Here is a 56,837-nt window from a genome sequence, read left to right as displayed (position 1 = left end):
AGTTTGCTGGAATCATGGTGAAGAACTGAGCTTCAGCTTCTTTGGTTGCTTCTTCAGTAACTTCTGCAACATCTTCTGGAGCAATACCTACTAATGCCTGCTCTATGGTATAATCCAAAAATGCATTATTGTAGGCGTTAATCATTGCCTGATCTATGCTAACATTTACAACAATGTCTTCAGGAGCTTGGTTTGTTCCTGAGTAGCTAACTGGCACCACAATCTCCTCTTCATTTGAAATGGGTGCAGATTTAACATACACTGGATACAAATAGCCATCCGCAACTGCAACGTTTGGTTGCTCTGGAAACTCAACAATGTTAGGCGATTCATTGTTGTTACCAGTTATATAGTCGTCATCTAAGCATGAGCTAAGCCCTAAGCAAAGGAGGACAAACGGGAATATATTTCTTAAATTTTTCATCATTATCCTTGAAATTAATTTTTGTCCCAGAATACTTTAGAGGTCTGAGCATTGATGTTACCTTGAGCGGATACGTTGGCAGCATTGTAAGTAAACTCTGCTTGAGGATACAATAATCTAACAGGAATGTTGTTGCCACCTCTGCCTGGGTAAAGTGATAATGGAAGGTCTGTAGGAACACCTACTCTTCTGTAATCTACCCAAGCCTCAAAGTTATTGATACCCACTAATGACAGATATTTCTGCATCACAATAAGGTTAATCTTATTAGTGTTTCCTGGGTCATCAAAGTTTGCAAACTCTTCTGAGAGATAAGTAGTTGCTGCAGTTTCAGCATTTTCTACTTCCAACCAGTTGAAAGACTCTTTTACAGCAGCCTCATATGTGGTTTTGGCGTCTCCTGCCAGTAAACCTCTTTGAGTAGCTTCTGCTTGCAAGAATAAGCTCTCAATAGAAGTGAACAGCCATTGTGGTTGAGTAGGGCTCTTAGCTAGACCTGGGCCAGAAACATCAGAAGAGTTTGCGGCGTTAGGTGCATCATTTGGAATGATCTCACCAAAGTTATATCCATAGTAAAGGATACCACCTCTAGGCGTTGCTGCCTGGCTAAAGTAGTACTGATACCGTGGGTCATTGTTGTCACGAAGCTTATTCAATACATAGTTGTTAGCCCGGTTGTAGTTATCAACCGCTCCCAATGCAGACTCTTCATAAGTGTCGTAGAAAGGGTTCTGCTGGCCAGCTGCTTCGGCATAACCTGGCTGTACTGCTACTGTTTCGCCAGCCATTAAGAAACCACTTCCTTCCGCTACAACTTTATCAGTCTCAGCTTTCGCGTTAAATCCTGGAACGTTTACCTGACGAAGAATCAGTTTAAGGCGCTGGGTATTGATTAGTTTACGCCATAAAAGTTTTTCGGCAGCTCCAGTAGGGTTTACAGCTGCTCCAGCCTTTTGAGAGTACACCAGTATGTCTACAGTGCTTGTGTTAGAGGTTACTTCTGCCTCTGCCATTAGTTTAGCAGCTTCTTCTAACTGCAACAGAAGATCTTTGTAGATGTCTTCTCCTTTGTCATAGGCTGGTAGAATGTTACCACCGGCGTAATCAAAGGCTTGAGAATAAGGGACATTGTTGTATTGGTCTACCAAATACATAAAGCCAACAGACTTAAGGTATTTAGCCGCTGCAATATAAAATTTGTCTCCTGTGGCTGTAGCCTTTTCCTCCATCAGGTCAACATCTTTCAGGATATCATACCAGCCAGACCACTCGTCTGCCTGATAAGTTGTGGTGATGTTGTAAGACTCTTGCTCTGCACTTGGTCCGTATGAACCTGAGCGGGCCCAATAGCCCATCCAATGAGCCGAATAGTCATAAGAGGTGGCCATTCTGGCGGCTGTTGCATGTAAAACCCGTGGCAGGATCACCTGAGGAGTGATTGACTCCTCAGTTGGGGCATTTGGGTTTTCATTTATATCAAAGAAGTCATCGCTACACCCTGATGCACCTAGCATGAGGAGCGTGAATACTGAATATATAACTTTTTTCATTTTTAAGTTAAAATTAAATTTACTCTTTAGAAGGTTAGAGTTACACTACCACCAAACGTGCGTACTGGAGGATTGATAGTAGAGTTTGAGATACCAGCCTGGTTACCGGAAGTCACACCTGATGCACCCGACCCGAAAGATGAGTTAGGAGAGCTGAAGGTGAAATCAGGATCTGTATAAACGTTTGTTTCTGGCAACCACAAGAATAGGTTTCTACCAATAAGTGATACAGTAGCACCTTTTACGATATTTTGTCTGCCCAGGAAGCTTGCTGGTAAATCATAAGTTAAAGCAACTTCGCGCAGTCTCCAGGAAGCGGCACTTGTGATAAAGTTAGAAAGAGCATCTCTGTACACACCAGTATAGAAAGCCTCCACATTGTTCACAGTTACGTTCGTGTTTGGAACGTAGGTTCCGTCCTCTTGCTGGATCACAGAGTTAGGAATAACGAATCTCTCCCGGTTGTTGTAAGCTGTTGCAGCAGAAACACCAGTCCAGGCCATAGCGTTTCCTATATCGTGGTAGGCGTAGTGACCGGCTTTGTATTCAGCAAGTACAGAGAGATTCAAACCTTTCCATTTCACTGAAGGGTTGATACCCACAGTCCAAGTAGGTAAAGTACGTCCAAAGTTCTTAAGAGTAGCGTCTACTTCAGGGAAACCAGTTACAGGATCAACAATAATTCTTCCTTCTGGGTCTCTTGCGTAATCTCTGGCTTTGATGATGAAAGCCGGATAACCAACAACGGCATAGTTAGCAGCCCCAGTATAACCTCCAATGGAAAGTTCATCCATGCCTTGGTACAGGCTGGTGATTTCATTGGTGTTGTAAGTAGCATTTGCTCTGAACTCAACATCTACATCGCCCAAAGATACCAATGGAGTTAATCTTAAATCCATTTCAATCCCTTTGTTGTTGAACGAAGCAGCGTTCACGTAAGCACTTGTATAACCAGTAGCGCTAGATAAGCTGATTGGAATGATCTGGTTGTCGTTTTGCTGGTTGAAGTAAGTAGCTTCGAAGAAAATTCTATCATTCAGGAAGCTTGTCTCAATACCAACCTCACGGCTCTCAATAAACTCAGGCTCCAAATTAGCATCGAAGATAGTGTTGTTTGCTGTATATCCTGGTAATGAACCATAAGGGAAGCCGCTAGCTTGTGAGAAGGTTGCCGCTAAAGAATATGGGTTGATATCAGCGTTACCTGTTTTGCTCCAGGAAGCTCTCAGTTTTAAATAAGAAAGAATGTCATTGTCTTGCAAAGCGCTGATAGCATCTGTCAATACCAATGAACCACTCACGCCTGGGTAAAAGAAGGAGTTGTTTCCAACTGCAAGCACAGAAGTTTGGTCATTACGGCCTGTTACTTCAATGTTAGCCCAGCTTCTGTAGCTTAAACCAACACTTCCATAAAGAGAGAAAAGTCTTGATCTACGCTGAGGCGATGAACCGGTCAACTGGCCAATGCGCTGAGAGATATTGAACAACTCTGGAACTACAAGGCTGGTAGCACCTACTCTGGTGTCACGGGCATCGTCTTGACGAACATAGGTACCAACCACCGCATTTACTTTGAAATCTTCATTGATTTCTTTATTCAGGTTGGCAAAGGCTTCAGAAGACAAACGGGTATAACGTAAAGATCTTTCTTCAACCGTGCTTGGGATTGGATCTAACCCTCTTGGTGAGCCAAAGGCACTTGGAGTTTCTCCTTTAGAAGTTCTTCTCTCATTGATGCTTTGAGAAGTAAGAGCGGCTCTGTAGTTTAAAGTTAACCAATCGGCGGCTTTAAAGCTGAAATCAAGGTTGGTAAGGAGGTCTTCTCTTTTACCAGTTTTACGCCAGTTATCAATGGCAAAATATGGGTTCAAACCATAGTGGTTGAAGTAGTTGTTAAACATTGCAAACTCATTGTTCTCAAAGTCTTTATAGCTTGTCAATGGAACGTGAGCTGGCGTGTTGAAGATAAGGTTCATCAAACCTTGGTTCAGACCTACGTTGTTAGAAGCATTCCAGTCAGCCATTTGCTCATCATCAAAGATGTTGTAGTTCTGCTGGATATAGTTGGTGTTCAAGCCAACCTTTACTCTGCCGTATTCTTTACCAGTATTGAGTCTGATACCTGTTCTACGGTTCTTATCATCTGGTACAATACCATGTACATTGGCGTCCTGTAAGCTGATGTAAAAGTCTTTCAGAGCCAGAGATACGTTGTTCTGTGTGGTAACGCCAGTTTCAAAGAATTCTTTTCTGTCGTTTCTAGGACTATAAGTTACGATCTGCTCATTCCCGTTTTCAAGAGGATCACCCAGCAAAACTTGGGAACCATCGAATCTTGGTCCCCATGACCAGTTCTCGTAAGGAATATAGGCTCCTCCACCACCGCTACCAAAAGTCTCCTGGAACTTAGGGAAGAAAGAGATTTGAGAAAGCTGAGTTGAGTGATTTACTGTAATTACAGGTTTCTCATCAAGAGACCCCTTTTTTGTAGTTACTACAATCACCCCGTTTCTCGCATCCGGACCGTACAAAGCGGCGCCAGAAGCTCCCTTCAATACAGTCACATTTTCAATGTCATTTGGATTAAGAGATGACAAGTAGTTGATATCAGCTGGCACACCGTCTAACAAAAGGAGCGGGTTGTTATTACCAGTTAATGAACGGATACCGCGAAGGTTGATTTTCACGTTTTCAAACACCCCACTGTTGGTAGTGGTAATATTCAAACCGGAAACTTTTCCTTGCAGACCGTTTGCCACGTTTACTGGAGCGGCTCTGGTAAGCACTTGTTCTGTTACTGTAGTGGCAGCATAGCCAACTTCTTTTTTCTGTCTTTCAATACCCAAAGCTGTTACTACAACTTCACCTAATGCTCTGGCATCGGTTGCCAACCGCACATTGATGGTAGTTTGGTTACCAATTGCAATTTCTTGGTTTGTGTATCCAATGAATGAATACACAAGAGTACCTCCAGTTGTGGGTACGGAAATTGAATAACCTCCATTCACATCTGTTGGGGCAGCCGTACTGGTCCCTTTGAGCTGAACTGTTACCCCAGGCATGCCTTCGCCTGTAGCGGCATCAGTCACTCTTCCTGTGATGGTCTTCGTTTGTGCCATAGCTTCGTTCAAAAGCACAGACAACAAGAGAAGACTCAATAGTAAGATTTTCTTCATGTTGGTTTAGGTTTTTGTTTGAAAATGAACGGTTAATAATACGCGTTTTTTTTCACAAATAAAATTTGTGTTAATTTTTTGGCGGTTTTATAAAGTTTTGGTTTTCTGGACTTATCAGCTAGAATTATTATTAATGAGGTGGCAGTTTGTTAATAGCTTACGTCTGCAATAGGGTTGCATTATCAGCTTTGTAAAAGATAAAAATGATGGTTTGAAACTGAAGAAATAGTGGAATGCTGCCTGCAATTGAGCATTATCTTCCCATTAAGTTAAATTATGAACTTTAACTTGTGAAATGATCTATACGTGATCTTTTGAAGTGTAAGGGAATGTGTAGGTGTTGCTCAAATAGGCATTGTTCTTTTATTTAAAGATAAACAAGGGGGTGTTTTATTGTGACATTTGAATAATACACAAAAGAAGTTGCAAGGGGACTGTTCCCCTTCTTGAATTTTAGTTTAAACCCGTTAAGCTTGGACTTTTAATTTTTAACTAATTGACAATCAATATACTATATATATGATTAGAGCTGAACTAGCCTTCTTTGTTAGTTTAAGCTGTGGTAAGCTTCAGGGAATACGAATGTTTGTTGAAAGAGTTACAAAAATTTTATTTTGGAATTAAAATGAAAATTGAAGTTCGGCTTAATGCTTTTGTGTGGATGTTCTTAGATGTACTTTTTTAAGTGAAAATTAATTTTTTATATGTTAAATCTAAGTGGAAAATTGAAGATGAGGCAATGGTAAAAAGCCATTGCCTCATTGCATACTCTAATTCCTCTTTGAGACGGAGAATTTAGAGTAGATTCATTTCTTTGATTATGATTTATAACTTGCCTGAATTTTGCATTTGTTTGTTAGATGAACAAAACTGAATTACTGTACATCAAATTGCAGTTTTAATAAATTAGCGTAAATTCCATCTGGATTAAATGCTAATTCTTCATGCGGTCCTTGCTCTACAATTTGCCCTTTATCTATGACAAGAATTTTGTCTACTTTTCTAATAGTAGCTAAACGGTGCGCAATGATGATAGTAGTTCTGTTTTTCATCAACTCATCCATGGCTTCCTGAACCAGCATTTCAGATTCAGAATCAAGGGAGCTGGTGGCTTCGTCTAGAATCAGGATGGCAGGGTCTTTTAGGATGGCCCGGGCAATTGCAATCCGTTGGCGTTGGCCACCAGAAAGTTTGATGCCTCGCTCACCTACCACGGTGTTGAAGGCATCTGGGAACGACTGGATGAACTGTAGGGCATTGGCTTTTTGGGCAGCCATATGTACTTCTTCATCTGTAGCATCGGGGCGGCCGTAAGCAATGTTCTCCCGGATGGTACCTCCAAACAATAGAACCTCTTGTGGTACAATGGCCATGTTGCCCCGAAGGTCATGCAAGTGTAATTGGTTGATGTTCTGTCCATCTACATAAATGGCACCCTGGTCCACTTTGTAGAATTTCATGAGCAGCTGCGCGATAGTTGATTTTCCGGCCCCGCTGGAACCCACCAACGCAATCTTTTCTCCGGCCCTAATCTCAAAATGAATGTTTTGGAGAACCTGTATGTCTGGTCGGGTAGGGTAGGAGAAGCCTACATGCTCGTATCTTACGTTGCCATTGAGCCTGATGGCTGTGGAAGAAGGCAAAGCAAGATCGGTTTGCTCCAGAGGCATATCCAGAATTTCCAGAATACGTTCTGAGGCACCAATAGAAACCTGGATTTTGGCATACAGGTCACCTAATCCGGCTACAGATGCACCAATAAATGAGGTGTAAAGGATAAAGGAAGTGAGCTCGCCAAAGGACAGATCACCTCTTTGAACCAAAGTAGCACCGTACCAGATCACCAGGATAATACCGCCAAACAACCCAATGATGATAAAAGAAATGAAAGCACCTCGGTAGAAGGAGGTAGAAATGGCCGTTTGTACAGATTTGTTCAGGGCTTGTTTGTACCGGTTAATCTCAAATAGCTCGTTAGTGAAGGCCTTTACTACTTGAATAGCTTGCAAGGTCTCCTCCACAATCACGTTGGTAACGGCCAGTTCGTCCTGGGTTTTGCGCGAAAGCTTTTTCAGCTTTTTCCCGAAAACCACGGCTAAAATGACCAGCACCGGAAAAGTTGCCAGCATGAAGAGCGATAGCTTAACGGAAATGAACATGATAAATCCAATTCCTACCAAAAGGGTGGTCACCTGGCGGAAAAGCTCGGCCAGGGTAATAGAAAAGCCATCCTGGATGTAGCTGACGTCTGAGGTAATACGGCTGGTGATTTCACCTACCCGGCGCTGTTCAAAAAAGGTAAGCGGCAGCCCCATGAATTGGGAATAGAGACTCTTGCGGACATCGGCAATGGCGTTTTCGCTTACCTGCGCAAAAAAGTAAACCCGAAAGAAAGAGAAAATACCTTGCAGGGCAATCACCCCAAACAGGAGTAAGGCAATAATGTCAATGTCCTGGGTAAAGGCGGTTGGTTTGCCTACCGCGGCGTCAATGAGCATACCGGTCACGGCTGGGAACGCCATGAAGGTAAGACTGGAGAAAAGTAGAAAAACTAAGCCAATATAAAACTTGCCTTTGTAGGGCAGGAGAAATCTAAAAATCTGAAGTCCGCGGCGCAGGCTTTCTTTGCTCAGCCTGGCTTTCCCTTCCGTTTCAAGTCCGGATGCCGTACCCGGCCCGAATCCTCTTTTTGCCATGTAGTACTACCTGTTTCTTAAAGAGAGCGCCCCCTTTGGGCTGCGTCTTCTGTTTGCTGTAGAGGTACTGAGTCTGTTTTGCGCCTGATTTTCAGGAAACAGGGTTAAAACAACTAATGTTTGGTATACCCAAAAAGCAATCCACAAAGGTATGCATAACTACTGATTTAATCCGCTAAAAATTAAGGAGAATTAAAGAGTTTTAATCTGATTTTTTGCCGAAAACAGCCAGAGTCCCAAAAACATCAGCAGGCCGTTGAGAAGCAGCACTTCAAACCCGAACTGGTACCCCCAGAACCACTCAGCAGAGTTCGCGCTGATGATATAGGTGAGCACCGGAGACAGACCCCCCAGTAACGGAACTACGCCGTCCCGCACCTTTCGGGTGGTCAGCAGACCGAAACTGTACATGCCCAGCAACGGTCCGTAGGTGTATCCCACCAGCGTGAAAAGAGTGGCGATGATGCTTTCATCGTTGTACAGCCTGAACAGCAGGATCACTACCATCAGCAGTAAGGAGAAACCAAGGTGTACCCAGTTTTTATACTTCACGCGCTCGTTTTCAGGCCGGTCTCTGAAATTGAGGAAGTCTACACAGAAGGCAGTGGTGAGGGAGGTAAGCGCAGAATCGGCGGAGGCGTAGGTAATGGCGGTTATCCCCAAGATGAAGGCAATCCCTGCCAGAGCCGGAAAGTGGTGTAATGCCAGCGCTGGAAAAACATCATCGCCTTTTTCTGGCAGCGTAATGCCTTGCCGGGAGGCATAAAAGTAGAGCAGAGCCCCCAGGCAGAGAAACAGCAGGTTTACCAGAATCAGGATGACGGTGAACCAGAACATGTTTTTCTGGGCTTCGGGCAGGTTACGGCAACTCAGGTTCTTCTGCATCATGTCCTGGTCTAGGCCGGTCATGGCAATGGTGATGAACGCGCCGGCTAATAACTGCTTCACTATAAAATTAGGCGCTTTGGCATCCCACACCCAGACCTGTGCATATTTGCTGTGGGTGATGGTATTGGTAAGTGCTGGTAGAGAAAGGCTCATCTCCTCAGAAACCACCCAGATACTGATGCCCAGGCACAAAAGCATGGCCAGGGTCTGGAGGGTATCGGTCCAGATGATGGTTTTCATGCCACCCCTGAAGGTGTATACCCAAATAAAGGCGATGGTGATGCCCACCGTTCCGGCAAACGGAATACCCAACGGCCCGAAAACCGCTAACTGCAACACGCCTGCCACCAGATACAGCCGCAGAGCCGCGCTCAGGGTGCGGGAAAGCAGAAAGAAGGCGCTCCCGGTTTTATAGGACCAAAAGCCCAGCCGCTGCTCCAGGTAGGTGTAAATGGAAACCAAATTCAGGCGGTAATACAGCGGCAGCAGGAAAAGCCCGATCACCAGATAACCCAGTGCGTAGCCCAGTACCATCTGGAGGTAGGTAAAACCCGTTTTCTCCACCATGCCCGGAATTGACACGAACGTGATGCCCGAGAGCGTGGTCCCAATCATGCCAAACGCCACCACGTACCAGGGCGAGTTTCGGTTGGCTAAAAAGAAACTGGCGGTTGATTCATCTTTCTTGCTGGTGATCAGGGAGACCGCCAGTAGCAAGCAAAAGTACGCGACAATAATGCCGAGGGTAAAAAGAGGAGACATGTACTAAGTGGCGCCACCTTGGGGAAAGCGCGCACAAAAATACAAGGTAGACCGGTAAAATCAGGCGACTTCCTGTTTCAGGGCTGGTTTCCTGAAAACTACCCCAGAACAGACCTGTCCCACAAATGAAAAAACGCCCTTCCGTTTTAGGCCTGATTGTAAGAAATCAGGCCTAAAACAGAAGGGCGTTGGAGGGGTTTACCTCCGGTATAGATTAATAGGTGGCGGTTACATCTACATACTCAGAGCTCTTTCTGGAGATAGAATACAGCCCCACGTAGGTCAAGAAACCGTTGAGCAGAAGTACCTCAAACCCGAACTCGTAGCCCCATAGCCACTCCACGGAATTGGCGCTGATGATGTACGTAAGCAACGGCGCCAGCACGCAGACAAACGGTACCAGGTTGTCCCGCACAATACGTTTGTTGAACATCCCGAAGGAGTAAAGCCCCAACAGTGGACCATAGGTATAACCGGCTACTTTGAACACTGCCTGCACCACGCTTTCATCGTTCACAATCCTGAAGATGATGATCACTATCACCATTAGTACGGAGAAGCCAAGGTGGGTCCAGTTTTTAAGGCGGATGCGCTGCGCCTCGGGGCGGTTCTTGAAATCAAGGAAGTCAACGCAGAAAGAAGTGGTCAAGGCCGTAAGGGCAGAGTCGGCGGAGGCGTAGGTAATGGCCGTGATGCCCAGGATGAAGGTGATGCCCGCAAAAGCCGAGAAGTGGTTCAAGGCTAGTTCTGGGAACACCAGGTCTCCGTTCTCGGGCAAGGCAATGCCTTTGGCATCAGCAAACATGTAAAGCAGCGCGCCCAAGCTCAGGAACAGGATGTTCACCAGCAAAATAATGAAGGTAAAGCTGAGCATGTTTTTCTGGGCTTCCTTCAGGTTTTTACAGCTCAGGTTTTTCTGCATCATGTCCTGGTCCAGACCCACCATCACTATGGCAATGAACATCCCAGAGAAAAACTGCTTCAGGAAATACCGCTTGTCCTGCCACTCCCAGAAGAACACCTGCGAGTATTTGCTTTGGTCAATGGCGTTGACCATGCCCTGGAACGAAAGGTTCAGAGAATCGGAAATCATGACAATACTGATGCCCACGCAGATCAGCATGGCCAGGGTCTGGAAAGTATCGGTCCAGATAATGGTTTTCATGCCGCCCCTGAAGGTGTACACCCAGATCAGGGCAATGGTAATAATCACCGATACCTCAAACGGAACGCCCATGTCATCAAACACCGCCAGCTGCAGCACGCCCGCCACCAGGTACAACCGGAACGCCGCTCCCAGGGTACGCCCTAACAGGAAGTATGCCGCCCCGGTTTTGTACGCCCAGTAGCCAAACCGTTGCTCCAGATAGGTGTAAATGGATACCAGATTAAGCCGGTAGTACAGCGGCATAAGCACCATGGCCACTACCACATAGCCCAGCATGTTGCCCAGAATTAGCTGCAGGTAAGAAAACTGCGCTTTCTCCACCGTGCCGGGCACCGAGATGAACGTTACCCCAGAAAGGGAAGTACCAATCATCCCAAACGCCACCACATACCACGGAGAGGCCCGGTTTGCCAGGAAGAAGCTGTCAGTGGATTCGCCTTTTTTACTGGTGATAAATGAGATGAGAATGAGGATACAGAAATAAACGGCAATAATGCCTAAGATAAGCGAGGAAGACATTAGTGGGAGATCGGAGAGTTAGGGTGTTATAATTAGGACTGTGGCAAATATAACCAAAAAACAATATGCCGTATTTGAAAGAATGGCAGTAAACGGAGATGTCTATTTAAAAAAATAGCCCTTTCAGGTAAATCTGGAAGGGCTTTGTTGTAAATGCTCTAAAACGTGGCAGGCTACCTAGAACCCCCAGGGAGAGTTGAAGCCTGCCCCCGGATAGCCGTAACCCCAAAGGTTGGAGTTGCCGCCGTTGCTGTACCGTACCCCGCCCGAAATAGTCACATTAGGAGTTACCTGGTACTGAGCGTTGAACTGAAAGCCCTGGTTAGGCATGCGGCCATAGAGGAACGGATTGCTGTTCCAGCGGTTGGTAGCCGATGGGTTCAGGTCTTTCCAGACGCTGCCGCTGAGCAAAAGCCGTTCACTCATGGCATACGAACCGCCCACGTGCAGCAAATACTGCCGCGAGGGGGCCGCCGTCATGAGGGTAGAGGTGCCCTCGCCGGTGGTGGTTCTGAACGTTGGTCCGCCCCAGGTCTGTAACATGGTCAAACTGCTGAACACGTGGAAACGCGGCGTGACCCGGTACTGCAGCCTGGGCTCCACAAAGGATACGGAACCAAAGTTGCTGAAACTGGCCCCGGCGTTCAAGCCATAGCTCACACGTGGAACAGCAGGTGCCGAGGCTTTCAAGGAATCTGGGTTGGAGTAGCCAAGGTTAAGCCCCTGAGCTTGGCCGGGCAACGTACTCGCTGTCCAGAAGAGCAGGGCAAAAAGGAATATGAAGCGTTTGTTTGACATCTGATATAAGAAAAGTAGGCTGATAACGTATGGTTCAGCACTACCAAGTTAAGGATTTCTCTCTTTTAACGAAACAACCGCTCCTCTAGTCTATAGGTTCTGTTTCGAGCCTGTTTTCTCAACTTCAGGTCCGAAACAGAAGCAGAACTCCTAACCAGCTTTACGCTTTCTTGCTCAACCAGGCCTCGCGGCGGGCTTTGGCGTCTTTCGGTACTTTTTTGTCAACCTGCTCTAGGGGCACCAGTTTTACCGCCGGGTCCTGGGCTAAGGTAAGGGACACGGTTTTCTTTGTGCCTTGCTGCATCACTTCCACTTGCACCTGGTCGCCGGGTTTGTGTTTGGCCAACAGGCTGTCCAGCGTTTTCTGGTCGGTGAGTTTCTGGCCATCTAGGGTTAAAAGCACATCGTCACGGTCTAAGCCTGCTTTGTAAAGCGGACTGTTCGCGAAAGTGCCCTGGGCAATGGTAGCCTGGTCGTTCTGGAATTTCAGACCTTCCCAGCCAATCACCGCGTTGGGGGATTGTTGCAGCGCCAGGCCCATTTGCCGGGCTAACGCTTCATAAGGGATCATTTCTTTTCCGTAAATGTGCCGTTTAAAGAAATCCTGCGCAAAAGCGGGGTCTTTGGTCAGATCGGCCAGGGCTTTCTCCAGATCAGGCAGGGTGTAGGGTTGCTCGGGTTTGCCGTGGCGTTGCCAGAGCAGGCGCATGTAATCATCTAAAGTCAGATTCTTGAACTTGGTGCGCAGCGTGAAATCCAGTCCAATGGCGATGGCGTTGCCGTACGTGTAATATGAAATGTACGTGTTGGTGCGGTTGGTGGCGTCTACGGAGCGCGAAGCATCCACAAACGGAGCCTGCTGGCTCATCTCCACCGGCGAGAAATACTCTTTTCCCGGCGAAACCATCACCGCCAGAATAGGATAACCGGCGTTCTGAAGGTAATCAGCTGAGGACGTGACCCCGGCCCGCTCCAGTAATAAAGTGCCGTAGTAACTGGTAAACCCTTCGGCCAGCCACAGTTCACCGCTCATGTTGGCATCTGCGAAGTTGAAAGGCTCCAGGCTCTTAGGCCGGATGCGCTCCACGTTCCAGGCATGGAAAAACTCATGCGATAGCGTGCTCAGGTTAGGGTTCATGCCCGTCTGTAGCGACCGCGAGCTGGTGATCACGGTGGAGTTGCGGTGTTCCATGCCGTCGCCGGGCGTGCCGGGCAGGTAGCAGGCTATGAAGGTGTACTCCCCAAAGTCAAAGGCCGGAAGTTCGCCAAATACCGCCTGGGCTTCCTGCGTAATGCGCTTGGCTCTCTGGGTGTATTCGTCCAGTTCCTGATCAGTGCCGCTGTGGTGCATGCCAATTCTGATTTTCTGGGTGCGGCCTTTCTCCTGCACCGTCCATTCGCGCCATTTCAGATCGGCGAGCTCAACAGGGCTGTCCATGAAGTACTGGAAATCCGGCGCCGAGAACGTGAGCGGAGCCGTCTCCTTTTTGAGCTGGGTGGCGGCGGTCCAGTTCTTGCCGGCCGGTGGGGTGAAGCTTACCTGAATAGGCGCTTTCTCCAGGCCATGGGCGTACATAAAAGTAGCGGGGGCGTTGAGGTGCGCATGGGTAGGGCTCACACCCGCGTAGGTGCCATCGGGGTGATCTGCGAACAAGGTGTATTTTACCGTTACGGTACCATCGTGGCCAGAGACGTTCCATTGGTGCAGGTTAGGGCGGTTAGGCGTTAAGGTTTTGCCTTTGCCGTCGGTGATCTGGACGCTGTACACGTTCTTGGCGAACTCGTGCAGGGCGTAACGTCCGGGCGAGGAGCGGGCCATACGCACTTCCAATACCGGCGTCTGCACGCCTTTAAAAGTAGCGATGACGGTAGCCTCGTGGTGAACGGCGTTTTCAAAGGAGACCTGGTAGCTGACGCTCTGCTGCGCCCTAGCCGGAGAAGCGAAAGCCAAGGCGGCAACGGCCAAGGCTGTGAAGAGGGTTTTCTTCATTGGGAGAAATGTTTCAGCTTCCAAGATACACATGAAAGCCACAACCCGCCACTCTGCCTTCAATAACTTCTTTTCTAAGCAGGATCTGGCCTTTGCAGCACCTGCGCCCGGATGAAGCCTCTGAAGAAAAAGGCTTCCTGTTTGGTCTGGAACCCGAGGCTGGTGAACAACAACTCAAAAGGCGGCAGGCTCTTGCCCGAGATGCCGCTCACCAGCCCAAAGAACTTGTACATGCTCCACAGCAAAGGCTTTTGCCACAGACGTTGGGTGGGGGAGGCTGAAAGATAAAAATCAGTGTGCAGCCACAAACTAGAGGGGAGCAAGGCCTGACTAAGCCGTTGCATCATGTTTTGGGCCTGATCCTGGGAAAACAGGTCCAAAACAAACGGCGTGATGACCACGTGGAACTTCTCCTGGGGCAAAAGGTCAGCCTCGGTGCCAACTCTGAATTCCACGTTAGTGTTGGAGGGGCTTTGCCCGAGCCTTCTTTTTGCCAGGTGCACCATTTTGGCCGAGGCTTCCAGGTAAAGCACCTGGGCCGGGGCGCTTTTTTGCAGAAGTTGAGGTAAGATCCAGCCGCTGCCGCCGCCCAGGATCAGTACTCTGGATTGCGCGGGTACCAAGGGAAGAAAGTGTGCCTGGGCTTTCAGTTGGGCCTGGCCGTACACCGCCTGCGCCAGGGCATCATAAACCGGGGCAATCAGGTTGAAGTCTGGGGTAGGGGAGGAAGGCATGGAAAGCTACGCTGTTTTAGGCCCGGTTTCCCAAAAGTAGCACAAAAACAGGCATGCCCTTGCGTGCTCAGCCCGGCTTAAAAAGATCGCAAAGCAACAGGAGGCTGAAACCGCTTACTCCTGGCCGCTGTGTTGGTAATGGCGTTCCAGGGTTTCCTCCAGTTTCTGGAAGATGAAATCCTGCGCTTGTTCCCGCATCTTCTTGGCATCGCCTTTGAATATCTGGCGGTACTCCTCCACTTTCTCCTTGAAGAGAATGGAAACAAAGGTGGTGCCCACGGGTTTTTCGGGGTTTTCAGAGCCACCCTGGCCAAACAGCCCCGTCACCGCTACGCAGACATCGGCCTTCAGGAGTTTATGCAACCCCTGCACCATCTCATTGGTGACTTGCTGGCTCTCGGCGGTATAAAGCTTAAGGGTTTCGTTTTTCACGCCCAGCACTTTGTTTTTGGCCACGGCATCATAGGTCACCATACTGCCCAGGAACACATCTGACGTACCGGTGGCTTCGCTTAACGCCGCCGCCAGGCTGCCACCGGTGCAGCTTTCGGCAAAGGCCAAGGAGAGCCCTTTGTCCTTTAACTTCATCATGAGTTGGGTCAGTTCTTCTGGTTTCATAGGATTCAATGGTGGCTATGAGGCTGCATACTGGTTTTAGCCTCTGGAAGTTGTCTCTTTGACCAAGGCAAACACCGGCCCTCCCCACTACGTATTTTAAGCAGTTTGCCTGTTTCAAGCCTGTTTCCCTGAAATCAGCCCTGAAACAGGCAGCCCAAGTGACGATTGATCTGCATGAAAAAAGCATTTAGGAAATTTGTGGCCTCTACGGCTTTGTTTACCGTGGAGCTGGTGGTAATCTGGGCGGTGTTTATCCTGTGCCTGATTCTGTTCTTCTGGCTGGCCAGGGAAGTGCTGCCCGGGAAAGAGTTGAAATTTGATAGCCGGGCTTTTGCCTGGGCCGATGAACGGGCCAGCCCCAGCCTGACCGAGTTTATAAAAGGAGTGACGTTTCTGGCTTCGCGCAACTTCATCACCGGGGCAGGCCTCATGTTGATTGGGTACTTCCTGTTTGTGAAAAAGCACAAATGGTATTCCTTGAAAATACCCGTGATTGCCGTGGGCAGTATCTCCCTGAACCTGATACTTAAGTACCTTTTCAACCGCCCAAGACCGTTGGTTCCGCACCTGGTGGAGTCATACGGGCTTAGTTTTCCCAGTGGGCACGCCATGATCAGCGCCTCGTTTTATGGTCTGCTTATTTATCTGGTTTGGAAAAACGTGGAAGTGCCCGCCTGGCGATTCCTCCTGATCACCTTGTTGGTGCTGCTGATTCTGTGTATCGGGTTCAGCCGGGTGTATCTGCATGTACACTACGCCACCGATGTGCTTGCCGGATTGGCGGCTGGTTTAGGGTGGGTGATTTTGGCTAACTTCCTGCTTAGCAGGATGGAAAAGTTCTCTAAACGTAATCTGCACCCCGTGGTAAAAGGCGAGCAGCAGCCCGTGTCCTGAAATTTTTTTCTAAAAATTTGAGGTGGGTTATTGCAAATAAATAAAAAGTAGTATTTTTGTGCACCCTAAAGCAATGACGGGTAATAAGCTGCGCAGGTGGCGAAATTGGTAGACGCACTGTCTTCAGGCGGCAGCGGGCAACCATGGGAGTTCGAGTCTCCCCCTGCGCACAGAAAGAAGCCTTGTAACTGAAAAGTTGCAAGGCTTTTTCTTTTTTTGATTGGGGGAAAGTTCTACCCAGCTTTCACTTTTTTAGAAAGTGCAAGTATTTCTCTTCATAGCTGACCTTAGGTACTTTCAGATCCTGTTTCTTTCATTAAGCGCTTGTATTTTTCTGGTTCAATCCATCTGGTAAGTTGGCTAGCAAATGATTGTCTCCCCATTAAAATCTAGATAGCATGATTTAACAGGTTTGATACACGAGTAAGGAGATTAAATAAAAAGGGGTAAAAGCCCCCTTTTTATTTAATCTAGAGTTTACTAGACGATGTCCAGGTTATATTTTGTTGGCAATAAGGTTAATTAAATTGCTGTTGTTTAAGATACCCTTTATTTGTTCTAAGCATTACCCCTAGCGTTAAGGCGTTCATGCCGGCATGTTGAAGGTAGTATTTGCCATTCATCCTCTGAAAGTATTTTTGGTGGTCGAAGTCGTGGCGAAAGTTCACAAAGAAATAGGAATGGTTATAAGAAGTGTTAAAAGTATAACCAAACTCCACTCCAGCTGTAGGTGAGACCATTAGGTTAGGAGCCTCAACGTCAGTTCCTGGTGCATATGCCTCAGGATTATACTTTACTGACTCCATCGCAACATTGCCAGCTATTCCAGCCTCTACTATAAACTTAATATTGGATTTCAGGGGGAGTTTGTAGCCAACCAGTACCGGTACTTGGACATAGGTTACTGTTTTTTTGTTAGTATCTTCATTTTCATGCTCAAATTCTGGGCTTGAATAAGTTGTTCCCTTCCCAGTGCTAATAGCCTCTATTTTCAATTGTAGTGATTTATTTAGATCGGTAGAAAGCACGAAGCCATATGTGTCATCAATATGGGGTTGATAATCTATTTTATGGCCTTCTAACGCCTCAATTTCGTTCCCTTTCACTGATGATTTGGTGATCCCTCCTTTTATACCGAAATAAGTTCTTGGAATGAAAACATTATCTTGCCCATGAGAAAGTTTGGCAGTGACAAGAAGTAAACTTAAAATGTAGATTTTCTTCATTTAATCCTGTAATTAACCGTAAAAAATTTAATTGGGGTTAAAAATACATTTTATTATTATAAAAAATACTGATGAAATTTGATTATTAGCTATTGTTGTTCAAATTTCGTGATCATCATTCGATTAGTGTTTAGTTGCCAACGACAACCATCAATTGCGGATAAAAATATCGGCAGCTAGTAGCGGATAATGAAAGTTATAAGAAAGACTGTATGAAAGAACAGTCTTTATGTAGGAATGGTAAAATATAGAAGTCTAAAACTTAAGTACATGACAGGTTATTTAACTTTCAATGCCTTGTCAATTTCTTTGAACAGGTAATCAATAAAAGCTCTTGTCTGCTGTTGGTAACTTGACATGGTACTTAAATATTCTACATCGTCTTTTTTGTCATCTGGAGGTGTAGGTCCCAGAAACCTTTCACCGGGTACCGGTTGGGTAGTATAAGTAAAGGTGGTGTTCGTCACCTCAGCGCTGTATCTGCCTTCCTGCAGGGAGATTATTAAATCATAGCCAAACAGCACCGGTCTTTCTATCCCATTGATTTCAACGTTTAGCTTTTGAAGTGCTTTGCGGATTATCAATGACCCATCGGATTTTTCAAGTTGTGATTCTTTTAGGGTAGTAAAGTAGCTGTGTATAAACTCTTCGGCTAAAAGTTGAAGGTCCTCCCTTGAAGCCTTGTTAACCTTTCCAGTATGGCTAAATTTCACCTTCTGCCCGAAAGCCAGAAATGGGAGCAGCAGTAGAAGGAGGGGGAGCATTCTTTTCATCTGTAGTTATTGGTTGCAGCTCAAGTATAGCGGTTGCAGGCATGGGTAGCCAATGAAAAAGGGAGATGAATGAATATCTCCCTTATCAAACAACTCTGATTGCAGGCTTAGATCAGGAAATAGTAACCCTACTGTTTTCCCTTTTTGAAGTTCTTAATGGCGGCTATATCAAATGCCACGCCCAGGGTGAAAGCGGCGGCACAGGCGTAGCGGGCGTTCCTGACTTTTCTGTTGCGTTGTGCTGTCTCGCGGTTGTAGGTGACCATAGCCTCATCATACCACTGCTCAATCTGCTGAATGACCGCAGGGTTATTCTTGGCTACATCCATCCGGTAGAGATAATCGGTGGTGGGGTCGTAGGGCTTCTTGTAGAAATTGGGCACCATGAGGTAGCTTCCCGCGCTTAGTATGTTCAGGCCAATGCCCAGCAACAGGAAAGTGTCGCCTTTTTTACTATAGAGGTAAGGGTCTGTCTTCTGGGTGGTGGAAGCAGGTAATGACAGGTTCAGGCTGGCTCTTGGGGCGGGTTTATGGGCCAGGGACAAAGTAGTTTGCGCCTGCGCTGCCATGGGCAATAGTACTATCGCTGCTAAGAAAGCAAGTAAAACGTTTCTCATAGATTTTCCTTTCCGCTAAGATAACAAATCCTTTGACACAAAAACGGCACCTATTACCGCGTTTTTGCATCTGCAAATTTCACCGCAAAATCAGCCTAAAAGCACAGAGATCAGGAAAAACGAAGCATATGTGGTTTTACTTCTTCACTGTGCGCTGCGGTGTAACCAGATAGGTTCACCATTGGCTGATTTAACAAGCGGCAGAGTGGGTTGCATCTGTTTTGGGCCTGATTTTCGTAAAAACCATGAAAAACGCAGAGAGTATGCAGACAGAGGTAGAAGAGACAGCTAAAAAAACCGGAACCGCCATAAAAGTGGTAACGCTGCAAATGGTTGTGGCGTGGGCAGTGTTTGTGGGTTCGGCTCTCTTGTTTTTCTGGATGACTGCGGTGGTGTTTGTGGAGCAGGAGAAGGAACTGGACCAGGCGGCCTTCGCTTTTGCGGGCGACATCACTACCCCCGAGACCACCGATGCCATGTATTTCATCACGTTCTTCGGGTCCAAGAACTTCCTCATCTTCGGTTCACTGGGGCTGGCGTTGCTTTTCTTCATCTTCAAGAAATGGCGGTTTTACTCGCTCAAGGTCATTGCCATAGCGGCTACCACCACCTTGTTCAACCAGAGCATGAAGCTTCTGTTTGCCCGTCCCCGGCCCGAGACAGCCTTTCTGGAACAAGGCGGCAACAGCTTCCCCAGCGGTCACGCCATGATTGGCGGTGCTTTCTGGGGTCTGCTCATGTACCTGCTCTGGACCAATGTGCAAAACCGATGGCTCCGCTGGTTTCTGAGTTTGTTGCTGGGGATTCTGATTTTTCTCATCGGCTTTAGCCGGGTTTACCTCAACGTACATTATGCCTCAGATGTGTTGGCGGGTTGGGCCGCCGGTATTTTCTGGCTCATGATTTCCATTTACCTGCTCAACAAGCTGCAGAAACGCATGGGCAGAAAGGTAGACAAAGAGCTTTCCAGGTGAAGGCTGGGCAGCGTATGAAAGCAGCATTTCCCAGGCAGAGAGGTGAGGTGGTGCCCTGGGTTAGGGTGCAAAAATGCGCTCTGGTATGTTTTGTTAAGAAAAAATAACCAATTTACGTCTGCAAATTGAATGATAGCTTACAGCAGAAATCTGTAAAACCATTTTTCCATGATCATTACGCCAAGAGTACGTGGGTTTATCTGCTTAACCGCCCATCCTAAAGGATGCGAGCAGAACGTGATAAACCAGATTAACTATGTGAAATCAAAGGGACAGATTGAAGGCCCTAAAAAAGTATTGGTGATTGGAGCCTCCACCGGATTTGGCCTGGCCTCCAGAATCACCGCCGCCTTTGGCTCCAACGCCGCCACAATTGGGGTGTATTTTGAAAAACCATCGGCCGAAGGCAAACCAGGTTCTCCCGGCTGGTACAACACCGCCGCTTTTGAGCAGCAGGCACAAGAGGCAGGCCTTTACGCCAAGAGCATCAACGGCGACGCCTTTTCAGACGAAATCAAGCAGAAAACCTTAGATCTGATCAAAACCGATCTGGGTCAGGTAGACCTGGTTATTTACAGCTTGGCCTCACCGCGCAGAACCAACCCTAAAACCGGTATCACGCACAACTCCGTGCTGAAACCCATTGGCCAGACGTTTACCAACAAAACCGTTGATTTCCATACCGGCAACGTGTCTGAGGTGTCTATTTCCCCAGCTTCTGAGGAAGACATCCAGAACACCGTGGCCGTGATGGGCGGCGAGGACTGGGAAATGTGGATGGATGCCCTGAAAGCCGCTGATCTGCTGGCACCGGGCGCTACCACTGTGGCTTACTCCTACATTGGGCCAGCTTTAACCGAGGCCGTTTACCGCAAAGGAACCATCGGGCGGGCCAAGGATCACCTGGAGGCCACGGCTTTCACCATCGCCGATAAACTGAAAGACCTGAACGGGAAAGCGTATGTGTCTGTCAACAAAGCGTTGGTAACGCAGGCCAGCTCAGCTATTCCGGTTATTCCGTTGTACATCTCCCTGCTGTACAAAGTAATGAAAGCGAAAGGCATTCATGAGGGTACCATTGAGCAGATGCAGCGCCTGTTCAAGGAAAGATTGTTTACCAACGGCGAAGTTCCGGTAGACGAGAAAGGCCGCATCCGGATTGATGACTGGGAAATGCGCGAGGACGTGCAAGCCGAGGTCGCTCAGCTGTGGGAGCAAGCCACTACTGAGACTTTACCAACCATTGGTGACCTGAACGGCTACCGCACCGATTTCTTCAACCTGTTCGGGTTTGAAGTGGAAGGCGTAGAGTACGGCACTGATGTGAACGAAGTGGTAGAGGTGCCTGGCTTGGTATAGGTAGCATCTCAAATGAGGTAAAAAGGATCTTGGGTGCTTTTATAAGTACTTAAGATCCTTTTTTATTTTTAGATGTAGAGGTGTATTTTGAACGATACATTAGCTTTAAGTAAAAGAATTCCTAAGAGTTTGGCTATAACTATATCCCTTATCAATGAAAAAAATTCTACAGAAGCAGTTAGGCGGGTACAGGAAATATACGATCAAAGGAGATGGACTTTATCTGGAAGTGAAATCTCATGAAGGATTCACGGCTAGACTCATAAAGTTTGAAGACATTGGCTTTGATGAGATAATCACCAAGTATGTGCCAGCACCGGTGGTAATAAGCTTATTTGTTTCTGTATTTTTCAACCTACTCTTACTGCTCATCTTCTTCATTGACTTTGCAGAAAGACTAAAGCTGAGTTCAGGAGTAACTTCAGGCCTCACGGGAGGAGTTACCGTTTGCCTTGCCATCTGGGGAAAAGTGGTTTTCAGGTTTGAAAAGCAGAAAATCCTGAAAGGTGAGGTATCTATTGCCTTTAATTACTTCAGAAAGAAAGAAGCTCAGGTAGATGAGTTTATTCAGGAGCTAAAAGCAAGCCATCGGGAATATATAAGGAAGAAATACATGGAGATTGATGAACTAAAACCCATGGAAACCCAACGGAATATATTTTTCTGGCTCTATGAAAACGAGTACATAGAACGTCCGGAATTAGAGGACCTGCTTGCCAAATTAGAAAGAAAAGTAATCGTTAAAGGTTTTTGATAAGCTAAAAGCAGAGGCAAACTGGTTCCTTTTTCAAGGTATCTCTTACTTACTATCCGCTAATTCCTGCTTATACAGGTTAAGATTTTCATCGTCAAAGGCTACAAACAGCACTTGTTCTGGGAGCTCATTTGATTCCAGAAACTCACGGACGGCTTTTACGGCCACTGCGGCCGCTTTGTCTTTGGGGTAGCCATACACGCCCGTGCTGATGTTAGGAAAGGCAATGGTTTTGACGCCATGCTTTTTAGCTAACTGCAGTGAGTTGCGGTAACAGTTGGCGAGTAATTCCGGCTCACGTTTGTGCCCTCCGTTCCAGACCGGACCAACCGTGTGGATCACGTATTGGGCCGGTAGGTTTCCGGCGGTGGTAATCACGGCCTCCCCAGTGTCACAGCCTCCTTGTCTGGCTCTTATCTGTCTGCATTCTTCCAGAATGGCAGGTCCCCCGGCCCGGTGAATGGCTCCATCTACCCCGCCGCCGCCCAGCAGACTGGAGTTGGCTGCGTTCACAATGGCATCGGCAGTAACTTTGGTGATATCTCCTTTCAGGAGTTGAATGCGTTGCGTTAGGGTGAAAGACATACCGTTTTGTTATTGTTTTGCGGAAAATAGCCGGTAAACAGCAAACTGCCTAATGGTTCTTTGGCTTTTCTAGCTTATTAGGCAGCTTCGTTGTTAAGCCTTCTGGTTACGCCTGCACGTTAACACTTGATCTGTACCCGAAGAGCCTTCAGGCCGCTTACTCCTTGCAGGTCTTCCACCTCCAGGTGCTCGGTATCCTCCGTCAGCACGCCTTTGTTTTGCAGGTATTCTATGTATTCCAGGTACTCGTTCGCTTCGCGGGCTTGGGAGTACACAATGGCTACTTTACCTGGTTGGGTGAGGCGTTCATCGGTGCCCCGGATGACGGCTTTGTCAATGCGTTTCTTCACAATCTCGTAGCGGATGTTGTAGGCACCATCTACGTCAAATTTGCGCTCGTCTTGCCGGAACCGGATGGCCAGGGGTTGGCTGTGAATCAGGATTAGCTGGGTGGTGTCTAACTGCACTTGAAGCTTCGGCTTTAAGGCCTGCGTGCGGCGGGCAACCTCACAGATCACCATGAGCTGCCAAAGGCGCAGGTTGCGGAGGAACATGAGGTCAAACGGCTGGTTTTCTACCAAGGATTGGCCCACGTAAATGTTGAATTCCACCCCATCGGTCACAAAGCGCTCAAAATAATGCGGATACATCTGCTGCGCCTCTAGTTCTTCCTGCTCCACGTACTCAGAAATGGTCTCGTTGATAAGCGTGAGGCTTTCCTCAAAGGCTTTCCGGCGCTTGTACAGAATGCCCAGACTGGGGTCCATGGCATTGCGGTAGGCCTGGATCTGGGAAACCAGTTCTGGATGCGTGGCCTCCAGGAACTGGAACATGGGCTCTACCTGGGTCCTTAAGGTTTCAAAGATGGTGATGCCGTCCTGGATCAATACCCCTGTTTTCAGCTGCCTTAAGTGTTTTGAGACCGAAAACCGCAACTCGTCCAGAATAGGCAGGGAATGAACCTCCACGGCTTTTTTCAGGACGCGCTCCGCAAGCTGCAGGTGTTCCACCAGATCGCCCAGGATGGCGGCGTTACGTTCAGTGCTGGAGCTGCGCACATCGGCCACAGCGTAGAGCGGGTACACGTCTGGGAACACAATAGGCTCCATCTCGGGGCTTGGTCCGGTAGGGGAGGCGTTCATCTTGTCCAGCAGGTTCAGCGCGGCTTCCCTGAAACGCCACTCCAACACCGGGTGGATGGCCGTAAACTTCTCCCTGATCACCGATTGTACCCGGGCCTCAATCTCATCTGAGTTGCGGTTCACCGCCACGGAAAACAACGGCAAGAACTGCTCTACCTTGGCAATGGAGAACGTGTCCAGGTCGCCGGGGTTGGGAGAGCCAAGCTCCAGAATACCAATGGGTTCATCGCCGTAGCGCAGCAGGGCCAGCACAATGTTCCGGATGCCCATGCCCAGCATTTCTTCGCGTACACCATCGGGCAGCTGATCAGTGGTTTCCACGTTTTTGATCACCATTGGGTCGCCAACCCGCACCAGATCATCATAAATGGCCTTGAAACCGGCGTAGCTGGAGCTGGTAACCTCGCTCTGCAGTAAGAAACTGTGATTGATCTTGTTCCCGAAGTTCACGAACGTGCTCTTGTTCTTGTGGAACGCGGCCACCCCCAACTGTAAATGCGGACGCTTGAACAGAATCCTGATCTTTTCCTGCAACTGCTCAAAACGGTCAGGAGCCAGCATGACATCGCGCTCCAGCAAATCGTTTTTCAAAGAGGACAGCACTTCCTGGTCGGTGACGTCTACCAGGTTCATGATGTAGAACCCGCTGATCTCAAAGTACTGGGGCGGCAACATCTCCATCCAGTAATCCATGTCGCGGATGTTGTCCAGCATGTTCTGGATGTCTTCCTCGGTGAGTTGCGGAAGCTCCTGCGTGGGGGTGATGTCCAGGAACTGCGTGTTCAGCACCACGTTGTAGTGGCGGTACAAGCCCAGCTGGTAATCTGGCACGGTGTAGATCAAGAACTCCTCATGCGGCACCTGCACGTTGTAGAACTTCTCCAGAATGAGCAGGTAAATCATGCGCACGCGGTTAAAGAGCATGCGGTGGTCGTCAATGTTAAGCGGCCGCTTGAGGTGGTTGTTATCCGTGAGGATGATTTGCTTGAACGGCGGAGTATGGTAAAAGCTGGCATCGTACCAGGGGCCAACCACGCCGCTGGCCTCTGACTGGTGCGTTGCCGGCGGAAAAACCGCCGTCATGAGTATATCAATCAAACAATGATGCTGCTGGCCCAGCACCTTTAGATCGGTGATGGGTTCCCTCAGTTCAGGTAACTCCTGTAATTGCCGACCTATTTCCTGGGCGCACAGCATAAAACTGCTTTTGCAGTCATCATGAAATTGCTCCCAATAGGTAATAATGGGCCTGAGGCTCAGGTAAGCCTTGAACGGAAAGGAAGTAACACTTATCTGGTATTCGTTTGACTGCATACAGGGCTTTTAACGGAAAAACCCTTTTCCAGATACATAAAGCCGCTTTATGAGAGACGTTTGCGCTGAGATAGTTTTGTTTTAGTCCTGATTTCTGGAAAATAAGGCTAAAATCCCGGCAGAAGCCATTAATTCCCTCGCTCGCCTCCGGCGAGTGTGCGCTTTTCCGCGGCCTCTGGCCGCATTGGGCATCTCTATTCCTTGCACGCATAGCAGCTTCTTGCATGCATAGCAGCCAGAGGCTGGCGTATTACTCACACTCGCCGGAGGCGAGCGAGGGGAAGTTTCGAAAAGGCATAGATACTCAGAAAAAGCCGTTTCAGGGCAGTTTTAGAGAAAACTGCCCTGAAACGGCTTAGCACCTATACTGGAATCCGGGTGAACTAGTCTTGGTACAGGATGAGCATGGAAACTGGCGGTACGGCGATGGAGTCTTTTACTTTTCTGCCGCCTTTCAGCTTGATGGTTTCTCCTTCCACGGCTACTGTCCAGTCGCCTTCCAGCGGAATATCGGTGGCAGTTTCGCGGGCGTTGTAGTAAACCAGAATGTTTTTCCAGGAGTCGCCGTGGGCGTTGTCTTTCAGTTTGTAGCCTACCAGGCCGGGCTCCGAGGTGAGGAATTCCAGGTGCTGGCTCACTTGTTGGGTGGTAGGCATCCAGAAGGCAGGGTGGGCTTTGCGCAGGGCAATGAGGTTCTTGTAGTAAGTGAAGGCATTCTGGTGATCGGCTTTCCAGTCCCAGTTGATCTGGTTGATGGCATCAGGGAGGTTGTAGCTGTTGTGCTCGCCGTTTTTGGTACGCAGCAGTTCCGCGCCCGCGTGCAGAAACGGGGTTCCCTGCGAGGTGAGCACGATGGCATCTGACAGCAGGTTCATTTTCTTGAGCTGCTCCGGGCTTGCCTGCGGACGAGATGCCTTCAGTTTGTCAAACAGCGTGAGGTTGTCGTGGCAAGAGACGTAGGAGATAGACTGCCACGGCTCGCGGGCCCAGAAAGCTTTGGAGTAATTCACCTGCTGGACATTTACCTGCGGATGTGCTATGCTGCCCACCACACCAAACTTGATAGATTCCTCAGTGTCTTTGGCGCCGCTCACAAACCCGGTGGATTTCTCATCAAACACCGATCCTTTGATGGCATCACGGATGTCATCTGAGAAAGCGGCAAAGTGGGTAAGCTGGTGGGTGTTGGCTTTGAGAGCTTTCTGGTTATCCGGGAGCGGGCTGCTGCCAGCGGTCCAGCCTTCGCCGTACAGCACAATATTGGGGTTGATCTTTTCAAGCTCCTCAGACAGCTGGTTCATGGTTTCCAGGTCATGGATGGCCATCAAGTCAAAGCGGAAGCCGTCTATGTGGTATTCGCGGGCCCAGAACTTGCAGGACTCTACAATGAACTTGCGCACCATGGCCCGCTCGCTGGCGGTTTCGTTTCCGCAGGCTGAGGCGTCTGAGTATTTTCCCTCAGCAGTCTGGCGGTAATAATAGTCGGGGAACTCCAGGTTGAAGTTGGAGTTTTTAGTAAGGCCGGTATGGTTGTACACCACATCCATTACCACGCCCAAGCCTTGGTCATGGAAGCCTTTCACCATCTGCTTGAACTCTTTGATGCGCACCTCGGCCCGGTAAGGATCTGAGGCGTAGGAGCCCTCGGGTGCATTATAATTCTGCGGATCATAACCCCAGTTAAACTGCGGCTTTTCCAACGCAGCCTCGTCTACGGAGCGGTAATCAAAGGAAGGCAGCAGGTGAATGTGGGTTACGCCCAGCTCCCTGATGTGGTCTATGCCGGTTTTAAGGCCGTTTTTGCTTTTGGTGCCTTTTTCCACCATGCCCAGGAATTTGCCCGGGTGGGAACTGCCTGAGCTGGGGTGAGAGGTGATGTCGCGTACGTGGGCTTCCCAGAGCACTACTTCGTTCTGGGTTTTCACGGTTGGTCCTTTGTCTTTGTCCCAGCCTTTGGGGTTGGTAGAAGCCATGTCCAGCACCATGGCTCGTTGGCCGTTCACTCCCACGGCGGTGGCGTAAATGCCGGGCGTTTCTTCCAGCCACTTGTGGCCGGTTTTTACGTGGTAGGTGTAGTAAACGCCCTTCAGGTCTTTGGGAACGGTTAGGTGCCAGAGGCCTTTTTCGCCTTTCTGCAGGTGTAGTTTCTCGTAGGGAGCGCCGCCATCGCCTTTCTCATAGAGCTTCAGTTCAACTTCATCGGCAACAGGTGACCAGAGTTTGAAGGTGGTTCCTTCGGGGCGGTACTCCAGCCAGAGATTGGCGTCTACCGGGGTTGGATATTGGTCAAATTTCTGGGCCACCGCCCACAGGGTTGCAGAACTCATCAGGCACAGGGTAAGGAGTAGGACTGAGAGTGTCTTACGGCGTTTCAAGGTTTTAGGTGAAGTAAGCATAGTAGAATGCTGCAGGAAAAAATAGAGCAGCCAACGCAAAAACTTGTTTTCTGCCCAAATTCAGGAAATCTGCCCTAAAACAGGCAGGAACTGCAAAAATATTTGTGGGTTAAGCTTCCTCAGATTTAATACGGCTGGAAAGCAGGGCCACGCTGATGCCCATCAGGGCAATTACGGCAAAGGAAAGCCGCAGACTGCTGATGCCTGCCAGCAAACCAATCAAGGGAGGGCCCACCAAAAAGCCCGCGAAGCCAATGGTAGACACCGCCGCCAAGGCCATGCTGGGCGCCATGGTTTTGGTTTTACCGGCCACCCCGTACACCAGCGGCACCACCGCAGACACACCTGCGCCCACCAGCAGGAATCCGATGATAGCCGTAACCATGTGCGGAAAAACTACCGATATGGTCAAACCCACGGCGGTTAAGATGCCGCTCAGTTGCAGTACGCGTTTCAAACCCAGGCGTGAGGTGAGCCAGTCGGCAATGAAGCGGGTAAAGGCCATGGTGCTCATAAAGGCGGTGTACCCGGCGGCTACCCAGGCTTTCTCGGCCTGCACTACTTTCTGGAAATACACGCCGCTCCAGTCAAACATGGCCCCCTCACAGATAAGGGAGCAGAAAGCAATGAGGCCCAGCCCCATGAGCGCTTTGTCTGGCTTCACAAAAATGGGTTGGTTGGCAGACACCTTAGCATCTTGCGGGAACGCGTACTGGTAGGCAATGGCCACGCCTATGAACACCACCGCCGTCATGATCAGGAAGTGGTGCAAAGGAATCACCTCGGCCCCAATCATAAAAGTACCGATGGCCGCGCCCACAAAGCCCGCCAGGCTCCACAAACCGTGGAAAGACGCCATGATAGATTTCTTGTACAGGCTTTCCACACCCACGGCCTGGGTGTTCACCGAGATATTGGCCATGTTGCTGGCAAACCCAAAGAAAAACAGCGCCACCACCAGTTGCAGGATGTTCTGGCACAAACCAATGGTTACCAACGTGGAACTGTAGATTATCAGGGCAATGGTGACCACCTTGCGGCTGCCTATTTTAGACGTAAGCCAGCCCGTAAACGGCAAAGAAAGCATGAGACCCACCGGTAACGAGAAGAGAACTGCTCCTAGTTGGGCCTCTGACAAATGAAGTTGCTGCTGAATGGAGGGAATACGGGATCCCCAGCTGGAAAAACAGAGTCCCTGAAGGAAAAACAAGGCGCCTACGGCTACTCGGTGTGCTTTTCGGGAGACGGGGGTAGAAACGGTAAAAAGCATGAAAGAAAGGTATTTCAGACAAAAGTAGGTCTTTCTGCCGGAAGGAACTATTTAGGTAGATTTTCTGTCCCTTCTGTAGCTAAGTGGTAGGCCTGCGCCATAAACCAAGTTTCGCCCCAGAGAGGGTGTGCAGTCCTTAAGAACAGTAAGTAGCCACTTCTGATTTTTATATTGCTACATGTATAAACAGTTACCAGGAGAAACAACTTCTACGCGCTTAGAAGAACTACTGTCTCCTACGGGAAAAGTATTTCTTCAGATAGATTTGGATGCCAATGACCAGTGGATCTACGCCAACTGGATTGGTTACCCCACCCATGACAACGTGGCCAAAGGCGCCTTCGCTTACCTGGACTGGATGCAGGCCAAAGGCCGATCAGCGGTGCTCAACGACAATAGAAACCTGGTAGGCCGCTGGGACAATTCCCTGGATTGGTTAGAGCAGCACTGGATTCCGTACGCCGTGAAAAAAGGGCTGAAATACTGGGCCCACCTGGATACCACCGGCACCTTCTCCGCCGACTCCGCCGATCAGTTACGGGCCCGCGTGAGAGGAAGATTTGAGGTGCAGCTTTTTGATGACCAGGCTGCCGCCGAAAACTGGCTCAGAAGCAAACTCAGACTGAAGCGATAATTTTTTCTTAAGATATAAAGGCTGCCCCGGCTAAGGCTCTAACAAAGCACTAGCCGGGGCAGCCTTTTTTATGCCGCTCATTTTAGCCTTCTTCACTGAAAAGAGGGGCAAAACGGAGGCAAGAGCTTTTGTCCTGAGAAGAAATTAGATCGCTTTTAGCGAAAGTGGTTGAAAGTGAATACCTTCTCGTAAAAAAGAAAGGAAGTAAAAAAATATTTTCACCTCCAAGGTGATACTTGCCAGAAAAGACGCACTTATCTATAAACAACCTTACGGCTTATGACTGAGACAATGGTGTTAACTCCGGCCCGGGAGCAAAGGGAAAAGCTGCTCCTGGAACTTTACCAGAAAGCCTTTCCGGTAGTGGCCAGGTATGTGAGCCGGCGCGGCGGTACCTTAGACGAGGCCAAAGATATTTTCCAGGAGGGGGTCATTATTTACTATGAGAAGGTCATCACCGCCTCAGCGACCATCAACTCAACTGAGCAGGCTTACGTGCTGGGCATTGCAAAGCATTTGTGGGCACGCATATACCAGCGTAATGGCCAACAGGTTCCGCTGGAGCAGGTTGCTTCGCAGCTGGCGGAGGAAACCACAGAAGCGCCGGTGCCCGAGAGGTTGATGCGTTTTTTAGAGAAAACAGGCCAGAAATGCCTGACGCTGCTGCGGGCGTTTTACTATGACAAACTTCCCCTCACAGAGGTTGCCCAACAATTTGGGTATTCCGGAGTGAGGTCGGCCACGGTGCAGAAGTACAAGTGCCTGGAGAAAGTAAGAGACAACATCAAACATAACGCCCTGGGCTATGAGGACTTCCTTGCTTGAGCTACAACAACTGGAAGAGCATTTGTTCAACACCGCCGCCCCCGAGGAGGCGTTGCTCACCCAGGCCCGGTTGCTGCTTTCCCCGGAACTGCGCGAGAACCTGCACTGGCAGCAGCATGCGTATGCGGTCATCCAACAATATGGCCGTCAGCAACTGAAGGCAGAGCTGGAGGCAGTGCACCAGAAGCTTTTCACCCAGCCAGAACACACATCTTTTCGGCAGAAGATTCTGCGCCTTTTTTCCAAAAAGTAACCAAAACCAACATGACAACACATGCCAGCATCATCCCCATGGTCATTGACAACAATGGCCGGGGCGAAAGGGCCTATGATATCTACAGCCTTTTACTCAAAGAACGCATCATTTTCTTGGGTACCTCCATAGACGACCAGGTGGCCAACGTGGTGGTGGCGCAGCTTCTGTACCTCAACAGCCTGAGCACCACCGAGCAGATCAATTTGTACATCAACAGCCCCGGCGGAGTGGTGTATGCCGGGATGGCCATTTACGATGCCATGCAGATGATTGAAGCTCCGGTTTCTACCGTTTGCGTGGGGTTCTCGGGGAGCATGGGCACTGCCTTACTCACCGCCGGAAGACCCGGCAAACGGTTTGCCTTGCCCCACGCCACCATTCATATGCACCCCACGGGCGGCGGCTCCAAAGGCTACACCGAGGACGTGCGCATTGCCACCCGTGAGCAGGAACGCCTGCAAACCCAACTTTTCCACCTCATGGGCAAACACACCGGCCATACCTGGCAGGAAATAGAAGAATTCTTCATCCGGGACAAATACCTGAACGTGCTGGAGGCAAAAGCTTTCGGGCTGATAGACGAAGTATTAGGCGACACCAGCGACCTGATCTCCCTGAACAAAGCCGCCTTTGAGGTTAGCTTGTACAGTGACAGTAAGCTGCTGTCTTGATAGCTCTCTGTGGGAGGATGGATACCCAATGCCCTCAGGATTTTTGTGCATTGAACACTGAAATCCTGCCAATGCGTACGCCCAGCAGGAAAATAGAAAGGGCAAGAAGAGTTTGCAAAACCGATATTACTATATCCAAGGTAGTGGTAAAACTTGCCAAGTCAAAGCCTTCATTTTCATTGCTTGTCGCTGAAGGTAAGGCACTCAGGGGCGGGTAGAGGGTGACAGAGAAATGAAAAAAATAGTATAGGTTAAATAAGAAGCAAAGCGTAAGAACCAGGAAGACGGCAAAGCAAAGATTCGGGGCCATCTTGTTGGGTTTTCCAATTACTTTAACCGAGTAAACCAACAAGCCTAGTAGTAGAAATATTGCAAAAATCAGCGCGCCTCTACTGAAGGAAATAAAGAATTCACGCATCTGAAAACTCACTTCACTGGCGTCTGTAGTAAGTTGCCGCATGATGAGAAAAGCGATCAGGAAGGCAAGCAGGAGAATGCCCAGTAGCCAACAGAGTTCTCTGAGCCAAAATCTCGCAGTGGTTTTCATGGAATGGGTGTTTATCTGAATATATTGGCTCTAACATAGAGAATCCGGTTAACTTCTGAAAGTTTCAGGAATTAACCGGATTCTGTTTTAGATGATATTCCGTTTTAGGCCTGTTTAACCAAAAACAAGCCCAAAACAGCTATTTATTTTCGGTGCCTTTCAGGATGTTCACCATGTTCATTTCAATGGTAGGGTAGGCGGTCTCCACAATGCGGCCCATCTCCTTGCCGTCTTTGTAAAGGATGAAAGTAGGCACGGCAGTGATGTTGTCTATTTTTTCTTCGCCCTCAGGCGCAGATTTGTCTTCCCGCAGGCTGATCATTTTCAAACGTGAGTAAGGGAAATGCGCCTGATCTATGACTTTGTAAAACCGGGGTACATCGCGTTGGCTATCCATACACCAGCTGCCCACGTAGGCCTTCACCGTCACGCCTTCCAGCAACGGCTGCAACTGTTCCATGATCTTGGCATTGGGCGTGTACCGCTGGTAAGCCGGGTGAAACCATGAGCTGTACGGTGCCTGGTCAAAGGCCATGCGGGTGGTAGTACCAATCAGGATGTTTTCCGTGCCGGCTTTGTTTTTCTCTTCCCGGTTCTCGTTTGGGTTAAGGCCGGTATGATCGGCGGAAGAATAGCCAGACTGCTCTGCCGACGAAGCGGTAGACGTTGCCTTGGGTGAGCACGCAAACGCCCCCAAAGCCAGGCAAGAGACTACGATTGAACGGAAACGCATAGATTAAAAGTAATTAGATACTAGATGTTGGATGTTAGAACAATATAGACTTCTGAGGCTACTTTGTGCTGCCCGTATGCAGGAGCAAAAGGTGCTATTTTCTAGCCTCTAACGTCTACCATCTGGTTTAAAGTTTAAACAGCCTCAATAGGACGTGGTGCATCCAGGTCTACAAACTCCCCTTCCCAACGGGCAATCACCGCGGTGGCCAGGCAGTTCCCGATCACGTTCACCGATGTGCGGGCCATGTCCATCAGTTCGTCAATACCTAAAATAATGAAAATAGGTTCTACCGGCAGGTTGAAAGAAGCGGCCGTTCCTAACAGGATCACCAAAGAGGCGCGCGGCACCCCGGCAATTCCCTTGGAAGTAAGCATGAGCGTGAATACCATCAAGAGCTGCTGTTCCCAAGGCATCTCAATACCGGCGGCCTGCGCCACGAAGATGGACGCCAAAGACAGGTAAAGCGTAGAGCCATCCAGGTTGAAGCTGTAGCCCATAGGCATCACAAAGGCCACAACCTTACGTGGCACGCCAATAGATTCCATGGCTTCCATGGCGCGGGGCAGGGCCGCTTCTGAACTGGTAGTAGCAAAGGCAATGGAAACCGGGCCCGCAATGGCGTTCACAAACATTTTCACCGGGATCCGGAAAAGCAACGCCGCGGGCAACAACACCAGCAACAGGAACGCAATTAAAGCCACATACAGCGTAGCCAGCAGTTTGAACAGGTTCACCAGAATCCCGAAGCCCATGTGCCCCACGGTGTAGGCAATGGCGGCTCCCACGGCTAGCGGCGCAAAGTACATGATGATGTTGGTGAACTTGAACATAGTCTCAGCTAAGCTCTCAGTCACTTCCAGCAGCGGACGCCGACGACGCTCGTTCAGCATGGCCAGGGCAATCCCGAAGAGCACACTGAACACCACAATCTGCAATACCTGGCCCTCGGCCACTGATTTCGCGATGTTTTCCGGGAAAATGTGCAGAATGATGTCTTGCCAGGTTTGGGCCGGCGGGGCCGTGATTTCATCGCTGGTCTGGCCTTTGAGCACAATACCGTCGCCGGCACGGCTGATGTTGATGGCAGCCAACCCAATGAACAAGGCAATGGTGGTCACAATCTCAAAGTACACCAGGGCTTTCACGCCCATCTTGCCCACCTGCTTCAGGTTAGAGTGGCCGGCAATACCCACCACCAGCGTAGCGAAGATGAGCGGCGCGATGATGGTTTTCACCATCTTCAGGAAAATCTTGCTTAAAACGTTGAGGTTCTGGGCAAATACCGGGAAACTGTAGCCTATCTCGGCCCCAATCACCATGCTCACCAGAATCCAGGTGGTCAGGGATTTCTTCTGGTTGGCAAACAGCACCAGGGCCACAATACCCACCCACCGCACGGCGGTAAGGGCTACTTCAGGAAGGGCAATAAGTCCATAGTTCTGACACAACGTGAGCACAACGGCTACGGTAAGAATCACAAAGGCCGAAATGGCGAGCGTGGATTTTTTCATAAAAGGAGTAACATCCCCGTCTCCGCTGGAGAGAAGGGAAAAAGCAGAGGTTTATTTTTGGTTGAGATGCGTCTCGGCAGGGCCGGTTAACGTACTGGAACCGACAAATATAGTTTTTTCTTCCGGTTCCTAAAAGAGCCTGAGCTGCGGGGGCACTGCTTAAAGAATATCCCAAAAACACGTTTTTTATTGGGCTTTGCATCTTTTTTACTACACTTGGCCCCGCAAACCCCTCAATCATTATGCTACTTTGGAACCTGGAGGCCCGTGACCTCACCCTGCGCTACACCTGGAAAATCTCGCGCAACGCTTCTGATGTGAAAACCAACCTTTTTGTAACCGTAGGAGACGGCCAGGCTCAGGGCCGGGGAGAAGCCGCGCCCAACGTGCGCTACGGCGAAACCCCTGCGTTGCTGCAAGAGCAGTTTCAGGCGTTACAGGCCAGCGGGTTGGACCAGATTTCATCAGTGGAGGAACTGAGTTCTTTGCTGAGCCAGCACCCGGTATTGCCGGCGCTTCGGTTTGCCATTGAATCGGCGTTTATCCACTTCCTGTGCCGCAAGAACAAGCAGACTGTACCGGAGTTTCTGGGCGTAGAACCGGTGGCCTCGGCGCCCACGGCGTATTCGTACCCCATCATGGACCCCGGAAAGATTGCCGCCTTTACCCAGGAGCACGGACTGCACAGGTTTGAGTACCTCAAGGTGAAGGTAAACCAGGAAAGCGGCCTGGACATGATGACCCAGGTAGCCAAAGCCGCCCCGCAGCGCCTGATCGTAGACGCCAACGAAGCCTGGCAAGACCCTGATTCCCTCATGCGCTTCTTTGAGGGCCTCAAGAAACTGCCCATCATCATGATTGAGCAACCCATGCCTTCGGGGCTGCAGGAAGAGTACCTGTACCTCAAGAAACGTTCGCCCTATGACCTCTTCGCGGATGAGTCGGTCACTGACCACGCCGACTGGGACCTGCTCCAGCAGCAGTTTCATGGGGTAAACATGAAGCTTATGAAAGCCGGGGGGTACCTGAATGGCCTGGCTATTCTGCAGAAGACCCGCTCCCTGGGTTTGAAGACCATGATTGGGTGCATGATGGAAACCTCTATGGGCATCTGGTCAGCTATCCAGCTTTCCCATGGCGTAGACCTGCTGGACCTGGACGGAATGCTGGTGGTAAAAGACGAGCCGTTTAAACTAGTCAAAGAGGAAGCCGGTAGGTTGTATCCGGTGGAGCAGCCTTAATCAACCCCATCGTTTCAGACCTGATTTCTCTAAAATAGCCTTAAAACAGAAATCCCGCTGAGGAGCAACTCAGCGGGATTTCTGTTTTATATCGTCAAGAGAAAGTCAGTGGCTGCTTGAGGGGTTATTGCTTTTTCTGCTCCTGGGCGGCCAACTGTTTCTCCAGCCTGGCCAGGTCTGCATCCAGCTTTTTAAGCTCTGCATCGGTGGGTTTCTTTTGCACGGTTTTCTGCAGAAGCTCGTTTTTGAGTTGCAGCACGCGCTGTTTCTCTTGCAACAGCCTCAGTCTGTCGTTCATTTGGTTGGCCTGCGTCAGGTATTTGCCAATACCGGTGGTGTCTCCGGAAACGGTGGTGCTGCGGTGCACCTCCACCGGAGAGCGGGACAAATTGCCTTTCAGGTCCAGACGGTCACCTTCGTTCAGTTGGATGACCTCGCCGCCCGCCACCGTAAGTGTGCCGTTGGGTTGCAGGGTGGAGCCGTTGGGGAACGTTCTGGCCTGGGTTAGCGGCGCATAGCCTTTGCCCTGCACTTCCATGGGTTTCCCGTTGCGCATGATGATTCCCTGGCGCAGGGGCGTGACGCTGGTAGTGGTGGTGCGGCCTCTTTCACTTTTGTTGATGGTAGCGGTCTGGGCCTGCGAGCAAAGAGGAGCCAGAACTGCTCCCAGAAGAAGAGCACTGGCCAGAATGAAGCGTTGTAGCATATGGTTTACTTGTATTGGTTGTTTTTACGTTGGTTTCCTGAAAAGGGGCTGAAATCAATGGGCTTTGCCGCGCCTCAGGCATTGGCGGTTTTGTTTCGTTCTTTAAAATACTGAATGATGCCGGGCAGAACCGATAAGAAGATAATCACCGGAATGGCGTAGTGCAGGTACTCTTTCAGTTGCGGAAACTGGCGGCCCAGGTAGTAGCTGGCCAGTACAAGCGAGCAGATCCAGAGGGCAGTTCCAATAGAGCTCAAGATCAGGAACCGCCCAAGAGACATGCCCGTTACGCCGGCCAAAAGGGGGTTGAACGTGCGCACCACCGGCACAAATTTGCCCATGACAATGGCCAGTTTGCCTTTCTCTTTATAGAATTTCTGGGCGCGCTCCAGGTGCTTGCGTTTGAAATACCAGGTGTCCTGCTTTTTGTAGAGCTTTTTCCCCATCTTTTTGCCTATGCTGTAGCCCAGCAAATCTCCCGCAATGCCGGCGGCCGTCATGCTGGCCAACAGACCCGCCAAAGGAATGGTGAGGACATCGGCCCCGGCCAGAAGCCCCGTGGTAAGCAGCAGCGAGTCTCCCCCAGGAATGACCAGGCCAATGAGCAAGCCGGTTTCCACGAAAACCACAATCAGGATAAGCGTAAGGCCGCCGTACCGGATCATGTTCTCGGGGCTGGAGAATAACTCAGACCAGGAAACCAGAAAGAAGTCTGTCATTTGGTTTATGGGATAGTTTCAGGGGCAATACGCACAGAACAAGCCGGATGTTAGTTGTATCTTTGCGGTAAACCGCATAAATATTGTGGCTATCTTGTTGATTTTTGGGTAGCTACATATATTTGACTATCCCCCAAACTTTGGAGCGCAGACCATGAGAATTGAAGAAGAGATAAAGCAGAGTTCGTTTAAGGATGCTTTTCAGAAGGCATTCATTAACGTGGTTTTCACATCTAACTGGCTGCAACAGAAGCAATCTGCTTTGTTTAAGCCTTTTGGCGTAACATTGCCGCAGTACAACCTGCTGCGCATTTTAAGAGGGCAGTACCCCAAGCCCGCCACGGTGAACCTGCTCATTGAGCGCATGCTGGATAAAACCTCCAACGCCTCCCGCATTGTAGACAAGCTGGAAGCCAAAGAACTGGTAACCCGCAAACAATGCCCCACAGACAGACGCACCGTAGACATTCTTATCACTGACAAAGGATTGAACCTGCTGCAGGAAATGGATTCAGTGACCAGCGGCGGTCAGTTTGGCATACAGCATCTGTCTGAGGAAGAGGCCGAGCAGCTGAGCAATCTTCTTGACAAAATCAGAGGCTAATCATAATTATTTGTCTATCTTACAATTGCTTATACAAACCCTCTAACGAGTTTATCCCATGAAAAAAATGTTACTCTCTGTGTTGGTAGCGGCCGCTGTTGGGGTTTCTGCCTTTCAAATGGTTACGCCTGGTACCCCTGAGAAGGCTGCCGGTACTACGGCTGCGGTTGCCATGCAAACCTTTAAGGTGAATACGGAGGAAAGCAAAATCTCCTGGATTGGCCGCAAAGTAACCGGTGAGCATAACGGCAACATAAAACTGGCCAATGGTACCATGCTGTTTGAGAGAGGAGCACTGCGCGGCGGTACGTTTATCATGGACATGTCTACCATCACCTGCAATGACCTGGAGGGTGGTTCCAACAAAAGACTGGTAGATCACCTGAAATCAGATGATTTCTTCTCTGTAGAGAAAAACCCCAGCGCCAGGTTTGCCATCACAAACCTTGCCCCCAGACAAAACGCCAAGGCGGGTACTGCCAATTACATTGTAACCGGCGACCTTACCATCAAAGGCATCACAAACCAGGTTTCTTTCCCGGCCACAGTGCACGTGAAAAAGGGAGTGGCTACTGCTAAAGCCACCCTCAAATTTGACCGTACCAAATGGGACATCAAGTTCCGGTCTGGCAATTTCTTTGAAAACCTAGGCGATAAAGCCATCATGGACGATGTAGAACTGAACCTGGAACTGGTAGCCAGAGAAGAAGCCGTAGCTAAAAAATAAAAGAGTAAGAAGCTTTGGGAAGGCCAGTGTTCAAAGACACTGGCTTTTTTTATGCCCTATGCTGATGTGGCTTAGAATAAGGTTGGAGTTGCCTTAGATTTTATGCGCGGTAAGAGGCTGGTTTAACCAACCTGGCAGGAACCGGGAAGTTGCCTTGGGAGAATGGAATTGCTACTTTCAGGAGACTATTCTGTAATCATATAAGGTGTGTCAGGTTATTTCATTCCGGGCTTTAGTTATTTTTGGTTGTAATCAGTAGGTTGTGGGTGAAGATATAATGCCAATAAGCGGAGTAGTTCCATATATTCAGTAGTTAGCAATAAGAGAATGAAGAAAAGTTTACTATTCATTTATTCGATTTTGGTTTTCAGTCTTAGTGGCTGTTCATGGCTATCCAGTTTCTACATAATCAATAATACTCAAGATAAAATCATAATCACTTTCTCACTAATGCCAACTCAAAGAAGTGATTATGATTTTGCAATAAAGGACACCATTGAATTCTATAAGCTTAAAAAAGATTGGAAAGCGGAAGATAGTAAACTGACAAAGGACAGTTCTGGCGGTACATACTTAAAAGAAAATCGGGACGGGCTAGAATATTATAAGATGATAATCAATCCCAATTCAGCGGCTTCAAGCGGAAGCAACTTGCCTAACTTCACCTTCCAAGAAAAATCTTATCGACGCGAAATATTTAGCAATATCATAGAAATGCAAATCATTCGACAAGACACGAAAGATACAGTATGGCTCAAGCCTTCTTTTTTAGCTGATTTTTCTAAGCAGCTAGGTAAGTTTGATATATCGCTTGTACTAGAATAAAAACTCCTATTGCTAACATTGTGCATAAGCCATGCTTCGGCCGACGGCCTCGCCGTCTTTTATACGAAACCGTTAGGTGTCATTAATAAAATACAAAATGCATCAAAATAAAATTTTTCAGCAAATTCTAGACAAGGTTGAGTGGATAAAGGGCATCATAGATAGGAAAGGCTGGGATATTCACCAGGAGTTAATCTATAAAGAACCCGCATCAATAGATGAAGTGTCTTCTATTGAAAAAGAACTTGGAATTGAATTGCCAAAGGACTATAAACAGCTTTTCACCGAGTGCTCAAGGAACTTTGAATTTAGGTATCAATTTGACGAAGAGGAGCCTGATGAGTTCAGGGGAATATTTTCTGGGGAAATCTACTGGAACTTAGACCGACTTAAGGAGCAGTATATTGAAAATTATGTGCATTGGGCAAAGACATGGCTAGGTACAAGTGATTTAGATGAAGAAACACTTAAACTAGAAGCTGATATACTCAATAATAAGGTTCCCTTGATGGAAGTCCCTAATGGTGATTTGATAGTGGTAGGCTATAATCCTTCTGAAGTTGTTTATTTCTCCCATGAAGGGGACGATATGCATGGAAAAGTACTAGGTGAAAATTTGTGGAGCTTTTTAGAATTTCATTCAAGAGTAGGATTCATTGGAAGCGAAGATTGGCAATTCGAGCCCTTCTTTGACTATAAACAAAACAAAATGATTACCACAGGGCCTAAGGTAGAACGGTTTATCAACTGGTTAGAACAATAACGTCACCCACAAGGTGTAAACGGCACCCTCAGCCGACGGCCTCCGCCGCCGCTTACACTAGCCGTTAGACTTAATTTCAGATGAACGAAGAAGGATTAGTAAAAATACATATTGATTTGCCGAACCACTGGGGGGCGGAGGCGAGTCACTTTGGGCTGAGCCACTGGGGAATGACTTATATAAAATCGAGAATGTCCCTTTTTATGCTTATGGGCTTAACTTTCAAGATATTGTTCGTGCAACACCTGATTCCGAAGATTACATACCTGAAATTAGAGAACTTATAACGCCAAGTGGTCACAGGACCTTTCGGGTCTTTTTCAAGAAACATATAGAAAGAGACCAACAAGAAGCTATTTTGGACTCTATGGAAAGTCTTAGTGTTACTTATGAACGGGCTACCAATATTTATATAGCTCTTGATATGAAACCTGAAGGAGATTACCAAGCTGTGTTTGACCAACTTGATAAATATTTAGAACAAGGGATTTTAGGATTCGAAACCTGTGAAACAAGAATAGAAGGAAGCTTTGACGACTCTCCTGAAGAAGATGAAGAAGATAATATAGCTTGAGCCTAACACAGTTTATACCCAATGCTTCGGCTGATAGCCTCGCACAAGGTATACACGAACCCGTAAGCACCAATACAATGAAACAAATAACACTTTTACTTATTTGCTGGTGCGCTTTAGGCTGTTCAAAGGCAAAAGAGCCGACTTTAACGAACTATGAAAAAGTATTGCCTACAGCATCTATTGTTGAAAAAGATACCGCTTTAGCTACGGACTTCGGAAAGGAATTAGCCCCCGAAGGTGACTGCGTGTTCGACACAAGCACTTATAAGTTCACAACAGAGGCACTTAGAAAATACGACAAGAACATTCCTTTCTTTTGGGACAAGCAAACTGCTGTGGCGCAAGTGAAACTTAACAGCACTGACAGCCTACTCTTACATATTGGCGGCTGCAACCATTTTACCTTCACCGCAACCTACATCACGGACTCGGCAAAGTTCACCAACACGGACTTTCTAGTTAAAAAGGCGAAGTGGCTGGCAAAGAGTTTTTTCTCACAAGGCTTCGATATAAAGTATGTGTATAGCATAGATAACAAGCTCTACAAGTTGGAAGAGCCAAGTAGGAAAGACTTTAAGTGGTATACTATCATAGACACCGACACCTCAATTACCGACCATACCTACCATGGCTGGACAGTTGAGAAAGTAGGAGCTAAGACTAGGTTGGAAATATCTGGCTATGTAAACTAAAAGTACAGGTGCTAACATTGTGCATATGGCCTGCTTCGGCAGACGGTCTCCGCCGCCGCCGCTTATACTAACCGGCACCAATAACTTAATACAAAAAGATGAATAAACTCATTACTGTCATTTTAGCGTTTTTAACTATTTCAGCTTATGGACAAGTTGACCAATCCATATGGGACAACTTAAAAACTGTCTCGACTGAGAATTATGAAATTAAATTCCCATCCAAATGGAGGTATATTCCTACTGGTGGACAAGGTCCAGAACAACTCATAGAAGCTAGCGGACAGGCCCTCCCAGCAATAATGAATGGTTCTCCTGTAATGATTACAATTTTTTTTGTGAAGCAAGATGGAAGAAATCTGGAAGACTGTAAGGATAAATGCTTAAATGGTTACAGAAGTAAACCTGATAGAGAATTTCCTGAACAGTTTATTGACGGACAAGAGAAGATTACACTAGCACAAGGAGAAGAAGCTTATCTACTTAACACTCGGTTTTATAGGAAATCAAAGGGATTAAATCAAAGCAGATTTGACTTAGTTGTTTATTCAGATAAAGCAAAGGCAGGGTATATTTACACTGTCTCAGTTCAATATGCAGATAACGAGTACAGATTTGAAGAGGAGAATAATCTGGCCGGCTTTGCTAAACGACTATATAGTTATTTAAAACTTACTGCCTAATAATTTATAGAAATAGCTAGTGGTGGCATGGTGTATACACTAAGCCACGGCCAATGAAATCGCACGCTGTTTACATGAGACAGTTGGCGGTCAATATCAAAAATCAGATAAAATGACAATACTATTAAAGGCAAAGAATTGGCAAATTTTCATCCTCCTGCTTATCGGGATGGCTCTGTCAAACTTCACAATCGAAAACAACCCTGCAACCACAATGGTATTAAACCTGATTGGTTTTCTGATTTATTTCATTTACCCGTTTGTAATAGGAAACTTCCTGCAGGACTTTTTACCTAAGAAGGTTGAGGTTAACAATACTTTCTTCCAGATAAATTTCTTTACGTGGATTGGCGGTTATGTAACATTAATGATTTTATCCGACGGACAGGGAATGACCCTGACTGGTCTTGCTGCTCTTCCTTTCTTCTATGTATTTTTTGCCTTTCTCTACTACCAAGCTTTTCCCGTTAAAGTATTGAAGTCAGTGGAGACAAGAAAGGAGGCAAGCCTTGGGGACTACTTCAGTGACTTCATCCTTATCCTTTTTCTGTCAATAGGAATCTGGGTTCTGCAGCCTAGAATAAATAAGGTTTTAGAAAGAGGGAAAGCAGTAGTATAGAAAAATACCGCGGTAAGCTTTGTATATACGTCAGCATTGGCCGGGGGCTTAGGGCATCGTTTATAAGAAACGTTAGATGGCATAAAACCTCGAAAATGAAGAAACGTTTGTCGATTTTTGCTCCACTAATTCTTCTTGTTAGTCTCTGCTTTGGCCAAGTAATCAAGGAAGGGAGTTACTGGGTCAATAAAGACATTGATTGGAAGAACCCTTCCAAGGAAGTTCCAGAGATTGACGCATTGGTTGAGGCCTCAACAGTCAATGCCATTATCTTCCACCCGAACGGGCGATTTCTGATGATCTCCACTAATGGGACATTGGCAAATGACACTATTTATCAGCACATTGAAATCTTTAAGGGGTATAGTGGTATCTGGAAAGAAAGTAATAAAGGTGAGTTAATGCTTAGCTATAACTTGGATATGAGTTACAGTGTAGTAAACAGTAATAGTAAAAGTACCACTTCACTTAAGACGGTAACAATAGACTTGAATAAACCAGAGGTTGAGTTTGAGGGAATCCGCTATATTAAAGCCGAAAAGCTTTCATCTGAATCGAAACAGCGCTTGGAGCAATTCGCAGTAAGATCAAAAGGTGCAAAAAATTAAATGTAGTTCTATCCAACATAGGATAAACAGCTTTTTCGGCCAAGGGTGTTCGTCGCATGTATGAGGCCATTTCGCGTGATTAGTATGATGAAAGAAGAATACCTATATGATAGCTATAGATGCCCCAACTGCAACCAAATAAGGAAATTAACTGAGTTGACCTATCTACTCAAATGGAATGAACAATTCAAATCTTCCTACATGATTTCAGTTGTGGAGGAAGCAAGGCAAGGTCATCTTAAGTGGGCCTGTGATGATTGTATTAAAAGTAAGAGGGTTGTTGTAGGCAAGGCAGAGGAGCAGAATTGGAACGGAATCACATACCCCTTCTTCACTCATAATGATGAAATACTAGAATGCCAGACCTGTAAATGCTCCTTTGAGTTCTCTAAGGAAGAAAAGAAGTTCTGGTACGAAGACCTAAAATTCATTGTCTGGTCATATCCAAAAAACTGCGCCTCATGTAGAAGAAAGATAAGGGAACCAAAAGTAAAAAGTAAAAGGCTCACAGAACTGATTACTAATATCGAAAATACCGACACTACAGAAGTAGAAGAAATAATTGACATATTTTTGGAGTATGGGAATTTTGAAAAAGCTAAGTATTACTTATCGGTATTGAGAAAGAGGAATGCAGTAGATCAAGAGAGGATAAGCTTTATTAAAGAAAAAATACATAACCTCTCACAACAAAATACATGAGGCTATTTGGTGAAATGGTAAACAAATAAAAGAAGTATAATGGCATCTAATGCTTTAAGAAAGGCTTCATTGTTTGCCCTTTTTACAAGTGCAGTTTCAGCTATTCTAGCATAAAGATTCCCAAAGAAGAAAGTGATGCATTTGTAAGGGTATTTATTGAAGGAAACCAGAATGTTCCGGTTTACAGTTTTATCAACAATAGTAATATCATCGCATACCTATTCAATCAGAAAATAGTTGATTCTCTTAATAATAGCCCAAGTTCAGACTTGCTGTTTAGAGTCAAGCAGATGAATAAAAAGGTGCTTCTGGTAAACCTATGGAATCAGCAGGGCGACACCTTGGCAGAAAGGGTGAAAGGAAAATTCAGAGGAAAGGCCTTCAAAGCAAATACTAAGTTATTTATAAAAGGAAACCCTCTTTTTTTGGGGATAGGCACAAGTGACAACATTACTGCTAAGACAAATGCTGGGGAACTTGCAATCTACCATAACCACGGAGGAATAGGATTCTTCACGTTGCTCTCCGTATTGTGTACAAACATTGGATTAGACAAAATCAGACTAAGAGCAAAAGAATGAAAAACTGCATTGGCCATACATGGTGTAAACAGCACCTTAGCGACTAATTTTGATGCCGCATTAGCGGGGCCGTTGTACCTAATTCTAATTACATTAAAAGAATATGAGTAGAAAAGAGTTCTTAGAAATTATCTGGAGAAAATGTGTAAAGCCATTAGTGCTTTTGACTCTCTTAGCTTCCTCTGTTCAGTTCTTTGTGAATGTCTTTAAAGAAGAAGGTTCTGAAAGAGTAATAATTCTCTTTCTACTCGGAATAGCCATCTTTTTTCTTCTGGTTTTGATGGCAAGCCTAGCAATAGGAGGTATATTTCTGTCCCTGGGAAAAGTTATCCCACCTTCTGGTAGGTTCTGGATAAAAATGGCATTTAAGTTTGCAAGTTACATGATCCCGATCTTTACAGGCGCTTTGGCCTATCACTTTTGGGTAAGCGGCTACAAAGTACCTGTAATCTTACTAGGAATCTTGATCATTGAACAGTTTAGCAGAATGATAAAGCAAGAAAGAACCAAGTATAACAACACCTAAACGGCAGGCATAGGCCAATTGTCTTGGCAGTCGCTTACACATAAATGTTGCGTCTATCCGAAAAGAGTGTGGTTCAATCAGAGAATATAACCAGGAAAAGTTAGACCCAAGTACACAAAGGTTCAATCCACTTAAGAGTTCTCATATTTGCTTTAAAGCCCAATCCTTAGCCATTGATTACACTACTGAATACTTTATTGCAGATTTTATGAATAGAATTATCCCCCTGGTGCTGCTGGTTTTAATGAGTTTTACTGCAAACGGCCAGAAAACTATTGAACTACCGCAGACTAAAAGGGGACTCCCTGTTTTTCAAGAGTCTTCCGGAAAGTAGGGCAAAATTTAACCTGGGTGATCTTACCTCAGCAAAAGACTCCCTGGCGGTGAGAATCTGGCATTCCAATTCCATTATCGAAATCAAAAATCAAGGTAAGGGCTCTCTTCAAACAACTCTAACAAACTGGATAAACCATCCAGCACCAATTACCCGGAAAACAGAGTTTGGTCACGAGATTTCTGGTAGGTTGTTAGATTCCCTTGTGGCAAACAAGATACTGGTTTCTCCTGGTAGCTCCAGGCACGGAATTGACGGCAGTTACGTCACCATTGAAGTTGCTACCCCTGAGCATTACCGTCTTTATAGCTATTGGTCTCCCTGGAGTTCTTCTTCGTCTAAAAACGAGGGTGCCCAGGATGTGGTTAAAATGATGGCCCTTACCAACAACTTCTTAGACCTGAGCGGGCATACTTCCAACTTTCTTGAATCTCTTGAACCAGGCAATTACCCTTGGGGAATGACAGGGCTCCGCATAGACAAATTCCTGCCTGAGAATGCCCGCCGGTCAACCCTGTACAAGACGTTAGAGAAGCGCGCCAGGAAAGAACTGAAAATTACCCCCGAGACCAGCCACCAGAAGTATCCTATAGTGATTATTAACCATCAGCGTGCCTTTTTGAAGGATCTCAACAAATATGAAACGGCAGATGTGAGCAGCCTGCAGATCCTCAGTAAAGACAATTCACAGCATTCAATTTACGGCTCTTTGGGGGAAAACGGAGTCATTGTGGTAGAAACCAAATGAACCATGGCTGTTCCCAGCAACGCCTAAAGGCAGGTAAACACTTTTAACTAATAGTACGGGTATCTTATGCTAAAAAGAGTCTGGCAGGTACTTACTTGCAATAGCGAAGCTGATGAAGGGGCCGGTGTTTAGGACCTGGGGCTATAATGATGATGTTTGTCCGCCCATCACCAGCTACATTGTGTACAATACCTTGAAAAGCAAAAAAGAAGCCCTGATTACCCCTGTCAATGAACATTGGATTTCTGTGGCAACCCGGCACCAAATTCTGGAGTGGATAAAAAAGAACCTTCAGTAGTTCAGATAGGATTAAATAAGAAAACCCGGAAGCTTGGCTCTCTAATGCCATGCTTCCGGGTTTTTGCTTCACGCAATTACACCCAATTACGCCAAAGGGGAGGTTTTCACCCGTGGTTGGTTGTAATCAGGTTCCCAGTCATTAATAGGCAGGCAAATGCCTGGTGGAAGATCCAGATCGGGCAAACCGTCGTTGAGTGGTTCGCCTCCGTCATCGTCATTGTCGTCTTGAGGGGGTACGCTTAGTCTTTTACGCGGGGCCAGCGCAAGAAAGGCTATCAAGGCAAACATGGCCAAAGAGTATACGATCATCATAACAATTGATGAATTTAAAGTCTCACATCACATCCACAGCCTCGCGGGCGTCTCTTTCCTGTTCAACGTATGGCAGCCTTGGTATGTTGACCGATAGGGCAAAAAAATATCAGAAGCTTTCTGGGGGAGTTGGTTTCTAAAAATAGGGGGCGTAGCTTTGCTTCAGTTTTAGGGGTGCCTTAATATAACGGGCTGAGATCATACCCATTGAACCTGATCCGGGTAGTGCCGGCGAAGGGAAAAACAAGGGAAACAAAACATGTGGGAGCACTGGCCCCTGGTGGCTTCTGTTTGTTTTACTTTATCTATTTCTTTCAAATGAAAAGAGTTTTGGCCCTGCTTTGGGGCTTCCTGCTGCCGTGGTTGGCCATGGCGCAGAACACGCTGTCTGGTCGCGTCATAGATGCCGCCACGCAGAATCCGCTTATCAGTAGTACCGTTTCTATCACGCCTGGTAACCGCTCCACCCTCACAGATGCCACCGGGCATTATACCTTCCCCAACCTGCCGGCCGGCGAGTACACCGTTCAAGTATCGTATTTGGGCTACGCCTCAGGCTCCCGAACCGTGACCGTGCCTACTTCCGCAAGCCAGGACATTCCGCTTACCCGCACCAGCGTAGCCACCAAGGAAGTATTGGTTACCGCCACCCGCGCCAACGAGAAAACCGGAACCACCTACACCAACGTGAGCAAGCAGGAACTGGAGAGCCGCAATTTTGGTCAGGATTTGCCCTATCTGCTGGAGAACACGCCTTCTCTGGTAACTAACTCAGACGCCGGCGCCGGCGTGGGCTACACCAGCATGCGCATCAGGGGCTCAGACATCACCCGCATCAACGTAACCGTGAACGGAATTCCGGTGAATGATGCCGAGAGTCACGGCGTTTTCTTCGTGAACATGCCAGATTTCGCTTCTTCCCTGCAGGATGTGCAGATCCAGCGCGGGGTGGGAACTTCGTCTAACGGACCAGGAGCCTTCGGTGCCAGCCTGAACCTGCAAACCCAGGACGCCAGCCCCGAGGCCTACGCCCGCACCGACAATGCCTACGGTTCTTACAACACCTGGAAAAACAACGTGCAGTTTGGCACCGGCTTGCTGGGCGGCAAGTTTGCCGTAGACGGCCGTTTGTCCCGCATTACCTCAGATGGCTACATTGAGCGCGCCAGTTCTAACCTGAAATCGTTTTACCTGTCGGGTGGGTATTACGGGGCCAAAGACCTGCTCAAAGTGGTGGTGTTTGGGGGCCATGAGAAAACCTATCAGGCCTGGAACGGCGTGGATGAGGAGACTTTGAAAACCAACCGTCGCTACAACTCCTCCGGAACGGAGATGGGCGATGACACTCCCTATGAGAATGAAGTAGACGATTACCAGCAGTACCACTACCAACTGCATTATGGGCACGAGTTCAACTCGCTGCTGTCTCTGAACGCGGCGCTGCATTACACCCGTGGTTTCGGGTTTTATGAGAACTACAAGGCGGGGGAAAGTTTGGAAGCCTACAATATTCCGCCGGTAACGGTAGGAGGTACCGCCGTGGAGGAAACCGATCTGGTGCGCCAGAAATGGCTGGACAATCACTTCTACGGCACCACATTTGCGTTGCAGTACCGCGGCGCCGGCAAGCTTTCGGCGGTAGTGGGTGGAGGCTGGAACCGCTACACCGGCGATCACTTCGGGGAAGTAATCTGGGCACAATATGCGCCCACCATCAGGCCCGGTCACCGCTATTATGACGGCAATGCCCGCAAAGCCGATTTCAACCTGTACGGCAAAGCCACCTGGCAGGCCACCGAGCAGTTGAGCTTCTTCGGGGACCTGCAGTACCGCACCGTGAACTACAAAATCAATGGCACCGACGATGACCACCGCGACGTGACGGCCCGCGCCAATTACGAGTTCTTCAACCCGAAAGCCGGCGCTACCTTTACCCTCTCAGAGGCGCATCAGCTGTACGCTTCCGTAGCGGTAGGGCACCGCGAGCCTACCCGCTCAGACTTCACTGACCGTCCGGTAGGGGATAAGGCCAAAGCCGAACGCATGGTAGACTGGGAAGCCGGTTACCGCCTACATCAGCCTTTAGGCGAACTGAACGGCCTGCCGTTGCGCCTCACCGCCGACCTCACCTACTTCTACATGGATTACAAAGATCAACTGGTGCTTACCGGCCAGGTGAACAACGTAGGTACCCCGCTCAGAACCAATATCCCTGAAAGCTACAGAACCGGGGTGGAACTGGCCGCCGGGATAGGACTGGGCGAGTTAGCCCGCTTCACCTCCAACCTGTCCCTGAGCCGCAACCGCATCAAGAACTTCGGGGAGACGCTGTATCGCTTTGACGAGGACTACAACCCGGTAGAAGAATTGCGCACCACCTACGGGGAGACTACTATTTCTTACTCGCCCAGCGTGGTAACTTCGCACCAGATAGAGGTGCAGCCGGTATCTGGGCTGCGGTTCCAATTCCAGTACAGAACGGTGAGTGAGCAGTTCCTTGACAATTCTGCCAGCCAGGAGCGCCGCCTGAAGCCGTATGAGGTAGGAGACGTGCGGGTATTTTACCGTTTCAGACCTGTGAACTGGATGAAGGAAGTGGAACTGGGCTTACTGGTGAACAACGTGTTCAATGAAGAGTACGAGGCCAACGGCTTTACCTTCTCTGAGTACTACGTAGGCGATAACACCCGCTATCATTACAACTACTACTTCCCGCAGGCGCCTCGCAACTACATGGCCCAGATCAGCCTGCGTTTCTAAGCCGTTTTCATAGAAACAGGCCTTATATGGAAGGTAGCTTGTTCCTTTAGGTTTTCACCTTTACTAAAAACAAAAATCGCCGGAGTTGCTCATCAGATGCAACTCCGGCGATTTTTTTGGGGTCTATGGCCTACAAGCGGTCTCTCATCAAATTCATTACCAGACCCGAATACTAAACCATCTATGAAAAAAGTTTACCAATTACTTCTCCTGGCGGCACTCTTCTGTGTTGTTTCTCCGGCTGCAGCGCAGCGCAAAACAGACGCAGAGTGGCTGCAACTAATCAAGAAAGACTACCGCCAGTTTGCCCGGGAATTCACCGCCGATTCCCCCACCGATTTTGCCAAGACCCAGAAAGTGGTGCATTGGCTGGTGCAGCATTTTGAGTGGAAAACCACCGATTACCAGAAACGCACGGTGGAACAGATCATCGCCCGGGGCGGCGGGAACTGCGCTGAACTGGCTTCCATCACCAAAGCCATGCTGAAAGAACTGCAGGTGCAGCAACGCACGGTGCAGGAAATCAACCTCCACAAAGAAAGTGAGCAACGGCAGGAGAATGCCCGCCAGTTGGTGCAGGAAAAAGGAAACAGAGGGTCAGTCTTCGGTCGGCAGCATAATGACCATGTCTGGCTGGAGGTCTACGATGCCACCACCAAACAGTGGCAACCGGTAGATCCCTCGCTGGGCCTTGTGGGGCTGCAGGATTGGCTCAGGAGCCGCGTCCTTTTTGAGGAGCGTCAGTTACTGGACCCCACCGGCCATGACATGATCGTGCCCATGGCCATCTTTGTGCTGGGTCCCGGCGGAGAGCTGCTGGAAGACCGAACCCAGCACTACCTGGTGCAGGCCTTCAATCAATACTATGGCCAGCGGCTGCAAACTTTACCCGACTGGGCGGCTTGGCAATCTAGTCTTGCTACCCTGGGCCCGAAGTGCTACCAGGCTTTTGCCGGAAAAACCAACCTGCACCAGTACGGTCAGGAAATTGCCCAACTAGGGCAAGTTTACCAAAAGTTGAAAGTCAGCTATAAATCCAAGAAGTAGGTTGCCTGGGTTTGTTTTTGCCCTGATTACAAGAAAAGAGCCTTAAAACGTAGAGCCAAACCAACCCCTTAAAAGGTTTTGCTAACAACTGTTGGCGGGTGTTGGGTTTCTTGTTATGTTTGGCCGAAGACATTGAAGAAAACCTTACCTCTATGGCTGCAGACAACTCCGGCGCTCCAGATTATTTCAACGTAGATGACCTGCTCACCGACGAGCACAAGCTCATCCGCCAGACCATGCGCGATTTTGTAAAGCGCGAAATCTCCCCCAACATTGAGAAATGGGCCCAGGACGCCCACTTCCCGAAGGAGATTGTGCCCAAATTCGGTGAGATTGGCGCGTTTGGTCCCACTATTCCCACCGAGTACGGCGGCGGCGGACTGGACTACATCAGCTACGGCATCATCATGCAGGAAATAGAGCGCGGCGACAGCGGTATGCGGTCTACGGCCTCGGTGCAGGGTTCACTGGTCATGTACCCCATCTACGCCTATGGTTCTGAGGAGCAGCGCCGGAAATACCTGCCTAAACTGGCTTCCGGCGAATGGCTGGGTTGCTTTGGCTTGACAGAGCCTGACTTTGGTTCCAATCCCGGCGGCATGGTGACTACCATCAAAGACCAGGGCGATCATTACCTGCTTAACGGTGCCAAACTCTGGATCTCCAATTCCCCGGAATGCCAGGTAGCCGTGGTGTGGGCCAAGAACGAGCAGGGCCGCATCAAAGGCCTCATTGTGGAGCGCGGTATGGAAGGTTTCACTACCCCCGAGATCCACAACAAATGGAGCTTGCGGGCCTCTACCACCGGCGAGTTAGTGTTTGACAACGTGAAAGTGCCCAAAGAGAACCTGCTGCCCAACATTGACGGTCTCAAAGGTCCGCTGGGCTGCCTGGACTCGGCGCGCTACGGCATTTCCTGGGGAGCCATTGGGGCGGCCATTGACTGCTACGAAAGCGCCTTGAACTATGCCAAGCAGCGCATCCAATTTGATAAACCCATTGCCAGCTTCCAGTTGGTGCAGAAGAAATTAGCCGAGATGGTGACCGAAATCACCAAAGCCCAGCTCATGGTGTGGCGTTTGGGCGTGCTAAAGAACGAAGGCAAAGCCACCACCCAGCAGATTTCTATGGCCAAGCGCAACAGCGTAGACATGGCCCTGCACGTGGCTCGTGAGGCACGCCAAATCCACGGCGGCATGGGCATCACCGGCGAGTACCCTATTATGCGCCACATGATGAACCTGGAAAGCGTGATCACCTACGAGGGTACCCATGACATCCACCTGCTCATCACCGGCGCAGACATCACAGGCATTCAGGCTTTCAAATAATTGTTGATTGCTGATTGTTCATTGTTAGAACATGATATGAAGAGGCAGCTGCGGAGACGTGGCTGCCTTTTCTGTTTAGGGGCTGTTTTTCAGGAAGTAAGCTTAAAACAATTTATGCTAATTAGATTGGTTGAAGTGCCTGGTGTTGGTAAAAATAGTAGCAAAAAGCAGAGTTTTCTATCTTAGAATGGACCGTTTTTAGCCCCCGAAGTGTTATCTTTACAGAGAATTCTTTGCCTTATCGCTGAGAGATTTTACAATGAGAGAAGATTATTTAAAAGGTTCTGCCGATCACCTTTCACCCACCGAAAAGGAGTTTGACAAGGCCTTGAGGCCTCTGGAGTTCGGTGACTTTACCGGCCAGGAAAAGGTGGTGGAAAACCTGAAGGTGTTTGTGGGAGCTGCCATCATGCGGGGCGAGGCCTTGGACCACGTGCTCTTGCACGGACCTCCCGGTCTGGGGAAAACCACGCTGTCGCACATCATCGCCAATGCCCTGGGTTCCAATATCAAGATTACGTCTGGCCCGGTGCTGGACAAACCCAGCGATCTGGCTGGTCTGTTGACCAATCTGGAGCGCAACGACGTGCTGTTCATTGACGAGATTCACCGCCTGAACCCTATTGTGGAGGAGTACCTGTACTCGGCCATGGAGGACTACAAGATTGATATCATGCTGGACTCAGGCCCTAATGCCCGCTCCGTGCAGATCTCGTTGAATCCCTTTACGCTCATTGGGGCCACTACGCGCTCGGGTCTGCTGACTTCGCCGCTACGGGCCCGCTTCGGGATCAATGCCCGTCTGGAGTACTATGATTCCAAGTTGTTGACCACCATTGTGCAGCGTTCTTCTGAGATTCTGGGAGCGCCTATCCACGAGGATGCCGCTTTTGAGATTGCCCGCCGGAGCCGCGGTACACCGCGTATCGCCAATAACCTGCTGCGCCGCACCCGGGACTTCGCCCAGATCAAAGGAGACGGTACCATTACCGTGGAGATTGCCAAGTTCGCTCTGAATGCCCTGGACGTAGACCAAAGCGGACTGGACGAGATGGACAAACGCATCCTGAGTACCATCATTGACAAGTTCAAAGGTGGTCCGGTGGGTATCTCTACCATCGCTACCGCCTGCGGCGAAGAGGCCGAAACCATTGAAGAGGTGTACGAGCCGTTCCTGATCCAGGAGGGTTATATTAAGCGTACCAGTCGGGGGCGTGAGGCTACCGAGGCCGCTTACCGTCACTTGGGCAAGATAGCGCCCAACCATGTGCGCAGCGGTACCTTGTTTGATCAGGCTGAGTAATGATAAGACACTCGTAGGAGCTTCACACACTACGAGGGTACAGTTCTAAAAATGTAAGTTCAAGCCTCACTGGTTTTTAAAACCTGTGAGGCTTTTGTTTTTCGGGCCTGTTTTTATTCTGTTTTCTTGATCTCGGCGATTAACTCCACTTCCAGCACCGTGTTGGGTTCCAGGAGGCGCACTACCTGTACCCACGTGGCCGCCGGGGTGTGGGTGCCGTAAAACTTCTTCCGGACCAGGTGGTGCTTAGAGGTCTCTTCCATGTTGGTGGTGTACAGATTCTCTTTCACTACGTGGGTAAAATCTAGGTTATACTGCTTCAGCGTCATCTGCAGCGTACGGTACACCTGGTCAATGGCTTTGTCCATGGGGCCGCTGGCTACCGTGCCGGAGATATACAGAAGGTTGCCGCTTCGGTAGGCCTGGGCATAGTTCCATTCCTGGTTGGGGCGGAACATCTTAGGGGCGGAGCCTGCCTGCGGCGTAGAAGCTGCCTTGTTTTCCTGGGCTTGGGCTAAAAACGCCAGCGATGCAAAAGCCAGCGTGAAGAATACTTTTTTCATGTTTTATGTTGGAATAGGAATACAGCTGCAAGTAATGGAAAAGGAACTCTGGGCAAGTATTTTTTAACGCACTTTAACACTTTGCCACCCAACAAGCCTCTGATCTGAAACAGGCAACAGGTAATTGCCCTCTAAGACAGATTTCTGTGAACAGTGCTTGGCCGACCTAAAGGAAAGGAGAAAGGTGCGTTTGAAGGCTATTTTTTGAAAATCTGGCTAAAAACACCAAAAAGGTGCGCTGGTGAAATTCTTTTCCGCCAATTTTGTTTCTAGAAGGGATCAGCCTCCAAATAAATCAAAAATCCATGTTCAATCTGGCCGTAAAACATACACAACTCATCAAGCAGAAAGCACAGGAACTGGGCTTTCTATATTGTGGTGTGTCTAAGGCAGATTTCCTGGAAGAAGAGGCTCCGCGGCTAGAGGCCTGGCTGAACCAGAACATGCACGGCCAGATGCATTACATGGCCAATCACTTTGACAAGCGCCTGGACCCACGGTTGCTGGTAGACGGGGCCAAATCAGTAGTGAGTCTGCTGCTGAACTATTACCCCGAGGAAAAGCAGGAGCAAGATACCTTCCAGATTTCCAAGTACGCGTACGGGCAGGACTACCACTTCGTGATCAAAGACAAGCTCAAAACCCTGTTCAATTACATACAGGAAGAGATTGGCGAAGTGGGCGGGCGCGTGTTTGTGGACTCCGCCCCGGTCATGGATAAGGTGTGGGCGAAGAAAAGCGGTTTGGGCTGGGTGGGCAAGAATAGCAACCTCATCAGGCCCGGCGTGGGCAGTTTCTTTTTCATCGCGGAGCTGATTCTGGACCTGGAACTGGAACCCGATGGCCCCATCAAAGATTACTGCGGTACCTGCACCAAATGCATGGATGCCTGCCCTACAGACGCTATCTCGCAACCGTACGTGGTAGACGGCAGCAAATGTATCTCTTATTTCACCATTGAGTTGAAAGACCAGTTTCCGCAGGAGGTAGAGGGGAAGTTTGGGAACTGGGTGTTTGGCTGTGATATCTGCCAGGATGTGTGCCCGTGGAACCGGTTCAGTAAACCGCATCAGGAGCCGGCTTTTAGCCCACATCCAGAGTTGCTCCACCTCTCAACCAGTGATTGGATGGAGCTCACTCAGGAAGTGTTCAGTGATATTTTCAGGAAATCAGCCGTAAAACGCACCGGTTTTGCGGGGCTTACCCGTAACCTGCGCTTTGTGGCGAACGAGCCGGCCTCTTTAGGCAGCCATCACGTTCCCGAAGACCTTGTCTAAGATGCTGGTGTAGGAGCCAGAAAAATGCTTGTAGCACCATTCGCGTAGGGTTTCCAACTCACTCCTAACCAGCATGCGCATGCTTTTCCGGAGCTCTTTCTCAAACAAGCCTGAGTCAAAGCTAACCTTATCTAAAATTAATTTTACGTACTCTAACATGACTATTTAAAGGATATAGGTGAGTGTGTGTTGTGTCAAAGGATTGATATATACGCAAAATCTATATTTTAGATAAGTGTTTTTATACTGAATTTTTAATATTATTAAATAAAGAAAGACAATCTGTTAAGATTGCCTTTCTTGTTAAGTATGAAGAAGTTACGCAATAAACGGAGTGACAATTGTATTAACCTGTGCTACGGTGAGCGGTTCATCAAAAGCCTCTGAAGCAGCGTTGGCGTCTATGGTGATTCCTCCAAAAGTGCCCGTAATGGTAACTCCGCCCTGGGAGATGTTGTCCTCTCCGTCGTAGATTCCCTGGAACTCGGGTGGCAATCCGCCCCGGTCTTTCATGGTGATCCACGGTTTCAGGTTAGCAACACCGTTGGCCATGTCGCGGCGCATGCGGCGGAGGTGAGCCGCATGGCGGGCCTCTACTGAGTGAATCTGTAAGGCGGCCTGCAACACGGTGTCATTGCTGATGAGGGCCGGGGCGGCTCCTTTATAGGCCCGCACGCCGGTGTCTTCAAAGGCCTGGGCTACAGCCAGCATAGTGCCGTAATCAGTAAAGGTGGCATTGCCCAGCAAGCCTTTGGCGGTCCAGTCAAAGTTGGCATCGGTGTAGGTGGTGGGGGCGGCACCGCCCAACCCTGTAATGGCCTGGCGCAGGAAGTTAACGTGGTCTTCCTCGTGATCCCGGATCACGCCAAAGGCCGTTTTGCCCGCCGCCGAAGGGAAGATATTGGTGTCAGCGGCCCGTTTATAGAAATAGTACTCCAGGTTCTCCAGTTTCAGGGCAAACTCCAGCACATCTCTGATGGAGGTGGTATTTTGCCCATAGGCTTTGTTCAGCATAGAACCGAAGGCCAACGGAATGGCAGCGGCCACCAGTTTTTTGCCGAAGCCCCCAAAATGCTTGAAAACCTCGCGGCGGGGATCCAGGCGGTCAAATACTTCCGGATCTACTTTCTCTACTTCTTTTAGTATGTTGAAGATATTCATGGCTTCTGATTGATTAAGTGGTGGGCAGATTGCTTCCGTTGATAATTTCCTTGACAAAAGGCTGGGCGGCGGCCAGAACCTGGGCGGGCGTGAGGGCTACATCCAGGCCGTTGGCGTCTACAATGTTACCGGCGGTGATACCGGCGGGGCCGCTGGCAAAGGTGCCGTTCTCAATCATATCCCTGATCTCGGCGGCATGGCGTGCCTCTACTGAGACAATTTTACCAGCTATGCCCAGGAAAGTGGCATTGGTCAGCAGTTTGCCGGCGCCGTTGTAAGCGGCTACGCCCAGGTCCTCAAAGGTTTTGGCTGTAGCCAGAATAGAAGCGCGGCTGGATAAGGCGTCGGCCGGAAGGTTAGGGGTTAGGTTGGGGATGATCTGGCTGGCGGCCGCCGACGTGATAGCGGCTTTGAAAAACTCGCGGTGCGCGATCTCGTGGTTGCGGATATCGGTTAACACCTGTCTTTCGGCGGCGCTGGTAAAAAGGGTATTGAAGTTAGGCAACGCGACTACCGCGGTGTAAAAGGCGGCTTCCAGTTGCTCCAGGGCATAGGCATAGTTCAGGACACCTACATCGCCGGAGCCAAGGTTTACGCCTCCGGTCATGTTATCGGTGCTTTCGTCGTCATCGTCGCAACCGGCAAGCAGCAGCGCCGAGGCAGCTACGCCTGCTCCAGTGTACCGGAGAAAAGAACGGCGATTCAATGGGTTGCTCAATCCCTGGAGTAGGTCTTGCCCAGGAACTGAAGGGGTGTTTTTGGCCATAGTTTTTAAAATTGAATGTGAAACAAAACCCGCCCTGGAAACCCGAAAGCTGCCAGCGCGATTTGTTCCGCCTTCCCTTTTCCGGCGGAATCAGGGAGACCTACGACGGGGTATATTCCACCGGATTTCAGCGGATGAAAAAAAACTGATTTTTTGAATTATTTTGACGGATTGCCGTCTTTGGGCGTTAGTGAATGGGGCCCTTCGCGGGTTATTCGTACTTTTGAAGGAAAATAAGAAAACGGTTTTAAGGCCGTTTTGGAAGAAATAGATGAAAAATGCGGTCGTACTCTTTCTGTGGATGATGTTTGGGGCGTTCCTGGCCCAGGCACAGGAGCACACCATTGAGTACGGGCCCACGTCCATTCCCATTGATCAATATTTCACTATTTCATTAAAGTCGCCCAACACCCGTCCTGCCAAGGTAGAAGGATTCCCCGAGATTGAAGGGCTGCAGAAAAGTACCCAGAAATCGTTTACCACCACCATTACCCGGGGAACGAAGGTGTCTAAGGTGTACACGCTCACGCAGCAGTACGCCCCCTTGAAGGAAGG

Annotated in this window: 56 protein-coding genes, 1 tRNA gene and 1 riboswitch (2 of these 58 cut by a window edge); of the genes, 30 read left to right on the top strand and 27 right to left on the bottom strand. The window is 48.5% G+C overall.

Going from position 1 to position 56,837, the window contains the following annotated elements; translation table 11 throughout:
- From JT719_RS09170 to JT719_RS09125, 10 genes are all read right to left on the bottom strand, one after another.
- On the bottom strand, nt 1–427 hold the beginning of the coding sequence (locus tag JT719_RS09170) for a DUF1735 domain-containing protein (RefSeq protein ID WP_207432647.1). The gene continues 626 nt to the left of window position 1, outside the view; the window shows 427 of its 1,053 coding nt (coding positions 1–427); the start codon lies at nt 425–427; its stop codon lies beyond the left edge, outside the window.
- Between the two features lie 11 nt (nt 428–438).
- The gene (locus JT719_RS09165; protein ID WP_207432646.1) at nt 439–1,974 is read right to left on the bottom strand and encodes a SusD/RagB family nutrient-binding outer membrane lipoprotein; all 1,536 of its coding nucleotides are present in this window, start codon (nt 1,972–1,974) and stop codon (nt 439–441) included.
- A gap of 26 nt (nt 1,975–2,000) precedes the next feature.
- On the bottom strand, nt 2,001–5,150 hold the full coding sequence (locus tag JT719_RS09160; protein WP_207432644.1) for a SusC/RagA family TonB-linked outer membrane protein: 3,150 nt from the start codon (nt 5,148–5,150) through the stop codon (nt 2,001–2,003).
- A gap of 875 nt (nt 5,151–6,025) precedes the next feature.
- A complete protein-coding gene (locus JT719_RS09155) occupies nt 6,026–7,846 on the bottom strand; it encodes an ABC transporter ATP-binding protein (RefSeq protein ID WP_207432642.1) in 1,821 nt (606 codons plus the stop codon).
- Between the two features lie 192 nt (nt 7,847–8,038).
- Nucleotides 8,039–9,496: a sodium:solute symporter gene (locus tag JT719_RS09150; RefSeq protein ID WP_207432640.1), complete on the bottom strand. Its 1,458-nt coding sequence runs from the start codon at nt 9,494–9,496 to the stop codon at nt 8,039–8,041.
- 214 nt (nt 9,497–9,710) lie between these two features.
- Nucleotides 9,711–11,183, bottom strand: coding sequence for a sodium:solute symporter (locus JT719_RS09145; RefSeq protein WP_207432637.1), 1,473 nt, complete (start codon nt 11,181–11,183; stop codon nt 9,711–9,713).
- Nucleotides 11,184–11,360: 177 nt separating this feature from the next.
- The gene (locus JT719_RS09140) at nt 11,361–11,981 is read right to left on the bottom strand and encodes a hypothetical protein (protein WP_207432635.1); all 621 of its coding nucleotides are present in this window, start codon (nt 11,979–11,981) and stop codon (nt 11,361–11,363) included.
- A gap of 160 nt (nt 11,982–12,141) precedes the next feature.
- Nucleotides 12,142–13,971 carry a M61 family metallopeptidase gene (locus tag JT719_RS09135; protein ID WP_207432633.1) on the bottom strand — a complete coding sequence of 610 codons (1,830 nt, stop codon included), beginning with the start codon at nt 13,969–13,971 and terminating at the stop codon, nt 12,142–12,144.
- Nucleotides 13,972–14,045: 74 nt separating this feature from the next.
- Nucleotides 14,046–14,705, bottom strand: a complete 660-nt coding sequence (locus tag JT719_RS09130; RefSeq protein WP_207432631.1) for a class I SAM-dependent methyltransferase — start codon at nt 14,703–14,705, stop codon at nt 14,046–14,048.
- Nucleotides 14,706–14,819: 114 nt separating this feature from the next.
- Nucleotides 14,820–15,323 (bottom strand): CinA family protein, encoded by a 504-nt coding sequence (locus JT719_RS09125; RefSeq protein ID WP_207432629.1) that lies wholly within the window; start codon nt 15,321–15,323, stop codon nt 14,820–14,822.
- 174 nt (nt 15,324–15,497) lie between these two features.
- On the opposite strand from JT719_RS09125, the gene JT719_RS09120 reads away from it, so the two are divergent.
- Both JT719_RS09120 and JT719_RS09115 read left to right on the top strand, forming a co-directional pair.
- Complete coding sequence (locus JT719_RS09120) at nt 15,498–16,217, top strand: phosphatase PAP2 family protein (RefSeq protein WP_207432627.1); 720 nt, start codon at nt 15,498–15,500, stop codon at nt 16,215–16,217.
- 90 nt (nt 16,218–16,307) lie between these two features.
- A tRNA-Leu gene (locus tag JT719_RS09115) sits at nt 16,308–16,387 on the top strand.
- A gap of 348 nt (nt 16,388–16,735) precedes the next feature.
- Here JT719_RS09115 and JT719_RS09110 read toward each other — a convergent pair.
- The 3 genes from JT719_RS09110 to JT719_RS09100 form a co-directional block, all read right to left on the bottom strand.
- The gene (locus tag JT719_RS09110; RefSeq protein WP_207432625.1) at nt 16,736–17,443 is read right to left on the bottom strand and encodes an outer membrane beta-barrel protein; all 708 of its coding nucleotides are present in this window, start codon (nt 17,441–17,443) and stop codon (nt 16,736–16,738) included.
- Between the two features lie 278 nt (nt 17,444–17,721).
- Nucleotides 17,722–18,216, bottom strand: a complete 495-nt coding sequence (locus JT719_RS09105; RefSeq protein ID WP_207432623.1) for a hypothetical protein — start codon at nt 18,214–18,216, stop codon at nt 17,722–17,724.
- A 128-nt stretch (nt 18,217–18,344) separates the two neighbouring features.
- Nucleotides 18,345–18,833 (bottom strand): hypothetical protein, encoded by a 489-nt coding sequence (locus JT719_RS09100; RefSeq protein WP_207432621.1) that lies wholly within the window; start codon nt 18,831–18,833, stop codon nt 18,345–18,347.
- 245 nt (nt 18,834–19,078) lie between these two features.
- Here JT719_RS09100 and JT719_RS09095 point away from each other — a divergent pair, with 245 nt between their 5' ends.
- From JT719_RS09095 to JT719_RS09085, 3 genes are all read left to right on the top strand, one after another.
- A complete protein-coding gene (locus JT719_RS09095; RefSeq protein ID WP_207432620.1) occupies nt 19,079–19,807 on the top strand; it encodes a phosphatase PAP2 family protein in 729 nt (242 codons plus the stop codon).
- Between the two features lie 168 nt (nt 19,808–19,975).
- Nucleotides 19,976–21,166 (top strand): enoyl-ACP reductase FabV, encoded by a 1,191-nt coding sequence (fabV, locus tag JT719_RS09090; RefSeq protein WP_207432619.1) that lies wholly within the window; start codon nt 19,976–19,978, stop codon nt 21,164–21,166.
- Between the two features lie 154 nt (nt 21,167–21,320).
- A complete protein-coding gene (locus JT719_RS09085) occupies nt 21,321–21,920 on the top strand; it encodes a hypothetical protein (RefSeq protein WP_207432618.1) in 600 nt (199 codons plus the stop codon).
- A gap of 45 nt (nt 21,921–21,965) precedes the next feature.
- Here the strand turns inward: JT719_RS09085 and JT719_RS09080 are convergent, their stop codons facing one another.
- The 4 genes from JT719_RS09080 to JT719_RS09065 form a co-directional block, all read right to left on the bottom strand.
- Nucleotides 21,966–22,505, bottom strand: coding sequence for an O-acetyl-ADP-ribose deacetylase (locus tag JT719_RS09080; RefSeq protein ID WP_207432617.1), 540 nt, complete (start codon nt 22,503–22,505; stop codon nt 21,966–21,968).
- Nucleotides 22,506–22,624: 119 nt separating this feature from the next.
- A complete protein-coding gene (locus JT719_RS09075; RefSeq protein WP_207432616.1) occupies nt 22,625–24,961 on the bottom strand; it encodes a GAF domain-containing protein in 2,337 nt (778 codons plus the stop codon).
- A 383-nt stretch (nt 24,962–25,344) separates the two neighbouring features.
- Nucleotides 25,345–27,288 carry a type I pullulanase gene (pulA, locus tag JT719_RS09070; protein WP_207432614.1) on the bottom strand — a complete coding sequence of 648 codons (1,944 nt, stop codon included), beginning with the start codon at nt 27,286–27,288 and terminating at the stop codon, nt 25,345–25,347.
- Between the two features lie 178 nt (nt 27,289–27,466).
- The gene (locus JT719_RS09065) at nt 27,467–28,627 is read right to left on the bottom strand and encodes an MFS transporter (RefSeq protein WP_207432612.1); all 1,161 of its coding nucleotides are present in this window, start codon (nt 28,625–28,627) and stop codon (nt 27,467–27,469) included.
- A 178-nt stretch (nt 28,628–28,805) separates the two neighbouring features.
- Here JT719_RS09065 and JT719_RS09060 point away from each other — a divergent pair, with 178 nt between their 5' ends.
- The 4 genes from JT719_RS09060 to JT719_RS09045 all read left to right on the top strand — a co-directional run bounded on the left by JT719_RS09060 (nt 28,806) and on the right by JT719_RS09045 (nt 31,013).
- Nucleotides 28,806–29,261, top strand: coding sequence for an STAS/SEC14 domain-containing protein (locus JT719_RS09060; protein WP_207432611.1), 456 nt, complete (start codon nt 28,806–28,808; stop codon nt 29,259–29,261).
- A gap of 279 nt (nt 29,262–29,540) precedes the next feature.
- Nucleotides 29,541–30,086: an RNA polymerase sigma factor gene (locus tag JT719_RS09055; protein WP_207432609.1), complete on the top strand. Its 546-nt coding sequence runs from the start codon at nt 29,541–29,543 to the stop codon at nt 30,084–30,086.
- Entirely contained in the window at nt 30,067–30,339 is a 273-nt protein-coding gene (locus JT719_RS09050; protein ID WP_207432607.1) for a hypothetical protein, read from the top strand. Before JT719_RS09055 ends, JT719_RS09050 begins: the two co-directional genes overlap by 20 nt.
- 11 nt (nt 30,340–30,350) lie before the next feature.
- Nucleotides 30,351–31,013: a ClpP family protease gene (locus JT719_RS09045; protein WP_207432605.1), complete on the top strand. Its 663-nt coding sequence runs from the start codon at nt 30,351–30,353 to the stop codon at nt 31,011–31,013.
- A gap of 34 nt (nt 31,014–31,047) precedes the next feature.
- On the opposite strand, the gene JT719_RS09040 is transcribed toward JT719_RS09045, so the two are convergent.
- From JT719_RS09040 to JT719_RS09030, 3 genes are all read right to left on the bottom strand, one after another.
- Nucleotides 31,048–31,560: a hypothetical protein gene (locus JT719_RS09040; protein ID WP_207432603.1), complete on the bottom strand. Its 513-nt coding sequence runs from the start codon at nt 31,558–31,560 to the stop codon at nt 31,048–31,050.
- A gap of 139 nt (nt 31,561–31,699) precedes the next feature.
- On the bottom strand, nt 31,700–32,293 hold the full coding sequence (locus JT719_RS09035; protein WP_207432601.1) for a thioredoxin family protein: 594 nt from the start codon (nt 32,291–32,293) through the stop codon (nt 31,700–31,702).
- A gap of 134 nt (nt 32,294–32,427) precedes the next feature.
- Nucleotides 32,428–33,807, bottom strand: a complete 1,380-nt coding sequence (locus JT719_RS09030; protein WP_207432599.1) for a dicarboxylate/amino acid:cation symporter — start codon at nt 33,805–33,807, stop codon at nt 32,428–32,430.
- 242 nt (nt 33,808–34,049) lie between these two features.
- On the opposite strand from JT719_RS09030, the gene JT719_RS09025 reads away from it, so the two are divergent.
- Nucleotides 34,050–35,048 (top strand): dipeptide epimerase, encoded by a 999-nt coding sequence (locus JT719_RS09025; RefSeq protein ID WP_207432597.1) that lies wholly within the window; start codon nt 34,050–34,052, stop codon nt 35,046–35,048.
- 124 nt (nt 35,049–35,172) lie between these two features.
- Here JT719_RS09025 and JT719_RS09020 read toward each other — a convergent pair whose 3' ends face one another.
- Both JT719_RS09020 and JT719_RS09015 read right to left on the bottom strand, forming a co-directional pair.
- On the bottom strand, nt 35,173–35,754 hold the full coding sequence (locus JT719_RS09020) for a DUF6799 domain-containing protein (RefSeq protein WP_207432594.1): 582 nt from the start codon (nt 35,752–35,754) through the stop codon (nt 35,173–35,175).
- Nucleotides 35,755–35,828: 74 nt separating this feature from the next.
- Nucleotides 35,829–36,473, bottom strand: a complete 645-nt coding sequence (locus tag JT719_RS09015; RefSeq protein WP_207432592.1) for a DedA family protein — start codon at nt 36,471–36,473, stop codon at nt 35,829–35,831.
- Between the two features lie 154 nt (nt 36,474–36,627).
- Between JT719_RS09015 and JT719_RS09010 the strand changes: the two genes are divergently transcribed.
- The 14 genes from JT719_RS09010 (at nt 36,628) to JT719_RS08945 (ending at nt 45,760) form a co-directional block, all read left to right on the top strand.
- Nucleotides 36,628–37,077: a MarR family winged helix-turn-helix transcriptional regulator gene (locus JT719_RS09010; protein WP_207432590.1), complete on the top strand. Its 450-nt coding sequence runs from the start codon at nt 36,628–36,630 to the stop codon at nt 37,075–37,077.
- 58 nt (nt 37,078–37,135) lie between these two features.
- Nucleotides 37,136–37,804, top strand: a complete 669-nt coding sequence (locus JT719_RS09005) for a YceI family protein (RefSeq protein ID WP_207432588.1) — start codon at nt 37,136–37,138, stop codon at nt 37,802–37,804.
- Between the two features lie 327 nt (nt 37,805–38,131).
- Nucleotides 38,132–38,629, top strand: a complete 498-nt coding sequence (locus JT719_RS09000) for a putative periplasmic lipoprotein (RefSeq protein ID WP_207432586.1) — start codon at nt 38,132–38,134, stop codon at nt 38,627–38,629.
- A gap of 97 nt (nt 38,630–38,726) precedes the next feature.
- Complete coding sequence (locus JT719_RS08995; protein ID WP_207432584.1) at nt 38,727–39,392, top strand: SMI1/KNR4 family protein; 666 nt, start codon at nt 38,727–38,729, stop codon at nt 39,390–39,392.
- 127 nt (nt 39,393–39,519) lie between these two features.
- Nucleotides 39,520–39,966, top strand: a complete 447-nt coding sequence (locus JT719_RS08990; RefSeq protein WP_207433333.1) for a DUF4265 domain-containing protein — start codon at nt 39,520–39,522, stop codon at nt 39,964–39,966.
- 77 nt (nt 39,967–40,043) lie between these two features.
- Entirely contained in the window at nt 40,044–40,661 is a 618-nt protein-coding gene (locus tag JT719_RS08985) for a hypothetical protein (protein WP_207432582.1), read from the top strand.
- Nucleotides 40,662–40,759: 98 nt separating this feature from the next.
- The gene (locus JT719_RS08980; RefSeq protein WP_207432580.1) at nt 40,760–41,344 is read left to right on the top strand and encodes a hypothetical protein; all 585 of its coding nucleotides are present in this window, start codon (nt 40,760–40,762) and stop codon (nt 41,342–41,344) included.
- A 112-nt stretch (nt 41,345–41,456) separates the two neighbouring features.
- A complete protein-coding gene (locus tag JT719_RS08975) occupies nt 41,457–41,963 on the top strand; it encodes a hypothetical protein (RefSeq protein WP_207432578.1) in 507 nt (168 codons plus the stop codon).
- A 95-nt stretch (nt 41,964–42,058) separates the two neighbouring features.
- On the top strand, nt 42,059–42,571 hold the full coding sequence (locus JT719_RS08970) for a hypothetical protein (RefSeq protein WP_207432576.1): 513 nt from the start codon (nt 42,059–42,061) through the stop codon (nt 42,569–42,571).
- Nucleotides 42,572–42,655: 84 nt separating this feature from the next.
- A complete protein-coding gene (locus tag JT719_RS08965) occupies nt 42,656–43,273 on the top strand; it encodes a zinc-ribbon domain containing protein (RefSeq protein ID WP_207432574.1) in 618 nt (205 codons plus the stop codon).
- 290 nt (nt 43,274–43,563) lie between these two features.
- On the top strand, nt 43,564–43,854 hold the full coding sequence (locus JT719_RS08960) for a hypothetical protein (protein ID WP_207432572.1): 291 nt from the start codon (nt 43,564–43,566) through the stop codon (nt 43,852–43,854).
- Between the two features lie 103 nt (nt 43,855–43,957).
- Complete coding sequence (locus tag JT719_RS08955; RefSeq protein WP_207432570.1) at nt 43,958–44,380, top strand: hypothetical protein; 423 nt, start codon at nt 43,958–43,960, stop codon at nt 44,378–44,380.
- A gap of 539 nt (nt 44,381–44,919) precedes the next feature.
- Nucleotides 44,920–45,462, top strand: coding sequence for a hypothetical protein (locus JT719_RS08950; protein ID WP_207432568.1), 543 nt, complete (start codon nt 44,920–44,922; stop codon nt 45,460–45,462).
- Nucleotides 45,463–45,574: 112 nt separating this feature from the next.
- Entirely contained in the window at nt 45,575–45,760 is a 186-nt protein-coding gene (locus tag JT719_RS08945) for an acetylxylan esterase (protein WP_207432566.1), read from the top strand.
- Nucleotides 45,761–45,846: 86 nt separating this feature from the next.
- Here the strand turns inward: JT719_RS08945 and JT719_RS08940 are convergent, their stop codons facing one another.
- Nucleotides 45,847–46,074 carry a hypothetical protein gene (locus JT719_RS08940; protein WP_242693112.1) on the bottom strand — a complete coding sequence of 76 codons (228 nt, stop codon included), beginning with the start codon at nt 46,072–46,074 and terminating at the stop codon, nt 45,847–45,849.
- Nucleotides 46,075–46,234: 160 nt separating this feature from the next.
- Nucleotides 46,235–46,331, top strand: a riboswitch (TPP riboswitch).
- A 61-nt stretch (nt 46,332–46,392) separates the two neighbouring features.
- Here JT719_RS08940 and JT719_RS08935 point away from each other — a divergent pair.
- From JT719_RS08935 to ruvB, 4 genes are all read left to right on the top strand, one after another.
- Complete coding sequence (locus JT719_RS08935) at nt 46,393–48,834, top strand: TonB-dependent receptor (RefSeq protein ID WP_207432564.1); 2,442 nt, start codon at nt 46,393–46,395, stop codon at nt 48,832–48,834.
- Nucleotides 48,835–49,017: 183 nt separating this feature from the next.
- Entirely contained in the window at nt 49,018–49,881 is an 864-nt protein-coding gene (locus tag JT719_RS08930) for a transglutaminase family protein (RefSeq protein ID WP_207432563.1), read from the top strand.
- A gap of 152 nt (nt 49,882–50,033) precedes the next feature.
- Complete coding sequence (locus JT719_RS08925; protein ID WP_207432562.1) at nt 50,034–51,212, top strand: acyl-CoA dehydrogenase family protein; 1,179 nt, start codon at nt 50,034–50,036, stop codon at nt 51,210–51,212.
- Nucleotides 51,213–51,471: 259 nt separating this feature from the next.
- Entirely contained in the window at nt 51,472–52,515 is a 1,044-nt protein-coding gene (gene ruvB / locus JT719_RS08920) for a Holliday junction branch migration DNA helicase RuvB (RefSeq protein WP_207432560.1), read from the top strand.
- A gap of 113 nt (nt 52,516–52,628) precedes the next feature.
- On the opposite strand, the gene JT719_RS08915 is transcribed toward ruvB, so the two are convergent.
- Nucleotides 52,629–53,078: a RidA family protein gene (locus JT719_RS08915; protein WP_207432558.1), complete on the bottom strand. Its 450-nt coding sequence runs from the start codon at nt 53,076–53,078 to the stop codon at nt 52,629–52,631.
- 305 nt (nt 53,079–53,383) lie between these two features.
- Between JT719_RS08915 and queG the strand changes: the two genes are divergently transcribed.
- Nucleotides 53,384–54,355 carry a tRNA epoxyqueuosine(34) reductase QueG gene (gene queG, locus JT719_RS08910; RefSeq protein ID WP_207432556.1) on the top strand — a complete coding sequence of 324 codons (972 nt, stop codon included), beginning with the start codon at nt 53,384–53,386 and terminating at the stop codon, nt 54,353–54,355.
- Here queG and JT719_RS08905 read toward each other — a convergent pair.
- The 3 genes from JT719_RS08905 to JT719_RS08895 form a co-directional block, all read right to left on the bottom strand.
- The gene (locus JT719_RS08905; RefSeq protein ID WP_207432555.1) at nt 54,320–54,514 is read right to left on the bottom strand and encodes a hypothetical protein; all 195 of its coding nucleotides are present in this window, start codon (nt 54,512–54,514) and stop codon (nt 54,320–54,322) included. The two genes, queG and JT719_RS08905, sit on opposite strands and share 36 nt — an antisense overlap.
- A 159-nt stretch (nt 54,515–54,673) precedes the next feature.
- A complete protein-coding gene (locus JT719_RS08900; RefSeq protein ID WP_207432554.1) occupies nt 54,674–55,516 on the bottom strand; it encodes a ferritin-like domain-containing protein in 843 nt (280 codons plus the stop codon).
- A 13-nt stretch (nt 55,517–55,529) separates the two neighbouring features.
- The gene (locus JT719_RS08895) at nt 55,530–56,282 is read right to left on the bottom strand and encodes a ferritin-like domain-containing protein (RefSeq protein WP_207432553.1); all 753 of its coding nucleotides are present in this window, start codon (nt 56,280–56,282) and stop codon (nt 55,530–55,532) included.
- A gap of 271 nt (nt 56,283–56,553) precedes the next feature.
- Between JT719_RS08895 and JT719_RS08890 the strand changes: the two genes are divergently transcribed.
- On the top strand, nt 56,554–56,837 hold the beginning of the coding sequence (locus JT719_RS08890; protein ID WP_207432552.1) for a BatD family protein. It continues 1,153 nt past the right edge of the window; the window shows 284 of its 1,437 coding nt (coding positions 1–284); the start codon lies at nt 56,554–56,556; its stop codon lies beyond the right edge, outside the window.

The organism is Sabulibacter ruber, assembly GCF_017355955.1.
Taxonomy (GTDB): domain Bacteria; phylum Bacteroidota; class Bacteroidia; order Cytophagales; family Hymenobacteraceae; genus Nibribacter; species Nibribacter ruber_A.
Note: the sequence above shows the minus strand (reverse complement) of the source record. Positions and strands in the feature narration are given on the sequence as shown.

Coding starts and splice junctions, on each gene's coding strand:
- JT719_RS09135 (WP_207432633.1), bottom strand. CDS start 13,971: ATGAAGAAAACCCTCTTCACAGCCTTGGCCGTTGCCGCCTTGGCTTTC.
- pulA (WP_207432614.1), bottom strand. CDS start 27,288: ATGAGTTCTGCAACCCTGTGGGCGGTGGCCCAGAAATTTGACCAATAT.
- JT719_RS09015 (WP_207432592.1), bottom strand. CDS start 36,473: ATGACAGACTTCTTTCTGGTTTCCTGGTCTGAGTTATTCTCCAGCCCC.
- JT719_RS08955 (WP_207432570.1), top strand. CDS start 43,958: ATGAGTAGAAAAGAGTTCTTAGAAATTATCTGGAGAAAATGTGTAAAG.
- JT719_RS09075 (WP_207432616.1), bottom strand. CDS start 24,961: ATGCAGTCAAACGAATACCAGATAAGTGTTACTTCCTTTCCGTTCAAG.
- JT719_RS09110 (WP_207432625.1), bottom strand. CDS start 17,443: ATGAAGAAAATCTACATTTTAAGTTTACTTCTTGTCACTGCCAAACTT.
- ruvB (WP_207432560.1), top strand. CDS start 51,472: ATGAGAGAAGATTATTTAAAAGGTTCTGCCGATCACCTTTCACCCACC.
- JT719_RS08960 (WP_207432572.1), top strand. CDS start 43,564: ATGAATAAAAAGGTGCTTCTGGTAAACCTATGGAATCAGCAGGGCGAC.
- JT719_RS09050 (WP_207432607.1), top strand. CDS start 30,067: ATGAGGACTTCCTTGCTTGAGCTACAACAACTGGAAGAGCATTTGTTC.
- JT719_RS09150 (WP_207432640.1), bottom strand. CDS start 9,496: ATGTCTCCTCTTTTTACCCTCGGCATTATTGTCGCGTACTTTTGCTTG.
- JT719_RS09035 (WP_207432601.1), bottom strand. CDS start 32,293: ATGCGTTTCCGTTCAATCGTAGTCTCTTGCCTGGCTTTGGGGGCGTTT.
- JT719_RS09160 (WP_207432644.1), bottom strand. CDS start 5,150: ATGAAGAAAATCTTACTATTGAGTCTTCTCTTGTTGTCTGTGCTTTTG.
- JT719_RS08965 (WP_207432574.1), top strand. CDS start 42,656: ATGATGAAAGAAGAATACCTATATGATAGCTATAGATGCCCCAACTGC.
- JT719_RS09000 (WP_207432586.1), top strand. CDS start 38,132: ATGAAGAAAAGTTTACTATTCATTTATTCGATTTTGGTTTTCAGTCTT.
- JT719_RS09020 (WP_207432594.1), bottom strand. CDS start 35,754: ATGCTACAACGCTTCATTCTGGCCAGTGCTCTTCTTCTGGGAGCAGTT.
- JT719_RS09045 (WP_207432605.1), top strand. CDS start 30,351: ATGACAACACATGCCAGCATCATCCCCATGGTCATTGACAACAATGGC.
- JT719_RS09140 (WP_207432635.1), bottom strand. CDS start 11,981: ATGTCAAACAAACGCTTCATATTCCTTTTTGCCCTGCTCTTCTGGACA.
- JT719_RS08985 (WP_207432582.1), top strand. CDS start 40,044: ATGAAACAAATAACACTTTTACTTATTTGCTGGTGCGCTTTAGGCTGT.
- JT719_RS09025 (WP_207432597.1), top strand. CDS start 34,050: ATGCTACTTTGGAACCTGGAGGCCCGTGACCTCACCCTGCGCTACACC.
- JT719_RS08980 (WP_207432580.1), top strand. CDS start 40,760: ATGAATAAACTCATTACTGTCATTTTAGCGTTTTTAACTATTTCAGCT.
- JT719_RS09085 (WP_207432618.1), top strand. CDS start 21,321: ATGAAAAAAATTCTACAGAAGCAGTTAGGCGGGTACAGGAAATATACG.
- JT719_RS08940 (WP_242693112.1), bottom strand. CDS start 46,074: ATGATGATCGTATACTCTTTGGCCATGTTTGCCTTGATAGCCTTTCTT.
- JT719_RS08930 (WP_207432563.1), top strand. CDS start 49,018: ATGAAAAAAGTTTACCAATTACTTCTCCTGGCGGCACTCTTCTGTGTT.
- JT719_RS09125 (WP_207432629.1), bottom strand. CDS start 15,323: ATGAAACCAGAAGAACTGACCCAACTCATGATGAAGTTAAAGGACAAA.
- JT719_RS08970 (WP_207432576.1), top strand. CDS start 42,059: ATGAAGAAACGTTTGTCGATTTTTGCTCCACTAATTCTTCTTGTTAGT.
- JT719_RS09105 (WP_207432623.1), bottom strand. CDS start 18,216: ATGAAAAGAATGCTCCCCCTCCTTCTACTGCTGCTCCCATTTCTGGCT.
- JT719_RS08915 (WP_207432558.1), bottom strand. CDS start 53,078: ATGAAAAAAGTATTCTTCACGCTGGCTTTTGCATCGCTGGCGTTTTTA.
- JT719_RS09005 (WP_207432588.1), top strand. CDS start 37,136: ATGAAAAAAATGTTACTCTCTGTGTTGGTAGCGGCCGCTGTTGGGGTT.
- queG (WP_207432556.1), top strand. CDS start 53,384: ATGTTCAATCTGGCCGTAAAACATACACAACTCATCAAGCAGAAAGCA.
- JT719_RS08995 (WP_207432584.1), top strand. CDS start 38,727: ATGCATCAAAATAAAATTTTTCAGCAAATTCTAGACAAGGTTGAGTGG.
- JT719_RS09145 (WP_207432637.1), bottom strand. CDS start 11,183: ATGTCTTCCTCGCTTATCTTAGGCATTATTGCCGTTTATTTCTGTATC.
- JT719_RS09080 (WP_207432617.1), bottom strand. CDS start 22,505: ATGTCTTTCACCCTAACGCAACGCATTCAACTCCTGAAAGGAGATATC.
- JT719_RS08925 (WP_207432562.1), top strand. CDS start 50,034: ATGGCTGCAGACAACTCCGGCGCTCCAGATTATTTCAACGTAGATGAC.
- JT719_RS09040 (WP_207432603.1), bottom strand. CDS start 31,560: ATGAAAACCACTGCGAGATTTTGGCTCAGAGAACTCTGTTGGCTACTG.
- JT719_RS09055 (WP_207432609.1), top strand. CDS start 29,541: ATGACTGAGACAATGGTGTTAACTCCGGCCCGGGAGCAAAGGGAAAAG.
- JT719_RS09065 (WP_207432612.1), bottom strand. CDS start 28,627: ATGCTTTTTACCGTTTCTACCCCCGTCTCCCGAAAAGCACACCGAGTA.
- JT719_RS09165 (WP_207432646.1), bottom strand. CDS start 1,974: ATGAAAAAAGTTATATATTCAGTATTCACGCTCCTCATGCTAGGTGCA.
- JT719_RS09010 (WP_207432590.1), top strand. CDS start 36,628: ATGAGAATTGAAGAAGAGATAAAGCAGAGTTCGTTTAAGGATGCTTTT.
- JT719_RS09130 (WP_207432631.1), bottom strand. CDS start 14,705: ATGCCTTCCTCCCCTACCCCAGACTTCAACCTGATTGCCCCGGTTTAT.
- fabV (WP_207432619.1), top strand. CDS start 19,976: ATGATCATTACGCCAAGAGTACGTGGGTTTATCTGCTTAACCGCCCAT.
- JT719_RS08905 (WP_207432555.1), bottom strand. CDS start 54,514: ATGTTAGAGTACGTAAAATTAATTTTAGATAAGGTTAGCTTTGACTCA.
- JT719_RS08975 (WP_207432578.1), top strand. CDS start 41,457: ATGACAATACTATTAAAGGCAAAGAATTGGCAAATTTTCATCCTCCTG.
- JT719_RS09120 (WP_207432627.1), top strand. CDS start 15,498: ATGAAAAAAGCATTTAGGAAATTTGTGGCCTCTACGGCTTTGTTTACC.
- JT719_RS09100 (WP_207432621.1), bottom strand. CDS start 18,833: ATGAGAAACGTTTTACTTGCTTTCTTAGCAGCGATAGTACTATTGCCC.
- JT719_RS09060 (WP_207432611.1), top strand. CDS start 28,806: ATGTATAAACAGTTACCAGGAGAAACAACTTCTACGCGCTTAGAAGAA.
- JT719_RS09155 (WP_207432642.1), bottom strand. CDS start 7,846: ATGGCAAAAAGAGGATTCGGGCCGGGTACGGCATCCGGACTTGAAACG.
- JT719_RS09030 (WP_207432599.1), bottom strand. CDS start 33,807: ATGAAAAAATCCACGCTCGCCATTTCGGCCTTTGTGATTCTTACCGTA.
- JT719_RS08945 (WP_207432566.1), top strand. CDS start 45,575: ATGAAGGGGCCGGTGTTTAGGACCTGGGGCTATAATGATGATGTTTGT.
- JT719_RS08935 (WP_207432564.1), top strand. CDS start 46,393: ATGAAAAGAGTTTTGGCCCTGCTTTGGGGCTTCCTGCTGCCGTGGTTG.
- JT719_RS08900 (WP_207432554.1), bottom strand. CDS start 55,516: ATGAATATCTTCAACATACTAAAAGAAGTAGAGAAAGTAGATCCGGAA.
- JT719_RS08895 (WP_207432553.1), bottom strand. CDS start 56,282: ATGGCCAAAAACACCCCTTCAGTTCCTGGGCAAGACCTACTCCAGGGA.
- JT719_RS09095 (WP_207432620.1), top strand. CDS start 19,079: ATGAAAAACGCAGAGAGTATGCAGACAGAGGTAGAAGAGACAGCTAAA.